The sequence below is a fragment of the Ruegeria meonggei genome (assembly GCF_900172215.1).
Lineage (GTDB): Bacteria > Pseudomonadota > Alphaproteobacteria > Rhodobacterales > Rhodobacteraceae > Ruegeria > Ruegeria meonggei.
In genome coordinates this window covers 1-57,251 of the sequence record NZ_FWFP01000005.1, presented here as the reverse complement: position 1 = coordinate 57,251, position 57,251 = coordinate 1, and the positions used below count along the sequence as shown (strand labels likewise).

Annotated in this window: 53 protein-coding genes and 1 tRNA gene (1 of these 54 running past the window's edge); 40 read left to right on the top strand and 14 right to left on the bottom strand. The window is 58.4% G+C overall.

What is annotated here, in order from left to right; translation table 11 throughout:
* The 10 genes from RUM8411_RS09305 to RUM8411_RS09260 form a co-directional block, all read left to right on the top strand.
* Positions 1–240 carry the final stretch of an ABC transporter substrate-binding protein gene (locus RUM8411_RS09305; protein ID WP_085822429.1) on the top strand. Its footprint begins 765 nt before the window's first position, so only the last 240 of its 1,005 coding nucleotides appear in the window; the start codon falls outside the window, past its left edge; its stop codon occupies positions 238–240.
* A 101-nt stretch (positions 241–341) separates the two neighbouring features.
* Positions 342–1,433 carry an MHYT domain-containing protein gene (locus RUM8411_RS09300; protein WP_085822428.1) on the top strand — a complete coding sequence of 364 codons (1,092 nt, stop codon included), beginning with the start codon at positions 342–344 and terminating at the stop codon, positions 1,431–1,433.
* Between the two features lie 139 nt (positions 1,434–1,572).
* Positions 1,573–2,406: an FAD binding domain-containing protein gene (locus RUM8411_RS09295; RefSeq protein ID WP_085822427.1), complete on the top strand. Its 834-nt coding sequence runs from the start codon at positions 1,573–1,575 to the stop codon at positions 2,404–2,406.
* Between the two features lie 15 nt (positions 2,407–2,421).
* Positions 2,422–2,955, top strand: coding sequence for a (2Fe-2S)-binding protein (locus RUM8411_RS09290; protein WP_085822426.1), 534 nt, complete (start codon positions 2,422–2,424; stop codon positions 2,953–2,955).
* Positions 2,952–5,369 (top strand): aerobic carbon-monoxide dehydrogenase large subunit, encoded by a 2,418-nt coding sequence (locus tag RUM8411_RS09285; protein ID WP_085822425.1) that lies wholly within the window; start codon positions 2,952–2,954, stop codon positions 5,367–5,369. The genes RUM8411_RS09290 and RUM8411_RS09285 overlap by 4 nt, the downstream gene beginning before the upstream one ends.
* A 105-nt stretch (positions 5,370–5,474) precedes the next feature.
* Positions 5,475–6,341, top strand: coding sequence for an AAA family ATPase (locus tag RUM8411_RS09280; RefSeq protein ID WP_234995187.1), 867 nt, complete (start codon positions 5,475–5,477; stop codon positions 6,339–6,341).
* Positions 6,341–7,528, top strand: a complete 1,188-nt coding sequence (locus RUM8411_RS09275; protein WP_085822424.1) for a vWA domain-containing protein — start codon at positions 6,341–6,343, stop codon at positions 7,526–7,528. Before RUM8411_RS09280 ends, RUM8411_RS09275 begins: the two co-directional genes overlap by 1 nt.
* A gap of 12 nt (positions 7,529–7,540) precedes the next feature.
* A complete protein-coding gene (locus tag RUM8411_RS09270; RefSeq protein ID WP_085822423.1) occupies positions 7,541–8,353 on the top strand; it encodes an XdhC family protein in 813 nt (270 codons plus the stop codon).
* A gap of 106 nt (positions 8,354–8,459) precedes the next feature.
* Positions 8,460–8,912 carry an SRPBCC family protein gene (locus tag RUM8411_RS09265; RefSeq protein ID WP_085822422.1) on the top strand — a complete coding sequence of 151 codons (453 nt, stop codon included), beginning with the start codon at positions 8,460–8,462 and terminating at the stop codon, positions 8,910–8,912.
* 108 nt (positions 8,913–9,020) lie between these two features.
* Positions 9,021–10,001 carry a hypothetical protein gene (locus RUM8411_RS09260; protein WP_085822421.1) on the top strand — a complete coding sequence of 327 codons (981 nt, stop codon included), beginning with the start codon at positions 9,021–9,023 and terminating at the stop codon, positions 9,999–10,001.
* A gap of 27 nt (positions 10,002–10,028) precedes the next feature.
* Here RUM8411_RS09260 and RUM8411_RS09255 read toward each other — a convergent pair whose 3' ends face one another.
* Complete coding sequence (locus tag RUM8411_RS09255) at positions 10,029–11,033, bottom strand: nuclear transport factor 2 family protein (RefSeq protein WP_085822750.1); 1,005 nt, start codon at positions 11,031–11,033, stop codon at positions 10,029–10,031.
* Between the two features lie 158 nt (positions 11,034–11,191).
* On the opposite strand from RUM8411_RS09255, the gene RUM8411_RS09250 reads away from it, so the two are divergent.
* The 15 genes from RUM8411_RS09250 (at position 11,192) to RUM8411_RS09180 (ending at position 25,844) form a co-directional block, all read left to right on the top strand.
* Positions 11,192–12,238: an ABC transporter ATP-binding protein gene (locus RUM8411_RS09250; protein ID WP_085822420.1), complete on the top strand. Its 1,047-nt coding sequence runs from the start codon at positions 11,192–11,194 to the stop codon at positions 12,236–12,238.
* Between the two features lie 74 nt (positions 12,239–12,312).
* Entirely contained in the window at positions 12,313–13,524 is a 1,212-nt protein-coding gene (locus tag RUM8411_RS09245; RefSeq protein WP_085822419.1) for an ABC transporter substrate-binding protein, read from the top strand.
* A gap of 66 nt (positions 13,525–13,590) precedes the next feature.
* Positions 13,591–14,613 (top strand): carbohydrate ABC transporter permease, encoded by a 1,023-nt coding sequence (locus RUM8411_RS09240; RefSeq protein ID WP_085822418.1) that lies wholly within the window; start codon positions 13,591–13,593, stop codon positions 14,611–14,613.
* 1 nt (position 14,614) lies between these two features.
* Positions 14,615–15,769: a carbohydrate ABC transporter permease gene (locus RUM8411_RS09235; RefSeq protein WP_085822417.1), complete on the top strand. Its 1,155-nt coding sequence runs from the start codon at positions 14,615–14,617 to the stop codon at positions 15,767–15,769.
* A 129-nt stretch (positions 15,770–15,898) separates the two neighbouring features.
* Positions 15,899–16,435 (top strand): ester cyclase, encoded by a 537-nt coding sequence (locus RUM8411_RS09230; RefSeq protein WP_085822416.1) that lies wholly within the window; start codon positions 15,899–15,901, stop codon positions 16,433–16,435.
* A 4-nt stretch (positions 16,436–16,439) separates the two neighbouring features.
* Positions 16,440–17,771, top strand: coding sequence for a histidinol dehydrogenase (hisD, locus tag RUM8411_RS09225; protein WP_085822415.1), 1,332 nt, complete (start codon positions 16,440–16,442; stop codon positions 17,769–17,771).
* The gene (locus RUM8411_RS09220) at positions 17,768–18,820 is read left to right on the top strand and encodes an ester cyclase (protein WP_085822414.1); all 1,053 of its coding nucleotides are present in this window, start codon (positions 17,768–17,770) and stop codon (positions 18,818–18,820) included. Before hisD ends, RUM8411_RS09220 begins: the two co-directional genes overlap by 4 nt.
* Complete coding sequence (locus tag RUM8411_RS09215; RefSeq protein ID WP_085822413.1) at positions 18,820–19,584, top strand: SDR family NAD(P)-dependent oxidoreductase; 765 nt, start codon at positions 18,820–18,822, stop codon at positions 19,582–19,584. Before RUM8411_RS09220 ends, RUM8411_RS09215 begins: the two co-directional genes overlap by 1 nt.
* Positions 19,584–20,627, top strand: coding sequence for a LacI family DNA-binding transcriptional regulator (locus RUM8411_RS09210; protein WP_200818560.1), 1,044 nt, complete (start codon positions 19,584–19,586; stop codon positions 20,625–20,627). Before RUM8411_RS09215 ends, RUM8411_RS09210 begins: the two co-directional genes overlap by 1 nt.
* On the top strand, positions 20,624–21,613 hold the full coding sequence (locus RUM8411_RS09205; protein ID WP_085822412.1) for a nuclear transport factor 2 family protein: 990 nt from the start codon (positions 20,624–20,626) through the stop codon (positions 21,611–21,613). Before RUM8411_RS09210 ends, RUM8411_RS09205 begins: the two co-directional genes overlap by 4 nt.
* A gap of 154 nt (positions 21,614–21,767) precedes the next feature.
* Positions 21,768–22,727: a cupin domain-containing protein gene (locus RUM8411_RS09200; protein ID WP_085822411.1), complete on the top strand. Its 960-nt coding sequence runs from the start codon at positions 21,768–21,770 to the stop codon at positions 22,725–22,727.
* Positions 22,724–23,326, top strand: coding sequence for a class I SAM-dependent DNA methyltransferase (locus tag RUM8411_RS09195; RefSeq protein ID WP_085822410.1), 603 nt, complete (start codon positions 22,724–22,726; stop codon positions 23,324–23,326). The genes RUM8411_RS09200 and RUM8411_RS09195 overlap by 4 nt, the downstream gene beginning before the upstream one ends.
* Positions 23,327–23,335: 9 nt before the next feature.
* Positions 23,336–24,460, top strand: a complete 1,125-nt coding sequence (locus RUM8411_RS09190) for a cobalamin-independent methionine synthase II family protein (protein WP_085822409.1) — start codon at positions 23,336–23,338, stop codon at positions 24,458–24,460.
* The gene (locus tag RUM8411_RS09185; RefSeq protein ID WP_085822408.1) at positions 24,457–25,152 is read left to right on the top strand and encodes an alpha/beta fold hydrolase; all 696 of its coding nucleotides are present in this window, start codon (positions 24,457–24,459) and stop codon (positions 25,150–25,152) included. Before RUM8411_RS09190 ends, RUM8411_RS09185 begins: the two co-directional genes overlap by 4 nt.
* A complete protein-coding gene (locus RUM8411_RS09180; RefSeq protein ID WP_085822407.1) occupies positions 25,149–25,844 on the top strand; it encodes an RraA family protein in 696 nt (231 codons plus the stop codon). The genes RUM8411_RS09185 and RUM8411_RS09180 overlap by 4 nt, the downstream gene beginning before the upstream one ends.
* Positions 25,845–25,876: 32 nt before the next feature.
* On the opposite strand, the gene RUM8411_RS09175 is transcribed toward RUM8411_RS09180, so the two are convergent.
* A complete protein-coding gene (locus RUM8411_RS09175) occupies positions 25,877–26,059 on the bottom strand; it encodes a hypothetical protein (protein ID WP_085822406.1) in 183 nt (60 codons plus the stop codon).
* Between the two features lie 438 nt (positions 26,060–26,497).
* Positions 26,498–26,584 (bottom strand) — tRNA-Leu (locus RUM8411_RS09170).
* A 199-nt stretch (positions 26,585–26,783) separates the two neighbouring features.
* Between RUM8411_RS09170 and RUM8411_RS09165 the strand changes: the two genes are divergently transcribed.
* A complete protein-coding gene (locus RUM8411_RS09165) occupies positions 26,784–27,767 on the top strand; it encodes a complex I NDUFA9 subunit family protein (protein WP_085822405.1) in 984 nt (327 codons plus the stop codon).
* Here RUM8411_RS09165 and RUM8411_RS09160 read toward each other — a convergent pair whose 3' ends face one another.
* A complete protein-coding gene (locus RUM8411_RS09160) occupies positions 27,768–28,571 on the bottom strand; it encodes an undecaprenyl-diphosphate phosphatase (RefSeq protein WP_085822404.1) in 804 nt (267 codons plus the stop codon).
* A 230-nt stretch (positions 28,572–28,801) separates the two neighbouring features.
* Between RUM8411_RS09160 and RUM8411_RS09155 the strand changes: the two genes are divergently transcribed.
* From RUM8411_RS09155 to RUM8411_RS09120, 8 genes are all read left to right on the top strand, one after another.
* On the top strand, positions 28,802–30,235 hold the full coding sequence (locus tag RUM8411_RS09155; protein WP_085822403.1) for an NAD(P)-dependent oxidoreductase: 1,434 nt from the start codon (positions 28,802–28,804) through the stop codon (positions 30,233–30,235).
* A gap of 30 nt (positions 30,236–30,265) precedes the next feature.
* Complete coding sequence (locus RUM8411_RS09150; protein ID WP_085822402.1) at positions 30,266–30,703, top strand: GFA family protein; 438 nt, start codon at positions 30,266–30,268, stop codon at positions 30,701–30,703.
* The gene (gene gltB / locus RUM8411_RS09145; protein ID WP_085822401.1) at positions 30,700–35,232 is read left to right on the top strand and encodes a glutamate synthase large subunit; all 4,533 of its coding nucleotides are present in this window, start codon (positions 30,700–30,702) and stop codon (positions 35,230–35,232) included. The genes RUM8411_RS09150 and gltB overlap by 4 nt, the downstream gene beginning before the upstream one ends.
* 186 nt (positions 35,233–35,418) lie before the next feature.
* Positions 35,419–36,369, top strand: coding sequence for a Hint domain-containing protein (locus tag RUM8411_RS09140; RefSeq protein WP_085822400.1), 951 nt, complete (start codon positions 35,419–35,421; stop codon positions 36,367–36,369).
* 39 nt (positions 36,370–36,408) lie between these two features.
* Positions 36,409–37,143: a monofunctional biosynthetic peptidoglycan transglycosylase gene (mtgA, locus tag RUM8411_RS09135; RefSeq protein ID WP_085822399.1), complete on the top strand. Its 735-nt coding sequence runs from the start codon at positions 36,409–36,411 to the stop codon at positions 37,141–37,143.
* Positions 37,144–37,200: 57 nt separating this feature from the next.
* Positions 37,201–37,866, top strand: coding sequence for an FtsZ-binding protein FzlA (fzlA, locus tag RUM8411_RS09130; RefSeq protein WP_085822398.1), 666 nt, complete (start codon positions 37,201–37,203; stop codon positions 37,864–37,866).
* 75 nt (positions 37,867–37,941) lie between these two features.
* Complete coding sequence (gene queG / locus RUM8411_RS09125) at positions 37,942–38,979, top strand: tRNA epoxyqueuosine(34) reductase QueG (RefSeq protein WP_085822748.1); 1,038 nt, start codon at positions 37,942–37,944, stop codon at positions 38,977–38,979.
* A gap of 72 nt (positions 38,980–39,051) precedes the next feature.
* Positions 39,052–41,055 (top strand): hydantoinase/oxoprolinase N-terminal domain-containing protein, encoded by a 2,004-nt coding sequence (locus RUM8411_RS09120; protein ID WP_085822397.1) that lies wholly within the window; start codon positions 39,052–39,054, stop codon positions 41,053–41,055.
* A gap of 24 nt (positions 41,056–41,079) precedes the next feature.
* Here RUM8411_RS09120 and msrA read toward each other — a convergent pair whose 3' ends face one another.
* From msrA to RUM8411_RS09105, 3 genes are all read right to left on the bottom strand, one after another.
* A complete protein-coding gene (gene msrA / locus RUM8411_RS09115; RefSeq protein ID WP_085822396.1) occupies positions 41,080–41,589 on the bottom strand; it encodes a peptide-methionine (S)-S-oxide reductase MsrA in 510 nt (169 codons plus the stop codon).
* The gene (msrB, locus tag RUM8411_RS09110; protein WP_085822395.1) at positions 41,586–42,035 is read right to left on the bottom strand and encodes a peptide-methionine (R)-S-oxide reductase MsrB; all 450 of its coding nucleotides are present in this window, start codon (positions 42,033–42,035) and stop codon (positions 41,586–41,588) included. The genes msrA and msrB overlap by 4 nt, the downstream gene beginning before the upstream one ends.
* A gap of 164 nt (positions 42,036–42,199) precedes the next feature.
* A complete protein-coding gene (locus RUM8411_RS09105; RefSeq protein ID WP_085822394.1) occupies positions 42,200–43,087 on the bottom strand; it encodes a DMT family transporter in 888 nt (295 codons plus the stop codon).
* 193 nt (positions 43,088–43,280) lie between these two features.
* Between RUM8411_RS09105 and RUM8411_RS09100 the strand changes: the two genes are divergently transcribed.
* Entirely contained in the window at positions 43,281–44,477 is a 1,197-nt protein-coding gene (locus tag RUM8411_RS09100) for a BCCT family transporter (protein WP_085822747.1), read from the top strand.
* Positions 44,478–44,635: 158 nt separating this feature from the next.
* Here RUM8411_RS09100 and RUM8411_RS09095 read toward each other — a convergent pair whose 3' ends face one another.
* Positions 44,636–45,079: a hypothetical protein gene (locus tag RUM8411_RS09095; RefSeq protein ID WP_085822393.1), complete on the bottom strand. Its 444-nt coding sequence runs from the start codon at positions 45,077–45,079 to the stop codon at positions 44,636–44,638.
* 37 nt (positions 45,080–45,116) lie between these two features.
* Positions 45,117–45,485 carry an antibiotic biosynthesis monooxygenase family protein gene (locus RUM8411_RS09090; RefSeq protein ID WP_085822392.1) on the bottom strand — a complete coding sequence of 123 codons (369 nt, stop codon included), beginning with the start codon at positions 45,483–45,485 and terminating at the stop codon, positions 45,117–45,119.
* A gap of 102 nt (positions 45,486–45,587) precedes the next feature.
* On the opposite strand from RUM8411_RS09090, the gene RUM8411_RS09085 reads away from it, so the two are divergent.
* Positions 45,588–46,076, top strand: coding sequence for a MarR family winged helix-turn-helix transcriptional regulator (locus RUM8411_RS09085; protein ID WP_085822391.1), 489 nt, complete (start codon positions 45,588–45,590; stop codon positions 46,074–46,076).
* A 160-nt stretch (positions 46,077–46,236) separates the two neighbouring features.
* On the opposite strand, the gene RUM8411_RS09080 is transcribed toward RUM8411_RS09085, so the two are convergent.
* The 4 genes from RUM8411_RS09080 to RUM8411_RS09065 form a co-directional block, all read right to left on the bottom strand.
* A complete protein-coding gene (locus RUM8411_RS09080) occupies positions 46,237–46,524 on the bottom strand; it encodes an HU family DNA-binding protein (protein ID WP_085822390.1) in 288 nt (95 codons plus the stop codon).
* A 130-nt stretch (positions 46,525–46,654) separates the two neighbouring features.
* Entirely contained in the window at positions 46,655–48,118 is a 1,464-nt protein-coding gene (locus tag RUM8411_RS09075; RefSeq protein ID WP_085822389.1) for an AMP nucleosidase, read from the bottom strand.
* Positions 48,115–49,917, bottom strand: coding sequence for an adenine deaminase (gene ade / locus RUM8411_RS09070; protein WP_085822388.1), 1,803 nt, complete (start codon positions 49,915–49,917; stop codon positions 48,115–48,117). Before ade ends, RUM8411_RS09075 begins: the two co-directional genes overlap by 4 nt.
* Before the next feature lie 147 nt (positions 49,918–50,064).
* Complete coding sequence (locus RUM8411_RS09065) at positions 50,065–50,940, bottom strand: LysR substrate-binding domain-containing protein (protein ID WP_085822746.1); 876 nt, start codon at positions 50,938–50,940, stop codon at positions 50,065–50,067.
* A 115-nt stretch (positions 50,941–51,055) separates the two neighbouring features.
* Between RUM8411_RS09065 and RUM8411_RS09060 the strand changes: the two genes are divergently transcribed.
* Both RUM8411_RS09060 and RUM8411_RS09055 read left to right on the top strand, forming a co-directional pair.
* On the top strand, positions 51,056–51,811 hold the full coding sequence (locus RUM8411_RS09060) for a class II aldolase and adducin N-terminal domain-containing protein (protein WP_085822387.1): 756 nt from the start codon (positions 51,056–51,058) through the stop codon (positions 51,809–51,811).
* Positions 51,801–52,817: a sterol desaturase family protein gene (locus RUM8411_RS09055; protein ID WP_085822386.1), complete on the top strand. Its 1,017-nt coding sequence runs from the start codon at positions 51,801–51,803 to the stop codon at positions 52,815–52,817. Before RUM8411_RS09060 ends, RUM8411_RS09055 begins: the two co-directional genes overlap by 11 nt.
* Before the next feature lie 13 nt (positions 52,818–52,830).
* Here the strand turns inward: RUM8411_RS09055 and RUM8411_RS09050 are convergent, their stop codons facing one another.
* Positions 52,831–53,463, bottom strand: coding sequence for a class I SAM-dependent DNA methyltransferase (locus tag RUM8411_RS09050; protein WP_085822385.1), 633 nt, complete (start codon positions 53,461–53,463; stop codon positions 52,831–52,833).
* A gap of 90 nt (positions 53,464–53,553) precedes the next feature.
* Here RUM8411_RS09050 and RUM8411_RS09045 point away from each other — a divergent pair, with 90 nt between their 5' ends.
* Positions 53,554–54,399, top strand: a complete 846-nt coding sequence (locus RUM8411_RS09045; protein ID WP_085822745.1) for an SDR family oxidoreductase — start codon at positions 53,554–53,556, stop codon at positions 54,397–54,399.
* 248 nt (positions 54,400–54,647) lie between these two features.
* The gene (gene katG / locus RUM8411_RS09040; RefSeq protein ID WP_085822384.1) at positions 54,648–56,849 is read left to right on the top strand and encodes a catalase/peroxidase HPI; all 2,202 of its coding nucleotides are present in this window, start codon (positions 54,648–54,650) and stop codon (positions 56,847–56,849) included.
* The last annotated feature ends 402 nt before the right edge of the window (positions 56,850–57,251 follow it).

Below are 57,251 nucleotides of genomic sequence, written 5' to 3'. Positions count from 1 at the left end.
CGCACAGCCATGATCTCTGAGGTGACACAAGCGCCTGAGGCGGCGGAACAGTTCATTCGGTTTCTGGTCTCGCAAAACCCTGCGACGCCGGAAGGCCATTCACCGCTGCCCTTTTTGCGGTCCGACACCGATATGACCGAGAGAGAGACGATTGGCCTGAACCCAGCCCTCCTGACCTTCTTGGACGGGCTCAAACGCCAAAAGTTTCTGTCGGCCTGGGAAAACGCCGTTATTCAATAGGGAACTGCCAGCCAAACCGGATCTGTGATCGCTGGCCAATTGTCCCAATCAAATCCGTTTGCTAACGTCGCCCTCGCGTCGGGGAGGGCGCGCAAACCGAAATGCTGGACTATTCGCATAACGCCTGGCTGGTGGCGGCGTCTTTGGCCGTTGCGCTGATGGCGGGCTTTACCGGTCTTTATCTGACCCATGGTGCCTCCAAGCTTGGGCCGCAGCGGCGCAAATCTGTTGTGGCTCTGGCGGCGGTCATTCTGGGCGGTGGTATCTGGTCGATGCATTTCGTGGCCATGTTGGGCCTGCAACTGCCGATCCTGTTTTACTACGACGCGCTGATTACACTGATTTCGGCTCTGGTTGCGATTCTGATGGTGGGTTTGGCGCTGCTCTTGCTCCATTTCCGCCCCCGCACAATGCAGACCATTGTTGGCGCGGGTGTGATCGTCGGTCTGGGGATCGTGGTGATGCACTATGTCGGCATGGCGGGGATGGAGCTGTGCCGGCCCGTCTACAACGCCTGGGATGTGGTAATTGCAACGCTGGCCTCGGTTGCTCTGTCCGTGCTGGCGATCTGGGTTGCCTATGACAATCGCACTCAGCGCAATATTCTTCTGGGAACGGCGTGTTTCGGCCTTGCGGTCTTTACCATGCATTTTGTGGCCACCGGCCTGACCGATTTCGTCGCCAGCGACAACGCTGCAGGGACCGGGCCCGCACTGAACAATCAGGTGCTGGCGATGGGCGTCACCGTGTCGGTGTTCCTGATCTGCGGCGCCTTCCTTTTGACCGGGATCACCTTTATCGAACCAGAGCCCGCAACGGTGCCTGATGCGTCGGACCCAACCCCTGAACCCGCCATCCTGCGTGCTGGTATTCCGTTTGAGCGCGAAGGTCAGACGTTTTTTACCGAACCCGCCCGAGTGGCCGCGATCCGGGCCGAGGGGCACTACACCGTCCTTTACATGGACGCGGAAAAGCTGTTCTGCCCTTGGTCGATCACCGAGGCTGAATCCCGCCTGGCAGCAGACGGTTTTTTGCGGGCGCATCGCAGCTATCTGGTGAACCCCAAACACATCTCAAGCTTTGAGCGTCACAAGGACAACGGCACTTGCTATTTCGACGGGGTCGAGGCGCTGAAAAAGATCCCCGTTAGCCGATCCCGCCTGAATGATATTCGCGACGCGCTGGGCCTGTGATCGCATCTCGTGCAGCTTATTCGCATCTCGTGAAACAAGCCGCGCGCCCCGTTTCCGTTAACTGGAACGCATAAGGCCGCAGCCGCTTTTCTGTCCCCAGGTCCCCCAAGGCATAACGTCCGGACCCAGGGAGGAAAACATGATACCAGCCGGTTTTGAGTATCACCGGCCGGGCGATATCGCCTCGGCCATTGGCATTTTACAGCAACACGGAGACGAGGCGCGCGTGATTGCGGGCGGGCACAGCCTGATCCCGATGATGAAGTTGCGCATGGCCGAGATGGGCCATCTGGTAGATCTACAGGCGATTGATGAGCTCAAGGGCATCGAAGTTGGTGCCGACACAGTCTCGCTGGGTGCGATGGTCACGCAGCACGAACTGATTACACATGATGGACTGGCGTCTGCCATTCCTCTTATCCGCGAAGCCGCCTTGCAGATCGCGGACCCTCAGGTGCGCTATATGGGGACTGTAGGTGGCAACGTGGCCAATGGGGATCCGGGCAATGACATGCCGGGGTTGATGCAGTGCCTGAACGCGACGTTTGATTTGTCCGGCCCGGACGGCAACCGCAGCGTCGCCGCGCGCGACTTTTACGAAGCCGCGTATTTCACCGCCCGTGATGATGAGGAAATTCTGACGCGCATCTCGATCCCGGTGCCCGGCGCAGGTGTGGGTCAGGCCTATGAAAAGCAAAAACGCAAGATCGGCGATTATGCCACCGCTGCGGCGGCGGTGATGGTCGGCAATGGGCAGGCCTCCGTTGCGATGACCAATCTGGCGGATACGCCCATCTGGTCTGATGCGGCCAGCGCCGCACTGGCGGCCGGGAATGTCGACGCCTGTGTTGCAGCTATGCTCGACGCGATCGACCCGGTCGAAGACAACCGTGGCCCCGTCGAGTTCAAGAAGCACGTGGCCGCCGTGATGTTGCGCCGCGCCATTGCCCGCGCGCAAAGCCGCGCGAGCTGAGGGGGAGGATCAACCATGTCAAAAATGCACGTAAAACTCACCGTGAACGGCAAACAGGTCGAAGGTCTGGCCGAGCCGCGCACATTGCTTATTCACTTTCTGCGAGAAGATCTGAAGATCACCGGGCCGCATATCGGGTGTGAAACCAGCCATTGCGGCGCCTGCACGGTCGATATCGATGGCAAGTCGGTGAAATCCTGTACCACCTTTGTGGCGCAGGTGAACGGCGCGGATGTTACCACCGTCGAAGGGTTGACCAATGACGATGGCAGTCTGGGTGTGCTGCAGGAAATGTTCCGTGAACATCATGGGCTGCAATGTGGCTTCTGCACGCCGGGTATGATCACCCGCGCGCACAGGTTGCTGCAGGAAAACCCGAATCCGTCCGAAGAAGACATTCGCTTTGGCATGGCCGGAAATCTGTGTCGCTGCACCGGGTATCAGAACATCGTCAAAGCGATCTCAGCCTCGGCTGACATGCTGAACGCCCAAAATCAGCCCTCAAGTCGCGAAGCGGTAGGGCAAACAAAAGTGGAGGCGGCGGAATGAACGACCAGACTCTTACCCCCGAAGAACGCGCCGCCAACCTCAAGGGTATGGGCAGCTCGCGCAAACGCGTCGAGGATGTGCGCTTTACCCAAGGCAAAGGCAATTACGTCGACGACATCAAGTTGGATGGGATGCTGTTTGGTGCTTTTGTCCGCTCGCCCTATGCCCATGCGCGCGTCGTTAATGTGAACAAAGACGCGGCGCTTGCCGTGCCCGGTGTTGTGGCAGTGCTGACCGCCGAAGACTTATCACCACTGGGCCTGCACTGGATGCCCACGTTGGCTGGTGACAAACAGATGGTACTGGCCGACGGCAAGGTCCTGTTCCAGGGCCAGGAAGTGGCCTATGTCGTTGCCGAAGACCGGTACATCGCAGCGGATGCGGCGGAACTGGTCGAGGTCGATTATGAGGAACTGCCGGTTCTGACTGACCCGTTTGAGGCATTGAAATCGGATGTCGTCCTGCGCGAAGATCTGGAAGGTCAGACCGAAGGTGCGCACGGCCCGCGCAAGCATCACAATCACATCTTCACCTGGGAACAGGGCGATAAGGATGCGACCGAAGCCATCTTGGCAGAGGCCGATGTCGTGGCCGAAGAGATGATTTATTACCACCGCACCCATCCCTGCCCGTTGGAAACCTGCGGCTGTGTCGCGTCAATGGACAAGGTGACCGGCAAGTTGACGCTGCATGGCACATTCCAGGCCCCGCATGCGATCCGAACAGTTGTCTCGCTGATCTCGGGCATTGCCGAGCATAACATCCGTGTCATCAGCCCCGATATTGGCGGTGGGTTCGGCAATAAGGTTGGGGCTTACGCGGGCTATGTCTGCTCGGTTGTGGCCTCAATTGTAACCGGACGGCCGGTGAAATGGGTCGAGAACCGGATGGAGAACCTGATGTCCACCGCCTTTGCCCGCGACTACTGGATGCAAGGCAAAATCGCCGCCACCAAGGATGGCAAGATCACCGGACTGTGGTGTCACACGACGGCGGATCACGGCGGGTTCGACGCGTGTGCTGACCCGACCAAGTTCCCGGCGGGCTTCATGAATATCTGCACCGGCTCTTATGACATCCCCACCGCTTATCTGGCAGTTGACGGTGTCTATACCAACAAGGCGCCGGGTGGGGTGGCCTATCGCTGTTCCTTCCGGGTGACCGAAGCCGCGTATTTCATAGAACGGATGATCGAGGTTCTGGCCATCAAGCTGAACATGGATGCGGCCGAGCTGCGCCGGATCAACTTTATCAAGGCGGATCAATTTCCTTATCAGTCGGCACTGGGCTGGGAATATGACTCGGGCGATTATCATACAGCCTGGGACAAGGCGCTGAAGGCTGTCGACTATGAAGGTCTGCGGGCCGAACAGGCACAGCAGATCGAGGATTTCAAGGCTGGCAAGACCCGCAAGTTACTGGGTATCGGTCTGACGCATTTCACCGAAATCGTCGGTGCCGGGCCCGTAAAAAACTGCGATATCCTTGGGCTGGGTATGTTTGATAGCTGCGAAATCCGCATCCATCCGACCGGATCGGCCATCGCCCGGCTGGGCACGATCAGCCAGGGTCAGGGCCATGCCACGACCTTTGCCCAGATCATCGCCAGCGAGATCGGTCTGCCCGCCGATGACATCACGCTGGAGGAGGGCGACACCGACACCGCGCCGTACGGTCTCGGGACCTATGGGTCGAGGTCTACTCCGGTCGCGGGGGCTGCTACAGCAATGGCTGCGCGGAAAATCCGCGCCAAGGCGCAGATGATTGCGGCCTATCTGTTGGAGGTGCACGACGACGATGTCGAATGGGACGTGGATCGCTTTGCTGTCAAAGGCGCGCCGGAGCGGTTCAAGACCATGAAGGAGATTGCCTTCGCCGCCTATAATCAGGCGATACCGGGGTTGGAGCCCGGATTGGAGGCCGTCAGCTATTATGATCCACCAAATATGACTTATCCGTTTGGGGCCTATATCTGTGTCATGGAGATCGACGTGGATACCGGCGAATGGGACGTTCGCAAGTTCTATGCGCTGGATGATTGTGGCACGCGGATCAACCCGATGATCATCGAAGGGCAAGTCCACGGTGGCGTGACCGAGGCACTGGCCATCGCGATGGGTCAGGAGATTGCCTATGACGAGATGGGCAACGTCAAGACCGCAACGCTGATGGATTTCTTCATTCCCACCGCGTGGGAGACGCCGAATTACACCACAGATCACACGGTGACGCCGTCTCCGCATCATCCGATTGGTGCCAAGGGAGTTGGTGAAAGCCCGAATGTGGGGGGCGTGCCAGCGTTTTCCAACGCGGTTCATGATGCGTTTCGGCCCTTTGGGTTGGTTCAGAGCCACATGCCACATGATCATTGGCGGATTTGGAGGATCGCAAACGGCCTGGGGATGCACGGGTAATCGGTTTCGAACCGGCTGTCGCCGGTCCGACCGAACGGAGGGGGCGCTGCCCCCTCCGAACCTCCCCCGGGATATTTTTAGCCAGATGAAGATGGGATCCTGGTTTTGACTTTGAGTGATGTGCACAAAGGACTGGCCGCGCAGGGCTATGTTGCCGATGACCGGTTGGCGATGGCCTTGCATTTGGCACAGGAGTTGGGGCGTCCCTTGCTGCTTGAGGGCCCGGCGGGCGTTGGCAAGACCGAGGTTGCCAAGGCTGTGGCTGCTTGGCGCGAAACGCGGCTGATCCGGTTGCAATGTTATGAGGGGCTGGATGCCAGCCACGCCATATATGAGTGGAACTATCAGCGGCAGTTGCTGGCCATTCGGGCCAGCGAAGCGCAGGGGGGGACCCGCGAGGCGCAGCTGTTTACGGATGAGTATCTGCTGAAACGGCCATTGTTAGAGGCTATTTCAGCTGAGGATCCACCTGTTCTGTTGATCGATGAGATTGATCGTGCGGATGAGGAGTTTGAGGCCTATCTGCTGGAAATCCTGTCCGACTTTCAGATCACAATCCCTGAACTGGGAACCATCAAAGCGCGCGTGCGCCCAATTGTGATCCTGACGGCAAACGGAACGCGAGATTTGTCGGACGCCTTGCGCCGGCGGTGTTTGTACAGTTTCCTCGACTATCCGTCGCAAGAGACGGAGTTGATCATTCTACGAGCCCGGATGCCGGGGCTAGAGGAACAGTTGGTCCGGCAGATTGTTGGTGTGGTTCAAGCTCTGCGCAAGGAAGAGCTTGAGAAAACTCCGGGTATTGCCGAGATGCTGGATTGGGCGGCGGCGTTGTCCGGTCTGGGGGTGAACGATCTGGCCAAATCCCGCAACGAGGTGCAGGCGACGCTGGTATGCCTGTTGAAAACCGCCGCGGATCATGATGCCGCCCCGCCCGAAGTGATGGACCGGTTGATTGGGAAGGTGGCGTGATGCAGGTTACCCGATTCCCTTCTCGTGCGGCAGGCATTGCGGACCGCATGTCGGGGTTTATTGCGCATCTGCGGATGAATGGCATGCGTGTGGGACCACGGGAAACCGGGGACGCTCTGGCCGCTATGTCGGCGGTTGAGGCGACGGATGCGCAGCAGGTGCGGCGGGCATTATGTGCGGTGTTGGCCGGAGATGCCGAAGATTGGCGCCGCTTTGATGCGTTGTTCGACGCCTATTGGTTCAACGCGGGCAAGCAGCGCTCTGGCATGGCGCAGACCGCGCATGTGCGGGTGCAATCCGCCAAACCCATGATCTGGCAACAGCAAGATCGGGGCATAGACGACACGCAACCCGGAACAGATCAGGCCACCACTCCGGATCCCAGCGACGGGGAGGCCGAAGGGATGGACGGGCAGCTGATTGCAACCCGTACGGCCAACCTGTCGCGCCGGGATCTGCGGGAATTGATGGATGAAGAGGCTCTGAAACAGGCGGAAGCGGCTGCATCAAAATTGGCACGGGCCATTCGGGATCGCCGGTCGCGGCGGCGGAAACAGGCGCTGCGCGGCCCGGCGCTGGACATGCGACGGATACAGAGGGCCAGCCTTGCGCGCGGGGGCGAGCCGATGGATCTGTATCGACGGGCGCGTCCGCCGCGTCCAATGCGGATCGTGGCTTTGTGTGATGTTAGCGGCTCGATGACCGTCTATTCCCGGGTGTTTCTGGCCTTCCTCAAAGGTCTGATCGGCAGCGGAACCGAGGCGGATGCTTATTTGTTTCACACCCGGTTGATGCGGGTAACCGATGCGCTGCGTGATCATGACAGTTTGCGGGCTGCAGGTCGGTTGTCGCTGATGGCCGAGGGGTTTGGGGGCGGCACAGATATCTCGGGCAGCCTGAACACTTTCGTAAACGGATACGGTACGCGCGCGCTGAATGGGCGGACCATCGTGCTGATCCTGTCGGATGGCTATTGCAGTCAGGACCCGCAGGCGCTGGGCGAGGTGTTGGGGCGCATTCGTCGCAAGGCACGGCGCATCGTTTGGCTGAACCCGCTGAAGGGATGGCGCGACTATCAACCTATTGCGGCCGCTATGCAGGCGGCTGAACCCTATCTGGATGCGCATCTGCCCGCCAACACGTTGGACGCGCTGGCGGCGTTGGAACCGCAGTTCCGAAGGCTGTGACAGGAGCCCGATATGGCAAGTTTTGATATTTTCGACACCATCGATGAACTGCGCAGCACCGGAGAGGCGTTCTGTGTCGCCACGGTGTTGCGCACGGCGGATGCCACCTCGGCCAAGGCGGGGGGCAAGGCTGCGATCACAAAAGACGGGCGCATTCTGGGGCATCTCGGCGGGGCGTGCGTACAGCGCGCCGTGCAGCGCTCAGCCCAAGAGGCGCTGGCCATAGGGGCGCCTCGGATGATCCGGGTCAAACCTTCGGAAAAGGTGGTGAACATGACCGATCCTGACGGTGTACAAACCTTCAAAAGCGGATGCCCCTCGGGCGGTACGGTTGATCTGTTGGTCGAGCCTTATCAACACGCCCCTCGGTTGGTGATCTTTGGCGAGTCGCAGATTGCGATCGCTTTGGCAGCGCATGGCGTGTTGGCCGGATTTCGGGTTTGCGTGACTAAAGACGCTGAGATCGACGCGGATGTCCGGCGATTTACCCCCGAAACCATCGCCGAAATCGGGATCGATATGCGGGATTTTGTCGTCGTCGCCTCGCAGGGTAGCGGGGACGCCACAGCGCTGAAAGCCGCCCTGGAAACGGATGCAATGCGTGTTTCCATGGTAGCCAGTCGGCGAAAGGCTGATATGCTGACGGATAAACTTGTTGCGCAGGGGATGGATCCGGCGCGTGCGGCGCAGCTTAAATCTCCGGCGGGTCTGGATATCCAGGCGATTGACCCGCACGAAATCGCCCTGTCGATCCTGGCGGAAATCGTGCAGTGGCGAAATAGGGACAAGACGAGGGAGGCTTCTGATGATGAGAAACGTGCTTAACCGCCTGAAGGCCCTTTGGCCCGCGCGACCGGCTCAAACCTTGGAAGAGGCAGCAGAAACTGCGCTTTTGGTCTATCCAAGATGTTGTTGAACAAAGGAATCATGAATGGAACTCAGTGACGAAATCCGCATTACGGCGCCCCGCGCTGTCGTATACGAGGCCCTGAACAACCCTGAAATCCTGCAGGAGTGTATTCCGGGCTGTGAGGAGCTGATCCAGAATTCTCCGGAAGATCTTGAAGCCAAGGTTGTTCTGAAAATCGGCCCGGTCAAAGCTAAATTCGCTGGTGAAGTCACGTTGGACAAATCAAACGCGCCAGGTGGGTTTTCCCTGACCGGCGAAGGCAAGGGCGGCGCGGCCGGTTTCGCAAAAGGCGGGGCTGAGGTTACGCTGACCGAAGACGGGGACGAAACGGTTCTGGCCTATACAGCCAAGGTCGATGTTGGTGGTAAGATCGCGCAATTGGGCAGCCGCCTGATCGCGGGGACAGCGAAAAAGCTGTCGGGCAAGTTTTTCACACGCTTTGGTGAAATCGTATCGGAACAATCAGTGTCCTGACCAGAAAAAGGTCGGGCAGCCTGCCCGGCCTGCTGATCGCGGCGCAATAGAGTTGACGTCGCCCGCAATCAGCGCGATCACACTCGCATCCTATAGCAGGAGGCCAGGGTGAAAAACCAAGTTCAGTTGGAAAAACTCGAAGGTTGGTTGGCGATCAAGCCGGATGATCTGGCGTCGATCCGGCGTTTGGTCACGCTGTTGGACCTATCCGGACCACCGGGCAAACCCCTTGGTGCTTTTGGGACGGCGCAGGCCAAAATCGGCGCGTCTCTGCCCCCCGCTTGGCAGTCCCTGTATTTGAACACAAGCCACAATGCCGCCGCCTATGGGCAGTGGCTGTCGATCCTGAAGTCCGCGCGGATCGGACAGGCTGTGCCGATTGGGCAGGTGTTTTCTGGCCGGGTCCTGACTATCAAGGGGCAGCCGACCTATTGCGGCGAGAAGTTGAAGTTCTTCAAGGAAACCAGCGTCATACCGGGCCTGTGCTACGATTGTTATAAGGTCCAGATTCTGCCCGAGAATCTTGAGGCGATGTTTCAGACCTATTTCCTGCTACTCGCGCTGGATCTGCATGGCGACAATGCACGCAAGTGCATGATCGAGCTGCGCGATGGCATCAAGTTTCCGTACAAAGCCTATATCTATTGCGAAAGCTTGCCCGAGGCGAAGACCTGTCTTGCCGCGTTTCAGCAAACCCTGGCTGAGGTGGGGATAACGGGCGTCCACTCAAAGATTTCGCACGGATGTTCGGAATACGGGATAGAGTATCCCGAGTTCAAATACACCGAGGGCGAGGATCAATCAGCGCTTACCCCACCGGCCGAATGGCAAGAGGTTGAGCAGACCTATTTTGATCGCCTGAAACTGCCACCGCCGCAAACCCAAAGCAATACCAAGCCGCGGATCAGCCTTCGCGATGTTTTTGCCTTTCGGACCTGGGCTAAATACGCCCAGCTGATCGGAGATGACACCTGTGGCACCTATCAGGCTGCGAAAGGGCCTGCCTTGCCGCCCGCATTTGTCAAACGGGTGAAAGCGCAGGCGGCTCTTCGGCATCAGGAAATGACCGAACTGGCCACGCGGTCGTGATTTGCTGCGGATAAGGGACTGCTCAGCTCAGGATGCTTCAATCCCGGTTGTACGCGCCAGAATATCGACCCCCTGTTGACGCCAGAAATGCAGCAAGTCGATGAAAATCCAGTTCTCGGCCAGCTTGTCACCCGCACGGCGATAGATGTCGATCACCCGGAACTCACCTGGCTTGCTGCTGGCGGGCATCCCCATGAATCCACCGGTCGGGACGGCAGTGAAATTTGGCCAGCCGAAGAACCCGCCATACTGCCCCTCGGCCAGACGGCAGATGTGGTTGGTCTCCGAGCGTTCGGCGAAGGCCGCGCGAAACGGGCCAGAGTGCTGTTTGGCATATCGGTCGATCGTGTAGGTTGCGCCGATCCCCTCGGGGCCCCACCAGATCATGTCGTCATGCCAGGTGCGGGCCAACTCATCCTCTAACGGCAGGTCGCTGTTCCACTGTCCAAGGTCAGAGATCATGGCGTTGATCGTGCTGAGTGTTTTGCGACCCTCTTCTATCGGTTGGTCTTTGGTCAGAATACCGTCATGGGTGCGCGGCCCGGGTTGCACCAGATGGGCAGCGGTTTGGGGTGGAAAGGGGTTTTGCCCGGCCTGCACCATCAAATGCGGAATATCGAAATACATTGCGGTCTCGGCGATTTTGCCCTGTGAGACCCGATGGAACTCGCAATAGCGCAGAAAGGCCATCTTGCCAGTGGGGCGGATTCCAAGCCACGGATGGTCGAACAACCCTATCAGATGCCCCATCGACACCACCCAGACATCCGCGACCGGGTCCAGAGAATTGGTTCCGGCGAAAAAGATATCCTGCCGACGCTGCATACGGGTCAGGCTGTTTTTCAACGGCTGCCAGAACCTGTCTGCCACTGCGCGGGTGCCAGAAATCTCGTTGAACGGATGGAACCCACGCCAGTGTAAATCCTGCCCGCAGAATTGCTGCAGGACGTCTGGCAAGTCCGAATCGGACGTTGCATCAAGGGCCTCAAAGAACGAGGACACCAGCGTTTTTTCTTTCTGAAAGCTCACTATCTTACTGCTTTTCTGAATGGTTGTGTCGGATTCTAGCGATTGAAAATCGCGGGTTACGGTGTTTTTTGCATACGTATGCAAAAAAGTCTTGCCAGAAATGATAACTGGAGAATACAGTTTTGCAAACGTATGCAAAGCGAATCCTTTCAGGGGGCATCATGGCGGAAATTCAATTGCGCAATGTCGGTAAACGATGGGGTTCCTTTGTCGGAGTCCACAATTTCGACCTGACCATCGCGGACCGGGAATTTCTGGTTTTGTTAGGCCCGTCGGGCTGCGGCAAGACCACCACGATGCGCATGATTGCCGGTCTGGAAGATGCAACCGAGGGCAATATTCTGATTGACGGCAAGGTGGTCAACGATCTGGAGCCCAAGGACCGGGACGTGGCGATGGTGTTCCAAAGCTATGCGCTCTACCCCAACATGAATGTCTATGAAAACATCCGCTTCCCGCTGAAAGTGCGCGGTATTGACCCCGATACCCATGACGAAAAGGTGCGCCGCGCCAGCGCTATGGTTGAGCTGGACGATTTCCTGCACCGCAAACCGGCGGAACTGTCGGGTGGTCAGCGGCAGCGTGTGGCATTGGCCCGCGCCATCGTGCGCGAGCCGAACGTGTTCTTGATGGATGAACCGCTGTCGAATCTGGATGCGAAATTGCGGGTTTCGACCCGGGCGCAGATCAAGAACCTCAGCCATGAACTAGCGGTGACCACGATCTATGTGACGCATGACCAGATCGAAGCCATGACACTGGCGGATCGCGTTGTCGTCATGAAACAAGGCGTGGTGCAGCAGGTCGGTAGCCCGACTGAAATCTACGACCGTCCCGCGAATACCTTTGTGGCGGGCTTTATCGGCTCGCCTGCGATGAACCTGATGGAAGGTGAAGTCAGCGGAGGCGTCTTCCGCGCCGACCATGCCGAGATTCCGGTTGATGCACCTGACGGGCCAATGACGCTGGGCTTTCGGGCCGAAGATGCCAGCCTTGCGGATGCCGGCGGCCAGATCACCGCGCCTATCTACACGCTGGAACTGTTGGGCGATGCAACCATGATCTCGGTCCGGGTGGGTGGTGCGCTGGTTTCGGTCAAGGCCGACAAAACGTTCCGAGCCGAAATTGGCGAGCCGGTCTCGTTCTCGGTGCCAAAAGACATCTGTCATCTCTTCGAAGCTGGAAGTGGTGCACGGATCGGGGGCTGACCCCACAACAGCCCATAAGGGCATAACACCGGTCCGGACGTCGACGACGGACCGATCCTGACAGGGAGAAACCTATGAAACTTAGATCAATCCTCATGGCTGGCGCCATGTCCATCGCTGCCAGTGGCGCATGGGCAGCCTGTTCCTTTGAAAATGACGTCCCGTTGAAGTCGCTGTCTGCGGGTTTCGAGGCCTGGAAGGCCGTCACGGACGCGATGGCTGAATGCGGCAATTTCAGCGCGTCGCTGGATCAGGAATTCCGCGAAAAGCAGCCCGAGGCTTTTGCGGCCGATCCGGCGCTGTATCAGATCGGCGGCGTGTCGAACGCCACGCTGGTGCCCTTGTTGAATGCCGGCTCCGTCCGCCCTCTGGACGATCTGGTCGAGAAGTACGGCCAGAACCTGCTGCCAAACCAACTGATCAAGGTGGACGGCAAGGTTATGGCCGTCGCCATGATGGTGAATGCCCAGCACCTGATGTACCGCAACGATGTACTGGCTGACCTGGGGATCGACGAACCCAAAACCTATGGCGACGTTCTGGCAGCCGCAGCTCAGATCAAAGAGGCTGGCGTCATGGACTACCCGATCGGCGGCACGTTCAAGACCGGCTGGAACCTGGGTCAGGAATTCATCAACATGTATCTGGGCGAAGGCGGGTCCTTCTTTGGTGACGGAAACATGCCTGCGATCAACAATGATCAGGGCGTCGCTGCACTTGAGATGATGAAAGCTATGACCGAATTTATGGATCCGGAATATCTGGTCTCGGATTCCACCTATGTTCAGCAGCAGTTCCAGCAGGGCAAGATCGCTATGGCGAACCTGTGGGCCAGCCGTGCGGCCGCAATGAATGATGAGGCCGAAAGCCAGGTGGTCGGCAAGGTCACCATGGCCGCGGCCCCGATGGGGTCAGCCGTTCCCGCAACCACGATCTGGTGGGATGGCATCGTTCTGGCCACGAACATGAGCGATGAAGAGGCCGATGCCGCCTTCCGTGTCGCGCTGGAAGGCATGGATGCCGACACCGTCAGCGCGAATAACGATGTCGCTGTTTGGCTAAGCACGGCCTACACGCCGGGCGATCTGGCTGCAGGGGCCGCGGCCTCGGCTGAAGGGGGCGCCAAGGCGTATCCCGCTTCGGGTCCGATGGGCATCATGCACACATCTTTGGGCAACGGTCTGGCCGATTACCTGACCGGTGCCAAGGATGCACAAACCACGCTGGCTGATATCGAGGCGGATTACATCACCGCCGCGAAAGAAGCTGGCCTGATCAGCAACTGATCCAATTGCGAGAGGGTTCCGGCCCTCTCGCCCCTATTCCCCGAGAACCATGAGAAAGGCAGAGCCATGAATTTCCGGACATTTGCCACCTTTGTTGGCCCCTCTGTCTTTATGATGCTTCTCTTTATCGCGTTTCCACTGGTCAGCGTGTTCAAGCAAAGCTTCTACATCACGCAGCCGATCTATGAGACGGTCGAAACTGAGACCTGCACCCCCGGCTTTCTGACCCAGACCTGCGTGACCGAACAGGTGTCACAACCGAAGCTGGATGACGATGGCAAGATCATCACCCGGACCGATTTTGTCGGGCTGCAAAGCTATCGCAATGTGCTTGAACCTGAACGTGCGTGGCGGGCGATCAGCGACGGCAACTGGAATGTGCTGTCCACGATCAACTTTTGGAAAGCGCTGCGGTTTACCCTGACCTTCACTCTGATCACCCTGCCTCTGGTGGTCGTGTGCGGGCTGGGCATTGCAATTCTGATCAACAATGCAGCGCGGTCCATCCGGGGTCCGGTCATCTTTGTCTCACTGCTGCCGTTCATCATCACGCCGGTGATCGGCGTTCTGTCGATCAACTGGCTGTTCCGGGGTGACGGTATCCTTACGGCGATGATGGAGTGGTGGTTGAACCGCGATATCGCTCTGTTTGCCCAAGCCTGGACGATCGAGGTTTTGATGATGCTCTACCGCGTTTGGCATGTGGCGCCATTTGCCGCCATCATCTTTTACGCCGGATTGCAGACGGTCAATCAGGACAGTCTGGAAAGTGCGGTGATCGACGGCGCAACCCGGTGGCAGCGCCTGAAATACATCGTCATCCCACATCTGATGCCGCTGATCATCTTTGTGTCGATGATCCATCTGATGGACAGCTATCGGGTGTTCGAGGAAATCGTCGGCTTCTCAAGCCAGGGCTACGTGATCTCTCTGCAGTGGCTGACATTTGATTACCTGACGCCGGATCAGGCCGGGAACCGGTCGATCAGCCGGGCGTCGGCCAACTCGATGCTGACCATGATCGGTGTCGTCATCCTGCTTATCTTCCCGCTGCGCCGGACTTGGCGTGACCATAAAGGAGGCCACTAACATGTCCTCGCGCGCGCTCCGCCAACCCGTCAGTCTGCGATTGACGTCGAACATTTTCCTGGCTCTTTGGTGCCTGATCGCGGCCTTCCCGATCTTCTGGATCGTGGTGATGAGCTTCAAGTCACCGGTCGATGCGTTCGACAGCAATGCGCTGAACGTGATTTTTGGGCCTGCCACGCTGGGCGTCGGCAAGGGTCTGTCGCTGCTCGACATTATTCTGGGTATTGCGGTCATCTGGGGCACAATTCTTGCAGCCACCAAGCCTTTACCCTCAATGGTAAAATCCTACTCCAAACCCGGGCAGGAGTGGTTCGGCTGGCTGGCTGGCGTAGTGGTTCTTTTGGTGGGGTTCCTGCTGGTCTTTTTTGTCATCCTGCCAGTTGTCCTGAACGTCTTGAATCCGCTGTTTGGCCCCCTCGGGCGGGACATTCTTGGCCTGACGACCGAGCACTACAAGACGGTCTGGATCGACCGGGGCTTTTCGAACAACTTCAAGAACTCGCTGATCGTAACGACGGGTGTGGTGACCGTATCCCTGACGGTTGGAACGTTGGCAGGCTATGGCCTGGCGCGCTCGGGTTCAACTTTGGCCTTCTGGATACTGATCGTGGCTCTGGTCTTTCGTGCGCTGCCGCATTCAGTGCTGGTGGCGGGCTATCTGCCGGTCTTCATCAACTCGGCCGAATGGCTGGCCCCGATCCTGGGTGAGAACGCGCCGACACTTTACGGCAAACCCTTTGCGGTGATCGCCGTTCTGGTGGCGATCAACCAGCCCTTCACCATCTGGATGTTGCGCTCGTTCTTCCAGAACATTCCGGCCGAGCTGGATGAGGCCGCCCGCGTCGATGGCTGCAGCCATTTCCAGGCCTTTCGTCGGGTGATCATGCCGGTGATGTGGCCGGGGGTCATCACGACGGGGCTGTTCAGTTTCCTGCTGGCCTATAACGACTTTCTTGTCACGGCGTTGCTGCTGGACGCGCAGAACCAGACGATGGTTCCGGCCATCGTCGGCATGTTCAACCGCGAGACGACAACAACCGATCAAGTAGTGGCGGTGGCCGCTGCCGTGTCGATCACCGCACCGTTGATCTTTCTTGTTCTGATCTTCCAGCGCCAGATCGTCAGTGGTCTGACCGCCGGGGCGGTCAAAGGCTGATGAGCAACAATGCCCGACATAACGCCATGTCGCGCCATCCGGCGCTGAACAGGATGCCAAGGGACTTTCTGAGTGTTTGGCGCGCACGTCCCAACTCCTCCTCCCTTGGCAACCTGAAAGGATAGAAAGATGAAAGGTTCCCGCCCGGAACAAGCGGTCCTGACCCGCGACACGGACATGAGTAAAACCGAAGACACACGCCGCGTGATCGAAACCATGGTCGACGGTCTGAACGACCATCGCATTGATGACATCGGCGAGTTCTTCTCGGACGGGTTCCGGTGGCTGGGCAATCAGGGCTGCGGCACTAAAACGGGCCTGAAAGAGTTTCAGGAGAATTGGCAGCGCCCGTTTCAGGCTGCATTTTCGGATAAGACCTGCATTGATGAAGCTCGCCTGTATATGGGCGAGTGGGCCGCGGCCTTTGGTCGGCAGGAGGCCACTCATTCAGGCGAATTTCTCGGCATCGCGCCCACCGGTAAACGGGTTGAAATCCGGTACATGGACTTCTGGAAAGTGGTCGATGGCAAAATCGTCGACAATTGGGTGAATGTCGATTTCGCCCATGTTGCCGCTCAGCTGGGCGTCGATCTGTTCAACGGAGAAGGCTGGGAAACCTATGACCGGGGTGAGAAAACGCCGCCCCATCCGCAAACTGAGGGTTAAGACAATGGCTATTGAGTATCTCAAACGCGGCAAATCCGACGCGGACCGGGCGCAAGACGACGCCAAAACCCGCGCTGTGGTAGAAGATGCGCTGAAAGATATCGAAACCCGCGGAGACGCCGCGGTGCGAGCGATGAGCGAAAATTTCGACAAGTATTCACCGGCGTCTTTCCGGCTGTCGCAGGTTGAGATTGACGATCTGATCAGCCAGCTTACCGACCGCGAACTGGCCGATATCAAATTCGCTCAGGAACAGGTGCGCAACTTTGCACAGGCCCAGCGGGATTCGATGCTGGATATTGAGGTCGAGACCTTGCCGGGCGTGATCCTGGGCCACAAGAACATCCCGGTTCAGTCCGTAGGCTGCTATGTCCCCGGTGGTAAGTTCCCGATGGTGGCCTCGGCGCATATGTCGGTGGCTACGGCCTCGGTCGCCGGGGTACCGCGCATCATCGCCTGTACGCCGCCGTTCAACGGCAAACCCAATGCAGCGGTGATTGCTGCCATGCATCTGGGTGGCGCGCATGAAATCTATGTGATGGGCGGCATTCAGGCCATCGGTGCCATGGCGCTGGGGACTGAAACGATTGATCCGGTGCACATGTTGGTGGGTCCGGGCAACGCCTTTGTTGCCGAAGCCAAGCGCCAGCTGTTTGGACGTGTGGGTATCGACCTTTTTGCCGGCCCGACCGAGACCATGGTGATCGCCGATGAAACCGCCGCCGATGCCGAGCTGTGTGCGACCGATCTGCTGGGTCAGGCCGAGCATGGCTATAACAGCCCCTGCGTGCTGTTGACCAACTCGCGCAAGTTGGCCGTAGACACATTGTCCGAGGTCGACCGGCTGCTGGGTATTCTGCCAACCGCGGGCACCGCGAAAGTCTCTTGGGACGAATATGGTGAGGTGATTGTCTGCGACACCTATGACGAGATGCTGCAGGTGGCCGATGACATCGCATCCGAGCATGTCCAGGTGATGACTGATCGCGACGACTGGTTCCTTGAGAACATGACCTGTTATGGCGCGCTGTTCCTTGGTCCTCGCACCAACGTGTCAAACGGCGACAAGGTGATCGGCACCAACCATACGCTGCCGACGAAGAAAGCGGGTCGTTATACCGGTGGGCTTTGGGTCGGTAAATACCTGAAGACGCACAGCTATCAGAAGGTGTTGACCGATGAGGCGGCGACGCTGATCGGTGAATACGGATCACGCCTGTGTCTGCTGGAAGGCTTCGTCGGCCATGCCGAGCAGTGCAATATCCGGGTTCGTCGCTATGGCGGGATCAATGTGCCCTACGGCGCACCGGCACCCTATCGGGACGCCGCTGAATGACCGACAGGCACACCCATCACAAGTCTCTGATGGTGCCGCTTCGGGCTGCGATGTATGACTTTGATAAGGATAGTGTGTGCGCAGCATTGGCAGAGATCAGCGCCCCGGATGCCGTGTTTCGCCTGTGTTACCCGTTTGGGGACACCGCTGGCAGTGAGGCGCATTTTGACACCGCTTACGCAGGGTTGCTGACCGCTTGGCCGGATCTTGAGCGCCGGGACTATATCGTGATGGCCGGCCCCGATGAACACGGGGCTGATTGGGTCGGGTGCGGTGGCTATTACACCGGCACCTTCACCGGTCCCTGGTTGGATATCCCGCCGACCGGCCATCAGGTTACCATGCGGTTTCACGAATTCTACCGGTTCGAAAATGACCAGGTGGTTGAGATGCAGGCCCTATGGGACATCCCAGAGGTGATGATGCAGGCGGGTGCCTGGCCGATGGCACCAAGTCTTGGGCGGGAATGGCATGTGCCAGGCCCGGCGACGCAAGACGGGCTGGTGCTGGGTCCTTATGATGCGACCCGGGGGCAGGCAACCTGTCAGCACATTATCGACATGCTTGAGCATCTGAAAAAGCACCCCGCGCAAGGGGGGCCAAAGGTGATGGAGCTAGAGCGGTTCTGGCACCCCCGGATGAATTGGTACGGCCCCTCGGGGATCGGCACCGGGCGTGGCATTTCGGGATTTCGCAACTGGCATCAGATTCCGTTCCTGAACGGAATGCCGGATCGGGGGCAATATGTCGAAGACATCACCTATCACTTCTTTGGCGACGGCGATTATGCGGGCGTGACTGGCTGGCCGGACATGATCCAGTCCGTCACCCATGATGGGTGGATGGGTATCGCGCCATCGGGCAAGCGTATCACCATGCGCAGTCTTGACTTCTGGCGGGTGGAAAACGGCAAAATCCGCGAGAACTGGGTGCTGGTTGATCTTCTGGATGCCTATGCGCAACTGGGCGTTGACGTTTTCGCCCGTCTGCGAGAATTCAATAAGGCCCGCAACATGGGCCGTATTGAAATACCGGATGGAATGAGCTGATGACTGACCTGCCCCGCACCCCTTCGTTTTCCCTGACCGGCAAAACCGCGCTGGTTACCGGCGCGTCTTCGGGCATCGGGCAGGGTTGCGCCGTAGCTCTGGCCGAGGCCGGGGCCCATGTCGTTTGCATGGCACGCGGGGCGGATCGGCTGCAAGAAACGGTTGCTGCGCTGCAGGCGCAGGGCTGGTCGACCGAGGCGCAGGTCGTTGATCAGGGCAATCTTGGGGCAATGCGTTCTCTGTTCGACGGGCGCGTCTTTGACGTGGTGGTGAATTCCGCGGGCACCGCGCGCCACAGCCCCGCCATTGAAACCAAGCCCGAAGATTTCGACGCGGTTACAGATATCAACCTGCGCGCGGCCTACTTTCTGTCCGCCTATGCGGCCAAGGCTTTGATCATGGCAGGCAAGCGCGGCTCGATCATTCATATCTCAAGCCAGATGGGCCATGTGGGCGGTGTAGACCGGGCGCTTTATTGCGCGACCAAACATGGGCTTGAGGGCATGGTCAAAGCTATGGCGATCGAATGGGGCAAACAGGGTATCCGTATCAATACGGTTTGCCCGACTTTCATCCGGACCCCTCTGACGCAGGCCACATTCGATGACCCCGAACGGGCCGCATGGATCATGGACAAGATCAAGCTGGACCGCGTGGGCGAGGTCGAAGACATCATGGGCGCGGTCCGCTATCTGGCCTCGGATGCCTCGGCGCTTGTGACCGGTACCTCGATGTTGATTGACGGGGGGTGGACGGCAGACTGATGGCCGAGAAAGTCACATCCCTTCAGGTTGCACAGCTGGCGGGTGTCAGCCAATCGGCAGTCAGCCGGGTGTTTACCCCCGGCGCATCGGTCAGCAAAAAGACCGAAGACAAGGTGCGCAAAGCCGCTACCCAGCTGGGCTATCGCCCAAATGTTCTGGCCCGGGCGATGGTGTCGGGCAAAAGCCGGATCATCGGTCTGGTGGTCGGATATCTGGACAATTACTTTTATCCCGAAGCGCTTGAGAAACTGTCCAACGCCTTGCAGGAACAGGGCTATCACGTCCTGATCTTCATGGCCTCGCGGTCGGCCGGAAATATCGACGACGTGATGGAGGAAATCCTCGACTACCAAGTAGACGGCGTCATTCTGGCTTCGGTGCCGATGTCGTCGGACATTGCGATGCGCTGTCAGCAGGCGGGTGTTCCTGTCGTTCTTTTCAACCGCAGCCAGGATATGGACGGCATCACCACGGTCACGTCCGACAACTATGCTGGGGGCCGAAAAGTGGCCGAGTTCTTGGTGGCCGGTGGGCATCGACAGATCGCCTATATCGCCGGCTGGCAGGGGGCATCGACCCAGCGCGACCGCGAGGCCGGGTTCCGGGCAGCGCTGGGCGAGGCTGGCCAGGACCTGTTCCGTCACGATGTTGGCGAGTTTCACACCGAAGACGCCCGTGCCGCTGCGCGCCGGGTGTTTGATGTAGCCCCGGATGACAGGCCCGATGCGGTGTTTGTCGCCAATGACCACATGGCATTTGCGGTCATGGATGTGATCCGGTTCGAGCTGGGCCTGCGCATCCCCGAGGATGTTTCGGTAGTGGGTTATGACGACGTACCGCCTGCCGGGTGGCCGGCCTATAACCTGACAACGATCCGGCAACGGGCGAACCTGATGGTGGCCGAAACCGTAGCCGCGCTTTTTGAACATATCGATACCCCGGCCACGGCCAAACCGCGGAAAGTGGCCATTGATGGGCCGCTGGTCGTGCGGACTTCGGCCCGGTTGCCCAAGGGGTGGACACCACAAAGGACAAACACATGAAGGGCTTTGATCCTAAATTCCGGGATTTTCCCGACTATATAATCGGGATCACCAAAGAGATCTGGGAAGACCGGGGTATTTCAACTCTGCATGAATACTATGCGCCCGACATCGTTGTGCGGATGCCGGGCAGCGTCTCGACCGGAAACCAGGGTGTGATCGGGGCCACGATGGCGACACTGGCCGAGTTTCCCGACCGAACCCTGCTGGGCGAGGATGTGATCTGGTCCGGCACCCCGGAAGAGGGCATGTTGTCCAGCCACCGCATCATGTCGACCGCCACCCATCTTGGTGATGGTCTGTTCGGCAAAGCCACGGGCGCAAAGCTTTGCTATCGTATTCTGGCCGACTGCCATGCCCGAAATAACGCCATTGATGACGAATGGCTGATCCGCGACAACAGCGCCGTGGTCCGTCAAATGGGCTGGGATCCAAAAGAATTCACCCGCGATCTGATAGCCCGCGAAGGCGGTCCGGACCACTGCGTTAAGCCGCTGACCCCCGACAATGACCTACCCGGGCCTTATGTTGGGCGCGGCAATGACAATGAATGGGGACAGCGCCACGCCGATCTGCTGACAAGAATGATGGGCGCGGAAATGGGTGCGGTCGAGCGCGCATATGATCGCGCGGTTCAGACCGAATACCCCGGCGGCGCGACCGGTCATGGCCGCGATCCGGTTGACCGGTTCTGGATGTCGCTGCGTGCGGCAATGCCCAGCGCCACCTTCACCATCCATCACCAGATCGGGCGCGATGATCCGAACATGCCGCCCCGATCTGCCATTCGCTGGAGCCTGCACGGAACCCATGACGGTTGGGGGGCGTTTGGCGTGCCAACAGGGGCCGAGCTTTATGTTCTGGGCATCAGCCACGCCGAATGGGGTGAGCTGATCGGCGGCGATATCAGGCTGCGCCGGGAATGGACCCTGTTTGACGAAACAGCGATCTGGAAACAGCTTGTTTTGGCGACCGGGGATGTGTGATGCCTCAGGTGCCTGAACACCTTAATTCCAGCGAGGGCGCGCGGCGATATCATTGTCACCGCGCCTCCTTGCGGGCTAGGCGGCTGAACAACAGGCCTCCAGGGGCAACGGGTTGATACCCCCTGTTGCACCATCAACCCGTAAGGAGATTTCCATGAGCACCATTGAACAACGCATTGTCCGCTACGGCGAACTTAGACCCTGCAAGACCGCCTTTATCGACGCCCATACGCCGGGCAGTGACCAGAAAGAGAACTTTACCATCATTGGCGGCGGGGTGTCTGAATCACCCGACCAGCACGTCCATATCACCGACAAGATCGGCTTTAACATTGGCGCCGCAGGCCAGCCGCCGAATTGCCGCAACTCATTGCACAGCCACACCACGGCCGAGGTGTTCTTTGTCGCCAAAGGTCGCTGGCGGTTCTTCTGGGGCCGCTATGGCACGGCGGGTGAGTTCATTGCCGAGGAAGGCGATATCTTCAACATTCCCACCGGTATCTTCCGCGGGTTCGAAAACGTGGGCCAGGACTATGGGATGATCATGGCGATCCTGGGCGGCGACGATGCCGGCGGTGGCGTGACATGGGCGCCTCAGGTCATCGAGGACGCGCAGGCGCATGGACTGATGCTGGGTGACAATGGCGTGCTGTACGATTCGAAAAAGGGACAGGAGCTGCCGCATAACGTGCGTCCGATGCCTGTGCTGACTGAAGAAGAGCTGAAGACCTTCCCCGAAGTTCCGGTCGAAAGCGTCGTTGGAAAATACGTGGCCCGTTACTGGGACCTGATGGCGCTGGGCGCGACTAAACCTGCGCAGGTGATCGGAGAGGCAGGTGTGATCCGCGACAAACCGGGATTCGAAGTTGATTTCCTGACCCGCGGTTCCGCCGTGGTGGACCCTATCGGCGCTGAAAAACCTGTGGTTCTGATGCCAGCCAGCGGACATTGGCGCATCTCCGTCGATGGTTACGAGGCAATCTTGTCCGGTGGTGACACCGCTCTGGTTCTGCCGGGCGAGACCTACAGCGTCGCGCCGTCGATGACGGGTCAGGCTGGGCTGTACCGGATCATTGCCACAGATGACGCGGCTGGGGCGACCTGGGCCGGATGACCGTCGATCCCGACGATACCCGCGCTGTTTATGAACGGCAGGCTGCTGCCTATGACGCACAGCGCTCTCGGGTCCTGTTCGAAGCGCGCTGGCTGGCGCGCTTCACCGCCAGCCTGAAACCCGGTGATCACCTTCTGGATCTGGGGTGCGGGACCGGCGAACCCATTGCTCGATGGTTCAAGGCCGAAGGGTTTATTGTCACCGGTGTCGATTTCTCCGAAGCCATGCTCAATATCGCGCGGACCCGCTGGCCAGACGGCGATTGGCGTCAGGCGGATATGCGCGAATTCGATTTGGATCAGACCTTCGACGGGATCATCGCCTGGAACAGCTTTTTCCACCTGACGGCGGATGAACAAAAAGCCTGCATCGCCCGAATTGCGCGCCACTTGCGGCAGGGCGGTATGTTGATGTTGACCGTAGGCCCAAGCGCGGGTGTGGAACAAGGCACCGTCGGTGACGAGCAGGTGTATCACGCCTCTCTCTCACCTGCGGCCTACGCCGCCTGTCTGGAAGAAAACGGGATGATCATGACGGGATTTCTGGCCCAGGATCCCGAAACACAAAGCCATACTGTTCTGATGGCACGAAAGACTTAAGGAGGCACCATGCCCGTAAAGACAACACATGTAGGGTCTCTGCCGCGCACGCAGGACGTGGTGGATTTCATCTTTGCCCGTGAACGGGACGAGCCCTTTGACCAAGCGGCTTTCGACACCTGTATGACAACAGCCGTGTCCGAGACCGTTCGCAAACAGGTCGCAGCGGGCATTGATATCGTCAGCGATGGCGAGACCTCGAAGATTTCTTATGCCACCTACGTCAAGGACCGCTATACTGGTTTTTCGGGGGACAGCCCGCGCAATGCCCCTGCCGATCTGAAGATGTTCCCTGGCTTTTTGAAACGTCTGGCCGACGAAGGCGGCACGCCGCAATATGCGCGCCCGCAATGCACCGGCGAAGTTCGCCCAAAAGGTCAGGGTGAGCTTGAGACCGACATAGCCAACCTCAAGGCGGCAATGGCGGAACATGGGGCCACGCGCGGGTTCATGAATGCGGCGTCGCCTGGCGTGATTTCCCTGTTTCTGCAGAACGCTTTTTATCCAACCCGCGAGGCCTATCTGGCTGCGCTGGCCGACGCGATGAAGGCGGAATACGAGACGATCGTGGCAGCCGGGCTGGACCTGCAACTGGATTGCCCCGATCTTGCCCTGTCGCGCCATATGTTATTTGCCGATCTGTCAGACGAAGAATTTCTGCGCGTTGCCAACATGCATGTCGAGGCTCTGAATCACGCGCTGCAGAATGTGCCACAAGACCGGGTTCGGGTGCATATCTGCTGGGGCAACTATGAAGGGCCCCATTGCTGCGATATCGCCATGGACAAGGTGTTCAGCACGCTGATGGCAACAAATTCCCGCTATGTACTGTTTGAAACATCAAACCCGCGCCATGCCCATGAATGGGCGGTCTTCCGGGACCGCAAGCACGAGATCCCGGAGGACAAAGTTCTGGTTCCAGGCGTCGTCGACACCACGACCAATTTCGTTGAACACCCCGAACTTGTTGCACAGCGGATCACCCGGTTCACCGATATCGTCGGCGCCGACCGGGTGATAGCGGGCAGCGATTGTGGCTTTGGCACGTTTGCGGGCTTTGGTGCGGTCGACCCGGATATTGCCTATGCCAAACTGTCCTCGCTGGCTGAGGGCGCGCAACTGGCTGCCCAATGACGCCGCTGGTTCTTCTGCCCGGAATGATGTGTGATGCCCGGCTGTTCGGGCCGCAGATTGATGCCTTGTCGGGTGCCCGCCCGATCATGACCTTCCCTTTGTCAGGCCCTGACAATGTTCAGGAAATGGCCTCTGATTTGCTGCAAACGGCGCCTCCGGTCTTTGCGTTGGCCGGATTGTCGATGGGCGGGATTGTGGCGATGGAGGTCGTTCGGCAAGCACCCAACCGTGTCGAGAGGCTGGCCCTGATGGACACCAATCCGCTGGCTGAACGGGCGGAAGTCAAAGCGCGGCGCGCGCCGCAGATGGCGGCCGTACGCGCGGGGGGGCTGCGTCAGGTGATGCGGGATGAGATGAAGCCGAACTATCTGGCGGATGGCCCGCATCTTGGGGCTATTCTGGATCTGTGCATGCAAATGGCGACAGATCTTGGTGCCGAAGTATTCCTGCGCCAGTCCCAAGCCCTGATGGACCGCCCCGATCAGACGCAAACGCTTGCTGCTTATGCTGGTCCCACTTTGGTTCTGTGCGGCCGCGAAGACACGTTATGCCCGGTTGAGCGGCACGAGTTGATACACGGCCTTCTGCCCAACAGCGTGCTCAGCATCATTGATCATGCCGGGCACCTGCCCACCCTGGAACAACCCAACACAACAAACGCGGCACTGATCCGCTGGCTGGAGGCCTCATGACACCGTCCCTTCTGACCCTGTTGCGCAAGGTCGACACGCCCACGATCTGCAACGCCATTGAGGTGGCGCAAGGCAAACGCGGGTTCAATGCTTTTACACGCGGCACAATGCTGTGCTCAGCCCCGTCCGAGCCCGCCGTCGTCGGGTATGCCCGCACCGCAAAGATTGCAGCGGTTCACCCCCCGGCCGAGGCACCCGAGATCATCAAGGCGCGTCGCATGGCCTATTACAAGTATATGGCGGACGGCCCCGCGCCCTCGGTTGCGGTGATCGAAGATGTCGATTTCCCCAATTGCATCGGCGCCTATTGGGGCGAGATCAACACAACCGTTCACAAGGGGTTTGGCATGGCGGGCGCATTGACCGACGGTGTCATGCGCGATCTGGGCGACCTGCCGCAGGGCTTTCCGGTTGTCGCCGGGTCCGTCGGACCCAGCCATGGCTTTGTCCATGTGCGCGAGATTGATACGCCGGTTTCGGTCTTTGGCCTGACGGTAAACCCGGGCGATCTGATCCACGCGGACCGACATGGGGCGCTGGTGATACCCAAAGACCTCATCAACCAGCTGGAGGCAGCGATTCAAAAACTGCTGAGCACAGAGCGCATCGTTCTGGACGCGGCGTCGCAGCCCGGTTTTGATTTTGCGGCCTTTGAGGAGGCTTGGGGGATGTTTGAAAAATCGCGGGTCTGAATGCTCACTTTCAGGTTCCCGCGTGTCTAGGGTTACTTGCGTCGTACCGGATGGTCGTCGCGTTTCTCCTCAAGAACGGTTTGAAACAGGGCAGTCAGTTCTGCTTTTTCGATCATCGGACCTTTGCGTCCCGTGGACGTTTTTTGATTACCGGCTGCAAAACGGCGGTCAGCTTTGGTCGCCTTGAAGCGATTGAGAATTGATTTGATTGGCATCGTCAATTTCCTTCAACACTATAGCTTCCATCAATGTGTCACTGCGGGCCTGATCCGAACTCTTTGGGAGAGGGCTCCAGGATCAGTCATCCGTGAGTGGTGGCCCGCAGCGACATGGCGCATTTAGGCAAGACGAACGGTGTGGTTAGGGGGAAGAATCCGGCAATTCGCGTCATTTTTTAACCGGTCAGTCAAAAAAATGTTACCCAGCTGACGTTTACGTAAACTTCCTGACGTGTCATTTGCTTTTATGCGACGTAGCGTCACTATCCCGGGCCAACCGAATGGAGCCAGGCGGGCGGAAATCGCAAAGTCAAAAGGCCGTTCTGCCGCAGGATGGTCTTGATCCGACGCACCCCCTGACACAGTTGCACAGGAAACGCAGACAACCGATATCAATCGCTGATACCGTAAGTGTAGAAAATCTTGTCGGGGATTTGGTGCCCAGGAGAGGACTCGAACCTCCACGTCCATACGGACACTAGCACCTGAAGCTAGCGCGTCTACCAATTCCGCCACCTGGGCAGGTGTCGTGGAGGGGCGTTTAAGCCGACTGGCCGAGGGCGTCAACCAGATTCGGAAAGTTTCCTGAAAGTTTTTTGTTCCCCACCCGGCAGCCCTTTCAGTGCGCGGTTTTTTTCGCAGACGCGCGGCGTTATTGCGCCTTGTTTGCCGGAGCTTTGAGCGGTAAATCGGATCAGGACCCATCAGCAGGAGCCCTCTCATGTCCAAAATGGTCACGATTTACGGCGGATCGGGATTTGTCGGCCGGTATATCGCACGGCGAATGGCGAATGCAGGGTGGCGTGTGCGGGTTGCGGTGCGGCGCCCGAACGAGGCGATGTTCGTCAAACCATACGGTGTTGTCGGTCAGGTCGAACCCATTCTGTGCAACATCCGCGATGACGCGTCCGTCGCGGCAGCCATGCGCGGAGCGGATGCGGTGGTCAACTGCGTTGGTGTTCTGAACGAGCTTGGCAAAAACGCGTTTGATGCGGTGCAGGCCGACGGGGCCGAGCGGATCGCGCGGCTTGCGGCGGATCAGAAAATCGCACGAATGGTTCATATCTCGGCCATTGGTGCCGATGCAGAGTCTGTCAGTGCGTATTCCCGGACAAAGGCACAGGGTGAGGCCGGTGTTCTGGCCCATATGCCGGATGCGGTGATCCTGCGTCCTTCGGTCATTTTCGGGACCGAGGATCAGTTCTTTAACCGATTTGCCGGGATGACCCGGATGGGGCCGTTCCTGCCTCTGGTTGGGGCGGACACCAGGTTTCAACCGGTCTATGTAGATGACGTGGCCAAGGCTGCCGTTCAGGGCGCCCTGGGTAAGGCTGAGGCCGGCATCTATGAACTGGGCGGGCCCGAGGTTAAAACGTTCCGTGCGTTGATGGATCAGATGCTGGGGGTGATTTATCGCCGCCGCGTCATCATCGGGATTCCTTTCTTTGTAGCCCGGATCATGGCCGGGATGCTGGACATTGCGAAATTCGCCAGTTTTCAGCTGTTTCCGAACCACATTCTTACGCGGGACCAACTGAAGAACCTGCGCCGCGACAATGTAGTGTCTGAGGGCGCAAAAGGGTTTGACGATCTGGGGATCGAGCCTGCGACTTTGGAATCCATCTTGCCCGACTATCTGTGGAAATTCCGCCCCTCGGGTCAGTATGACGACATCCAGAATTCAGCCAACAATCTGCGGACCTGATCAGGTGTAGGCGATCCCCAGCAGGATCGCGCCCAATATCACACGATAGATAACATAGGGCGTAAAACTGACGCTACGCAGCAGGCGCATCATCAGATGCAAGGCGAGCAGCGCAGAGAGAAAGGCGAACAGCGCGGCGATGGCGCCATCAATGGCCAGCTGTGCGTTTGCCTCGTGGATCACTTCGGCCGACAGCAGCACTCCGGACGCCAAAATCGGCGGGATGGACATTAGCATCGCAATCCGGGCCCCGTCTTCGCGCGAATATCCAAGCTGCCGCGCTCCGGTGATGGTAATGCCGGATCGGGATGTGCCCGGTATCAGCGCCAGAACCTGCCACAGACCCATGATCAGCGCATCGCGCGGCCCCCAGTCGTCGGCCTCTTTGGTCTGGGCGCCTTTTTGGTCCATCCAGTACAACAGCAGCCCAAATCCCAGCATTGTCCAGCCGATTACGGTCATGGATCGCAGAGATTGGCTTAGCCCGGATTTGAACAGGATGGTCCCGACAATCACCGTGGGGATTGTCGCAATGATCAGCCCCATCGCCAAACGCGCCTGTGGTGTATCGGTTTTCCCGATCAAGGCCTGCGGCAGGCCCGCAATCGCCAGTTTCACGTCCGACCAGAAATACAGGACCACCGCGCCCAGCGTGCCGACATGCACTGCCACATCGATGGCCAGCCCCTGGTCGTCCAACCCGGTCAGGGCGGGCAGTAGGATCAGATGACCGGATGAGGAAATCGGCAAAAACTCAGTGATACCCTGAATGACCGCCGCAAGAATCAACTGGAGAAAACTCATATCACTGCCCGTGCTGCCGTCACGTGTTCTTTGTGTTCAATGGGTATAAGTGTGGTGCCGAAAAGGAAAGCGCACATATAGGTCCGATTCGGTACTAAAAACGTCGAAATTTTCCGTATGGTTGGTCGCGTGACCCAAAGTTTTTGAAATTAGGTCAGTATATTTGACTTTTCATTCGACTATTCATCCCTTAAAGAAACGCGACCAAGCCAATTCATGGAGTCCGACCCGTGGCCAAGCAACCGATGCTGAAATTTGTGCAGATCGACCGCGTCATGCCGGAAAAGCGTGCCGCCGGTGACCGCAAGGAAGACTTTGACGAAATCTATGCCGAATACGCGGCAGAAAAAGCAGCTGAGCAAGCCAGTCGCTGCAGCCAGTGCGGCGTGCCCTATTGCCAATCGCATTGCCCATTGCACAATAATATCCCTGATTGGCTTAACCTGACGGCGACCGGTCGCCTGGAAGAGGCCTATCAGACCAGCCAGGCAACCAACACGTTCCCCGAGATCTGTGGCCGCATCTGCCCGCAGGACCGCCTGTGCGAAGGCAACTGCGTAATCGAACAATCTGGTCATGGCACGGTCACAATCGGCTCGATTGAGAAATACATCACCGATACCGCCTGGGACAAAGGCTGGGTCAAACCCGTCTCGCCCGGAGCGGAACGGCCGGAAAGCGTTGGCATCATCGGCGGCGGACCCGGTGGTCTGGCCGCGGCGGATTTGTTGCGTCGTGCAGGCATTCAGGTCACCGTCTATGACCGCCACGACCGCGCAGGTGGTCTGTTGATGTACGGCATTCCGGGATTCAAACTGGAAAAAGATGTCGTGCAGCGCCGCAATGACCTGCTGGCGGATGGCGGCGTCACGTTTGAGCTGAACTGCGATGTCGATGCCGCCAGGTTCGCGGATATTCGTGCCAAGCATGACGCCGTGATCATTGCGACGGGTGTGTATAAATCGCGCGATCTGTCCATGCCGGGCAGCGGCTTGAGCGGAATTGAGAAAGCGATCGACTTCCTGACCGCCTCAAACCGCAAGAGCTTTGGTGATGAGGTTGAAGATTTTGACAATGGTCGCCTGAACGCCGAAGGCAAAAAGGTGGTTGTGATCGGTGGCGGTGATACCGCGATGGACTGTGTGCGCACCTCGATCCGTCAGGGCGCGACTTCGGTCAAATGCCTGTATCGTCGCGACCGGGCCAACATGCCCGGTTCACAGCGCGAAACGCAAAACGCCGAGGAAGAAGGAGTGGTGTTCGAATGGCTCAGCACACCCAAGGGTTTCACAGGTGACGGCACGGTTGCAGGTGTGATGGTGCAGAAGATGCGTCTGGGTCAACCTGATGCGTCTGGCCGACAGGCCCCCGAAGTGATCGAGGGCGCTGATTATGTAGAGGACGCCGATCTGGTGATCAAAGCGCTGGGATTCGAACCCGAAGACTTGCCTACCCTATTTGGTCAGCCTGATCTGCCGGTCACCCGTTGGGGCACCGTCAAGGCTGCCTTCCAGACCGGCGAGACCGAGATGGACGGCGTTTATGCCATCGGCGACATCGTGCGTGGTGCGTCTCTGGTTGTATGGGCCATCCGCGACGGGCGCGATTGCGCGGATGCGATCATCGACCGGCTCAACACCAAAGCAGCCGTAGCGGCCGAGTAACCCCATAGCCCAGCGACAGGAGGGTCAGGAATGACCGAATTGCAAGGCCAATGCATGTGTGGCGCGGTCACGGTGACCGCCACCCCGGCGCGGGATGCGCTGGGCGCGTGCCATTGCGATCAGTGCCGCCGCTGGACCAGCTCGATGCTGGTGACCTTTCAGGCCGAGCCCGGATATGCTGCACTTGGTCCGGTCAAGGTGTTCACTTCGTCCGACTGGGCCGAGCGCGCCTTTTGCGCCGAGTGCGGATCGGCGCTGTGGTACCGGATCACTCTGCCCGGTGAAATGCACGGACATACGCAGATAGCCGCCGGCTTGTTTGACAATGGCGCAGGCCATTCACTGCAACTGGAATTATTTATCGACAAAAAGCCCGACGGGTACGCGTTCGCAGGCGAGCGCCGGCAGATGACCACAGCCGAGGTCGAAGCCATGTATGCCCTGCCGGAAGAAGGAGACAGCCAATGACCAAATATGATGCCGATTGGGTACGGGCCGAAGAAGCCAAACGTCAGTTCATGGCCGAAAACGGTCTCTATTCCGAGGAAGAAGAACATTCTTCGTGCGGGGTCGGCCTTGTTGTGTCTGTTGATGGCAAGGCCTCGCGCAAGGTGGTCAATGCTGGGATCGACGCGCTGAAGGCGATCTGGCATCGCGGTGCCGTGGATGCGGATGGCAAAACCGGCGATGGCGCGGGTATCCACGTTCAGATCCCGGTGCCGTTCTTTTATGACCAGATCCGCCGCACCGGGCACGAGCCCAACATGGACGAACTGATCGCCGTGGGCCAGGTGTTCCTGCCCCGCACCGATTTCGGTGCGCAGGAACAATGCCGGACGATCGTGGAAACCGAAGTTCTGCGCATGGGCTATTACATCTATGGCTGGCGGCACGTACCGGTCGATGTGACCTGCCTGGGTGAAAAGGCCAACGCGACCCGGCCCGAGATCGAACAGATTCTGATCTCGAACTCCAAGGGTGTGGACGAAGAAACCTTTGAGCGCGAGCTTTACGTCATTCGCCGCCGTATTGAAAAAGCCGCTGCGGCTGCCGGAATTTCGGGGCTGTACCTGGCATCTCTGTCTTGCCGGTCGATCATCTACAAGGGCATGATGCTGGCGGAACAGGTGGCGGTATTCTACCCCGACCTGATGGACGAACGGTTTGAATCCGCGTTCGCAATTTATCACCAGCGCTATTCCACGAATACCTTCCCGCAATGGTGGTTGGCACAGCCGTTCCGCATGTTGGCCCATAACGGTGAGATCAATACGCTCAAAGGCAACACCAACTGGATGAAGAGCCATGAGATCCGCATGGCCAGCGCAACCTTTGGCGACCATGCCGAGGATATCAAACCGATCATCGCCGGGGGATCTTCAGATTCAGCCGCATTAGACTCGGTTTTTGAAGTTCTGGTACGCGCGGGGCGGTCTGCGCCGATGGCGAAAACCATGCTGGTGCCTGAAAGCTGGTCAAAGCAGGCGGTGGAATTGCCGCAGGCCTGGCGCGATATGTATTCCTATTGCAACTCGGTGATGGAGCCATGGGATGGCCCTGCGGCGCTGGCGATGACCGATGGACGCTGGGTTTGCGCGGGTCTGGACCGGAACGGGTTGCGCCCGATGCGGTACGTAGTGACCGGCGATGGTTTGGTGATCGCTGGATCCGAGGCGGGAATGGTGCCGATTGACGAGGCCAGTGTGACGGAAAAAGGCGCTCTGGGTCCCGGTCAGATGCTGGCCGTGGACATGAAAAAGGGCAAACTGTTCCGCGACAAGCAGATCAAGAACAAACTGGCGCGCGCCCTGCCCTTTGGCGAATGGGTCGGCAAGATCAACGATCTGGACGATTCGCTTGCGGGCGTGACCGAAACGCCGAAATTCACCGGCGAAGAGTTGCGCAAGCGTCAGATTGCGGCGGGCTATTCGATTGAAGAGCTTGAACAGATTCTGGCCCCAATGGCAGAGGACGGCAAAGAGTCCCTGGCCTCGATGGGTGATGATACGCCCTCGGCGGTTTTGTCGAAACAGTACCGCCCGCTCAGCCATTTCTTCCGCCAAAACTTTAGCCAAGTGACTAACCCTCCCATCGACAGCCTGCGGGAATACCGCGTGATGTCGTTGAAAACGCGGTTTGGGAACCTGAAAAACGTGCTGGACGAAGACAGCAGTCAGACTGAGATCATCGTGTTGGGCAGCCCTTTTGTGGGCAACGCACAGTGGGACAAGCTGGTCGAAACGTTTGGTTCACCTTTGGCCGAAATTGATTGTAGTTTTGAAGCCGGTCGTGGTGCCCTGAGCGCTGCATTGGCCCGTATTAGAGCCGAAGCTGAAGAGGCAGTGCGATCTGGTGCCGGGCATCTGGTGCTGTCCGACATGAACTCAGGTGAAGGTCGGGTGGCGATACCGATGATCCTGGCGACCAGCGCGGTGCATTCGCATCTGACCCGTCAGGGTTTGCGGACGTTCTGTTCGCTGAACGTGCGGTCGGCTGAATGTGTGGACCCGCATTACTTTGCCGTGTTGATCGGTTGTGGCGCCACCGTGGTGAACGCTTATCTGGCCGAGGATTCGTTGGCCGATCGCATTGATCGTGGGTTGCTGGACGGCACCCTGACTGAAAATGTCGCGCGGTACCGCGATGCCATCGATCAAGGCTTGCTGAAGATCATGGCCAAGATGGGGATTTCGGTGATTTCGTCTTATCGCGGCGGCTTGAACTTTGAGGCCGTTGGCCTCAGCCGTGCCATGGTGGCTGAGTATTTCCCTGGTATGACCAGCCGGATTTCCGGCATCGGAGTCACTGGTATTCAGACCAAGGTCGAGGAAATTCACGCCAAGGGCTGGGACAGCGGTCTGGACGTCCTGCCTATTGGTGGCTTCTACAAGGCACGGAAATCGGGTGAGACCCACGCGTGGGAAGCGACCTCGATGCATATGATGCAAATGGCCTGTAACAGAGCCTCATATGAACTGTGGAAGCAGTATTCGGCCAAGATGCAATCGAACCCGCCGATCCACCTGCGCGATCTGATGGATTTCAAACCGCTGGGCAAGCCAGTGCCGATTGAAGAGGTCGAATCGATTACCTCGATCCGCAAACGCTTTGTGACGCCGGGCATGTCGCTGGGTGCGCTGTCGCCCGAGGCGCATAAGACGCTGAACGTGGCGATGAACCGGATCGGGGCAAAGTCCGACAGTGGCGAAGGCGGCGAAGATCCGGCGCATTTCGTACCGGAACCCAATGGCGACAACCCGTCTGCCAAGATCAAACAGGTGGCTTCGGGCCGGTTTGGGGTAACCGCCGAATACCTCAACCAGTGTGAAGAGCTGGAGATCAAGGTCGCCCAGGGTGCAAAACCCGGTGAGGGCGGACAGCTGCCCGGCATGAAGGTCACCGACCTGATCGCGCGTTTGCGGCATTCAACCAAGGGCGTGACGTTGATTTCACCACCGCCGCACCATGATATCTATTCGATCGAGGATCTGGCCCAGCTGATCTACGATCTGAAACAGATCAACCCACGCTGCAAGGTGACGGTCAAACTGGTGGCGTCATCGGGCGTCGGAACGATTGCCGCCGGCGTTGCCAAGGCCAAGGCAGATGTAATCCTGATTTCAGGCCACAATGGCGGCACTGGCGCATCGCCTGCGACCAGCATCAAATACGCTGGTCTGCCGTGGGAAATGGGCCTGACCGAGGCGCATCAGGTTCTGGCGATGAACAACCTGCGCGATCGCGTGACCCTGCGGACCGATGGCGGGCTTCGCACTGGTCGTGACATCGTCATGGCCGCGATGATGGGGGCCGAGGAATACGGCATCGGCACTGCCGCTTTGATCGCGATGGGTTGCATCATGGTGCGTCAGTGCCAGTCGAACACCTGCCCGGTTGGTGTTTGTACGCAGGATGAAAGCCTGCGTGCCAAGTTCACCGGCAATGCGGACAAGGTGGTCAACCTGATCACGTTCTACGCACAGGAAGTTCGCGAACTGTTGGCCAGCCTTGGCGCGCGGTCTATTGACGACATCATCGGGCGGGCCGATCTGCTGGCGCAGGTCAGCCGGGGTTCGGCACATCTGGACGACCTCGACCTCAATCCGCTGCTGATCACCGTCGATGGCGCGCATAACATTGTCTATAACCGCGACAAGGACCGGAATGCGGTGCCGGATACACTGGACGCTGAGATTGTCCGCGATGCGGCCCGGTTCCTGCGGGATGGCGAAAAGATGCAGCTGTCCTACGCGATCCAGAACACGCACCGGACTGTGGGGACACGTGTCTCCAGCCATATCGTGCAGAATTTCGGGATGCGGAACACGTTCCAATCGGATCACCTGCATGTAAAACTGCAGGGCTCTGCCGGTCAGTCGCTGGGCGCTTTCGCTGCCCCGGGGCTAAAGTTGGAAGTGTCAGGCGATGCCAACGATTATGTCGGCAAGGGCCTGTCGGGCGGCATGATCGTTGTGCGCCCGCCGCAGGTCAGCCCGCTGAAGGCGGATGACAACACCATCATTGGCAATACCGTTCTGTATGGTGCCACAGATGGCCACCTGTTTGCAGCCGGTCGCGCCGGCGAGCGGTTTGCGGTGCGCAACTCGGGCGCGAAGGTGGTGATTGAGGGCTGCGGCTCGAACGGGTGTGAATACATGACCGGCGGTGTGGCTGTGATTCTGGGCAGTATCGGTGCTAATTTTGGTGCGGGAATGACGGGCGGTATGGCTTATCTGTACGACCCCGACGGCAAGGCGCAGGCGCTGATGAACATGGAAACGCTGGTAACCTGCCCGGTGACCGTCGACCATTGGGAATCCCAGCTGAAGTCACTGGTCGAAATCCATCAGGCGGAAACCTTCAGCCGCAAGGCGGCAGACATTTTGCAGCATTGGGAGGTTGAGAAATCCCACTTCCTGCAGGTCTGCCCGAAAGAAATGCTGAACAAGCTCAGCCATCCACTGTCAAACGAAGCAACAGCAATTCCAGCTGAATAAACCGGCATTTCACCGATGATTCTAAAACCCGCGTGTCACAAAAAACACGCGGGTTTTAATGATTTTTTGCCAGTTTGGTTAGATTTCTTGCGTTTTTTCATAGATCGCGCCTAGCTATGGCCACAGTTTGTTCGGGATTGGCAGCCATACTGCATCCCAGTTTTATGAGTTCGCAGGAGCAGGTGTATGCCGACGACCCATACAGATCAGTTCTTCATTCTGGACCCGGCAAACCCTGGTGCCAATGGCACGGCCCCGGGAACGGCCCTGACGTTTCAAAAGCTTGATATCATCGACCAGAATGATGACGACCTGATCAACCGGCTCGACAACGACTCGGTAGATGGGTCCGACATCACGGCCTCGTACTTCAACGACATGGTGACGATTCAGCTGTCTGACGGATCGCAGGTCACTTACACCGGCGTGACCTTCTATCTGGCCGATGGGCGCGAGGTGTTTACACCGACTGATGGCCAGGTTCTGCAAAACGGTGATTTTGTCAGTTCTAGCGCCACGGATTTCAGTGATACCGGCGGGTCCTTCGGGTCGGTTGACATCATCAACGACGACCTTGGCCCGCCCTGTTTCACGCCCGGAACACTGATCGACACGCCAGAAGGGCCCCGCCGCGTCGAAGATTTGAAACCCGGGGATATGATCACCACCGCTGATCACGGTGCACAGCCTTTGCTGTGGGTGGGTCGCACTCGGGTCCAGGCTGAGGGCAAACTGGCGCCGATCCGGTTTGAGGCTGATGTGCTGGGGTTGCAGCAGCCGCTGACAGTGTCACCGCAGCATCGCATGTTGGTTGAGGATTGGCGCGCGCCCTATCTGTTTGGGCATTCCGAAGTGCTGATCGCCGCGCATTGTCTGGTCAACGGCGACACTGTTACCCGGGTTGAGGGTGGTGAGGTTGACTATATTCACCTGCTATTCTCGCGGCATGAAATTGTCATCGCCAACGGGGCCAAAAGCGAAAGCTATTATCCTGGCCATGCGGTGTCCCAATCGGACAAAGATACCAGGGCAGAAGTGCTGCGCCTGTTCCCCGAGCTGAATGCCCGCAATCCGGTTCTGCCCGAAACCGCACGCCCCGTTGTGCGCCCGCGTGAGGCGCGCGCTTTGGCGATTTAGACCGTTCCAAACTCGGACGTCGCATCGTATAGCAACCGCATGGCAAAAAAAGCAGCGCGCAAATCGAGCAATAAAAAAAGCAAAGCGTCAAAAGCAAAGAAACAAACATCAATGCGGATTCGCCGTTGGTTGAGTCGGGCTGCGTTAGGTGTGGTTGTCTTTGTGGTGGGTCTGGTGGCGCTTTTTTCAGTGGTAAACCCTCCTGTGACCCATACGATCTGGTCGGAATGGCGGCGGTTGGGCAAGGTCGAACGCGATTGGGTTCCCATTGAGGAAATTTCTCCGATCATGGCGCGCGCGGTGGTTGCAGCCGAAGATGCGAATTTCTGCCTACATTGGGGGTTTGACGTCGAAGCGATCCGTGACGCCCTGGAAGATGGCGGGTCGCGCGGCGCGTCGACCATTACGCAGCAAGTGGTAAAAAACGTGTTTCTTTGGCAAGGGCGCAGCTGGATCCGTAAGGCACTAGAAACCTCAATCACGCCAGTGGTTGAGATTGTCTGGAGCAAACAGCGGATTCTTGAGGTTTATCTGAACGTTGCCGAGACCGGGCAGGGCATGTTTGGTGTCGAAGCTGCGGCGCAAGGAAATTTCAATGTATCCGCCGCTCAGCTGTCGCAGGTTCAGGCCGCTCGGATTGCGGCGATCCTGCCGTCCCCGCGTAACAGATCGGTCACCGATCCTTCGGTTCGGACCCGCAGACGCGCGGCTGCGATCCTGGATGGGGCGGCCACCATCCGCGCAGATGGCCGCGCGGATTGTTTCGAGGATTGAAACTGGTGCCCTCACAAGGCTAAAGCTGGGGGGTATCACTGGTTCGATTGGAAGCTCATGGCGCGTTTGTTTCACGTTCCCCTGTCCCCGTATTGCCGCAAGGTCCGTTTGTCGCTGGCGGAAAAGAAAATCGAAGTTGAGCTGGTCGAGGAGCGATACTGGGAAAAAGACCCGGATTTTTTGCGCCGGAACCCGGCTGGCAAGGTGCCGGTGCTGCGTCTGGACGGGCAAACCATGTCGGAAAGCGCCGCCATCTGTGAATACATCGAGGAAACGCGCCCGGAACCGTCACTGATGCCCAAATCCCCAGAGGCTCGGTACGAAGTGCGACGTCTGGTGGGTTGGTTTGATGACAAATTTCACCACGAGGTCACAGCGAAACTGCTGTATGAGCGGGTCAATAAAAAAGTCACCGGCGAGGGCTATCCTGACAGCAAGAACGTCAAACAAGGCGCGCGTGCGATCAAATACCATCTGGATTACATGACTTGGTTGCTGGATCACCGCCGCTGGCTGGCCGGGGATCAGATGACTTTGGCCGATTTTGCGGCTGCGGCGCATCTATCGGCGCTGGACTATATCTCGGACGTGGACTGGAACCGGTCGCAAGCGGTCAAGGACTGGTATGCAAAGATTAAGTCGCGCCCGGCCTTCAGGTCAATTCTGGCAGATCAGGTGCCCGGGTTTCGACCACCGGCCCATTACGCTGATCTGGATTTCTGATAGGCTGGGTCAGGGGGCTGTCTGCCCCCTCTTGGCCCGGTGGGCCAATTCACCCCCGAGGATATTTTTGGCCAGATGAAGAGCGGATCGGGTTTAAAGGACGAGATGGTGGCACAGGCGCTGAACGAAGGTTTCGTGTCATGCCGCGTGTGCAGGCCTTGGGATGTACCCGAAGTTCCTGACCGGCTGGAGGCGTTTTTGCAGGCCGGTTATCACGGGCAGATGGGGTGGATGGCTGAGCGGACCCATTGGCGGGGCGACCCGGCTGCATTATGGCCCGAGGCACGATCGGTGATCATGCTGGCCGAAAGCTACACGCCCGAGCATGATCCCACCGCGGTTCTGGATCACCCGGAGTGCGGTGCGATTTCCGTCTATGCGCAAAACAAAGATTACCATGATCTGGTGAAGAAGCGCCTAAAACGTCTGGCGCGCTGGTTGATTGGTGAGGCGGGCGGAGAGGTAAAAGTTTTTGTCGACACAGCGCCGGTTCCTGAAAAAGCGCTGGGCCATGCTGCCGGGTTGGGATGGCAGGGGAAACATACCAATTTGGTCAGTCGGGATTGGGGCAACTGGGCTTTTATCGGCTCTGTTTTTACCACTTTGGAATTGCCGTCGGACATGGCCGAGGTAGATCATTGCGGGACCTGTCGGGCTTGTCTGGATGCCTGTCCGACGGATGCTTTCCTAGCACCGTATCAGCTCGATGCGCGGCGGTGCATTTCCTATCTGACCATCGAGCACAAAGGTCCGGTCGACGAAGACCTGCGCGCGAAGCTCGGCAATCGTATTTATGGATGCGATGATTGCCTGGCGGCGTGTCCGTGGAACAAGTTTGCTGTCGCGGCCAGCGATCTGCGTTACGCCGCGCGTGACGACCTGAAAGCGCCTGCGCTGGCTGAACTGGCCGCGTTGGATGATGCCGCGTTTCGGGCCAAGTTTTCCGGATCGCCCATCAAACGCATTGGGCGGGACCGGTTTGTGCGCAATGTGCTCTATGCCATCGGTAATTCTGGCGCGCAGGGTTTGAAACCTGTTGCGCAGGGTTTGGCCGAGGATTCCGATCCGACGGTGGCCGATGCCGCCCGTTGGGCGGTGAAACAACTGTCGTAGTTGCCGCAAACAGGCTGGACGTGTCGGTCCAAAACGCTACACCCATTTGCAGCGAACAGTAAGGAGATCCCGATGGCGCTGGCTTTGGGGGTAGATACGGGCGGAACCTATACGGATGCGGTGTTGATCCGGGATGAGAGCGATGTGATCGCCTCAGCCAAGGCGCTGACAACGCGCGCGGATCTGGCGATTGGCGTGGGTCAGGCAATTCAGGTGGTGCTGGATCAGGCGCTGGTCTCTCCGGATCAGATCTCGATGGCGTCCCTGTCGACCACATTGGCCACCAATGCACTGGTCGAGGGGCAGGGTGGGCGCGTTGCGCTGGTATATATCGGGTTCAAAGACAGTGATCTGGAAAAGCACGGTCTGCAGGACGCCTTGAAAGGCGATCCGGCGCTGGTGATCTCTGGCGGTCACAGCCATGCCGGGGGTGAATCTGCGCCGCTGGACAGGGCTGCGCTTGAGGCATTTTTAGACTCTCATAAAGGGATTTCGGGGTATGCAGTGGCGGCGCAGTTTGCCACGCGGAACCCGGCGCATGAGCTTGAAGCGGCGCGAGTCATCGCCGAAAGAACCGGTGCGCCGGTGACCTGTTCGCACCATCTGTCGGCCAAGTTGAACGGTCCGAAGCGTGCAGTGACAGCTGTTTTGAACGCTCGGTTGATCGGGATGATCGACGGTTTGATCGGACGTGCGCAGGTTCGCTTGCAAGAACTGGGCATCACCGCGCCGATGATGGTGGTGCGCGGTGATGGTGCGCTGATGAGCGCGGACCAAGCGCGAGAGCGACCGATTGAGACCATTCTCAGCGGACCAGCGGCGTCGATCGTTGGAGCCAGCTGGTTGACCGGGGCAGAGAACGCTCTGGTATCGGATATTGGCGGGACGACGACGGATGTGGCGCTGATCCGGGACGGCAAGCCCGCGATTGACCCCGCAGGTGCGCGGGTTGGAGGGTTCCGGACCATGGTCGAGGCCGTGGCGATGCGCACGCATGGTCTGGGCGGCGACAGTCAAGTGCATGTGGTCACCGAAGGGCTGCGTGGCGGCGTGTTTCTGGGGCCACGGCGTGTCCTGCCAGTGTCGCTGATCGCGTCAGAGGCACCCAAGGCGGTCCATGCCGTTCTGGACGCACAGCTGCGGGCCACGACGGTGGGTGAGCATGACACACGGTTTGCTCGCCGCATTCCCGGAATCCACGCAGATGGGTTGGGCGCACGAGAAGAAGCGTTGTTGGAGCGGTTGGGAGACCAGGTTCTGCCTCTGAGCGACCTGCTGCGCACACGAATGGAAAACGGTGCACTGACGCGGCTGGTAGATCGCGGGATCGTTCAGGTCTCGGGCGTGACGCCGTCGGATGCCAGCCACGTTCTGGAGCGGTTAGATTCGTGGGATGCAGAAGCTGCGCGTAAAGCACTGGAGCTGATGGCGCGCAAACGGATCGGGACGGGTGATATGTTGGCCTCGGCGCCGGAGGTTCTGGCGCACATGATTGTGGATCAGCTGACGGATCAAACCGCTTTGACCTTATTAGAGACTGCTTTTGCCGAAGAAGCGCAGGGATTTGGGGCTCCGTCCGCTGATCTTGCGCGCCACGTTTTGACGCAAAAAGGGTTGGCCCGGCATCGCGGTTTGCTGGCTCTGGATACGTCGATTAATGTTGATGTTGTGGGTCTGGGAGCCTCTGCCCCTAGCTATTACCCAGCTGTTGGGGACCGGCTGCATTGCCGCATGATCCTGCCAGAACATGCCGGGGTTGCCAATGCCATCGGCGCGGTGGTTGGACGGCTGACATTGCGCCGGTCAGGCACGGTGACTTCACCGTCCGAGGGTCGCTACCGGGTCCATCTTGAAGATGGCCCGCAGGATTTCAACGAATCCGACGCAGCACTGGCCCTGTTGGAATCCGTGTTGCGGCAAGAGGCCGAAGGTGCAGTCCGCCAGGCCGGGGCCGAGGATATCCGTGTGGTCGTTGACCGGGATATCCGCACTGCCCGGATTGAAGCGCAGGAGGTGTTTGTCGAGGCGATGGTGACGGTTGAGGCCAGCGGACGACCTCGGGTGGCGTCGGGTTAGCCCCCGCAAGGAGGGCAAACCCGTTTATTCAGCCGCGTCGCGTTTCGGCAGTACCCAATCGGGGCGGGGGAAATGGCAAGTATATCCGTTGGGAAGACGCTCAAGGTAATCCTGATGCTCGGGCTCGGCTTCCCAGAACGCGCCGACGGGTTCGACCTCGGTCACGACTTTACCGGGCCAGATGCCGCTGGCATTCACATCCGCAATCGTATCCTCGGCCACCTGTTTCTGCCCGTCATCCACATAGTAGATGGCCGAGCGATAACTCATCCCCCGGTCATTGCCCTGACGGTTGGCGGTGGTGGGATCGTGGATTTGGAAAAAGAACTCCAGCAAGTCGCGATAGGTGGTCTTCGCGGGGTCAAACCAGATCTCAATCCCTTCGGCATGGGTGCCATGGTTGCGATAGGTGGCGTTGGGAACGTCACCGCCGGTGTATCCGACGCAGGTACGCGAAACGCCGGGCAGTTTGCGGATCAGGTCCTGCATGCCCCAAAAGCAGCCTCCGGCAAGAACGGCGCGGTGTTCGGTCATTGGATGTCCTCCACATGGATCAGGAATTCGCCATAGCCTTCGGCCTCCATCTCGTCGCGATGGATGAACCGCAGCGCGGCAGAGTTGATGCAATAGCGCAGCCCGCCGTGTTCGCGCGGGCCATCGGGGAACACGTGCCCCAGATGGCTATCCCCGTGTTTCGAGCGGACCTCGGTGCGGATCATGCCCAGAGTGCTGTCTTTGAACTCGTCGACATGCGCGTGCACGATAGGTTTGGTAAAACTGGGCCAGCCGCAGCCGGATTCGTATTTGTGGGTCGAAGCGAACAATGGCTCGCCCGACACGATATCGACGTAAATCCCAGGTTCTTTGTTGTTCAGGTGTTTGCCTGTGCCCGGTCGTTCGGTCCCGCTGCGTTGCGTGACGTGAAACTCTTCGGGTGAGAGGGCGGCGATGGCCTCAGGGTCTTTGGTGTAGCGGGTCATGGCTCCTCCGGAGGGTTTTGCGTGTTGTACACTATTTGGGCGTGGTGTCGGGGAAATCAAAGCCATGTTTCAACCGCCTCGCGACCTCGTGCGGGTGGTCCCCAGGGCCCGGTTGTGGCATCTTATGGGCCAGGCTCCAGATCTGATTACTTAAAGTTGCCGAGTCAGGCCGAGTCTTTGCTGCCCCGAACCGGTTGTCGCGACACCTGAACCGCCAGAATTCCCAGCGTCGTCACCAGTACGCCAATCGCGTCCAGCGGACCCAACTTTTCACCCAGCAACAGCGCGGCAATGGTCACCCCGAAGACAGGGTTGAGGAAATGGAACGTGGCCGCACGGGTCGCTCCGATTCGGTCCAGTAGCAGAAACCAGATCAATGTGGCCAGCAGTCCGGGGAACAGGGTCGTATAGGTGAATGCCAGTGCCAGAGGCACAGTGGGATGGATGTAGATCGTCTCAAACAGGGGGGCGGCAACGAACAGGACACCCGATCCGACCAGCATCTGCAGTCCAACCACCATCATGAAATTGCCGCCCGATGTCGCGCCGCGCACCGCGAGCGTGGCAAAGGTCAGCGCCAGCGCCCCGATCCCACACAGCATCACGCCGAACATATCCAAGCCTGCACCGACCCGGCTGCTCATGATCACTGCGACGCCTGCAAAACCGGCAAACAGCCCGGCCACCCCGACGGGCCGCAGCCTTTCCCCCAGAAACAGCCAGCCTGCCAGTGCCACCAACAGTGGCATGGTCGAAGCGATGATCGCGGCTACAGAGGCCTCGATAGTTTGCATCGCATAGAAGTTCAGGCCCAAATACAGGGCATTCTGGCAGATTCCGAACAGGATCGTCGCATACCATTGTGACGGTGACAGGCGCCAGCTTTGGCCCATCGCGCGCGCAATTGCGACTCCAATCAGCCCCGAGATCAGAAACCGCAGCGCCAGGGAAAACAGCGGCGATGCATCGGCCACAATGATCCGGGCCGAGGTAAAGGCCGAGGACCAGATCAACGCAAATGTCAGCCCCATGGCCATGGCGCGCAGATCCATTGCATCCCCCTTTTGACATCTTCGGGACTGTTCCCGATTTTGCAGCACGCCACAAGCACCAGTAATAGTGAACACCAATAAAGGCAGAAAAAATGAGCAAAACGGGAAATAGATTCGTTTTTATTGATTGATTGGCCAGTAAATAATAAAAGCCCAGAGTGTATGCCGCATCAAAGGGGGTTTGCCGGTGTTTCTGGAGTTCATTCTGTCGTTTGGCGTCCTGCTGGCTTTGGGACTGGTCGCCTTCTTTGTGGTGAAGTGGTGGAACCTGCGATGTGTAGGCGTCACTCCCGTTCATCTGTTCACGTTCATTGCCATTCTGTTCACATCCGGTCTGGACGTCGGTCTGATCATGTTTCCCCTGACTGAATTCGGCGGCTATGCCGAAGAACCGGCTTATGCCTTTGCCAACCCATTGGCGATCGAGTTCGGGTTTTGGGGCTTTCTGATCTGGGCCTTCTACTTCCTGACGGCCTTCTATTTTTGCGTGATCGAGCCGCGGGTAAAGTTCTTTGAGATCCCAGTGGTCAAGCTGATCAACAACGTAGTCATCATTGGGACCTGCGCTTTCACCGCCAGCCTGTTCCTGATCTACCTGCCCGGCTACCTGCCCGAGATTGGCGACGGTGAATCCGTGGTCACCACCTTTTACGTGATCGTGTTTGTGGTCATTCTGGCGGCGGCGTATTCCTCGACCGACTTGAAATACGTACGCATCCTGTCAGTGGGCTCGACCTTTTTGTTCCTGTCACTAATCCTGGGTATGTGGATCGCTGCGGGAATGGGCATCGGCGGGTTTGTCGAAACCGGCAGTAACATCAGCGCCTATTTCGGCAATCTGCACAAATTTGTCCTGCCGCTGACCGACTATCACGCCTTCTACCTGTTCTGGTGGTTCGCATGGTCGATCATGATCGGTCAGTTCACTTCACGCTTTGTGGGTGGGTTGAAGACTTGGCAGCTTCTGGCGGCGCTGTTGATCTTCCCGTCAATCCCGCTGGGGATCTGGTTCACCGTTCTGTATTACTATCACCTGAACGGTCTCAGCACTGCGGGCATTACCAATATCGCCATGGTGATCGTGGGCGTGACCTTCGTGATCAACTCGCTTGATTCCCTTATTAGGCTTTATACAGACAACCTGAATATGACGGTCGAGCGGTTCGGTAAGACGCCTTACGTGGCTGGCAATGTTGCGCTGCTATTTGCTCTGACCTTGTTGTTCCAGAGCCAGTGGCTGCAGATTCAGTGGATCGGTGCCGTGGTCGTCGGGCTCTATCTGGCCTGCGTAGTCTTTATCCTGATCACCAAGCGCAAAGAGGTCTTGAGCATCGATTCAATGCCTGAAGATCGTGACCTGGACTTCCACAAGGTCGAGACGGTTCACTAATCAGTCGCTTCAGAACCTGAAACGGGCACTCATGTGGTGCCTGTTTTCCTTTTGGGAGCATCTATTTTTGCGGATGTTCGCTATGCGGACATAGCACCAATTCGCTGCGTTTGCTCGAGTGTCGGCAATTTGGCCATGCCTGGGATGGAACCACATCTTCAGCGAGGCCTCCGAATTTTACCGGTCATTCGCAAGCCATCACGAATGTTCAGTCCCATCATCGTGAGGTTGGCCGCCCCGGCGATTAGTTCAATCACCTGAATCGTATAAAATGTGCTGTCGAATTCGCCAGCAGCGGCTTTGCCAGCCAAAAACCAGGCGGCGGGTACGAGGATCAGTAAACCATTCAACGCAATGACAGGCATGCGGGTTTTCTTGGCTTTCGTCAGCGCATCCTTGCGTTTCCGGCCCATTGCCATACCTGTTCCGCCGGCAATAGCCATTGCCGGGATGAGAATGAACATGCCTTTCAGGATCAATGCCTTGATGGTTGCGACTGTTTCGTGGCTCGCAAAGAGCTCGCTGGTGGCCGTTGATGTCCAGAAGAGAAGGATCATTACAAAGCCGATGCCGCCCGCGATGGCGTGAATCTTTGTTTTCATGGCGGTTCCCTCAAATTGGTTTTTGGATAGGATTTCGTCAGGCCGTGCAGCAATTCGGCACCGCAACCTTCTCGAACAGGTGGGGTGCGGTCACAGCGCTTGAGGGATAGTGGCTGAGTTGCTGCTGAAACTCGGGGTTTGAAAACGCCGCGCGGAAGTCCGCGACGGAGTCCCAGACCGCGTAGTTCATATACATGCTGCCGTCACCAATGGCCTTATGCAGTTGGGTGCTGATGTAACCCGGCTGCATTTTCATCCATTGGGCATCGTTCTTCCAAGCTTCTACCAAGGCGACTTGGTTAACGGGATCGACTGTGAAGAGATTGACGAGAACGATGGGTCCAGCGTCGATGCCTAATTGCCGTTCAATGGGAAACTCGGGGTCGAGGGGTTTGAAACTGACCATTGCGGTACTCCTTGAAAACAACTTCAATTTGGTGTCGTGTTGTCATATCTAAGAAGCATCAAGCAAAATGACAATATGTTGTCAAAAAAATGAGGAGCCGATATGACGGACGCGCGAAGGACCGAAGAAGGAGAAGCCGTAACAGCGTTGATACTGGATGTGTTTCGGCTGAACGGTCGATTGCAGCTTGCCGGTGATCGCCTCGTATCAGAACTCGGTCTGACAAGTGCCCGATGGCAGATCCTTGGTGCCATTGCTTATTCGGATCGGCCGGAATCCGTTGCCTGGCATGCACGGACGATGGGTGTTCACCGGCAGGGCGTACAACGGATCATCAATGAATTGAGCAAAGAAGGCATAGTGGAGTTCCAGCCGAACCCACACCACAAGCGTGCGCACTTGGTTGTCATGACTCGAAAGGGGCAGGAGTTGTACGAAGCCGCGATTACGAGGCAAATCCCATGGGTGAATGAACTCTCGGAAGGCCTGTCGCCAGATGATATTGAAACAGCGCAATATGTTGTTGACCGTCTCAAAACAAGTCTCGAAGAAGCCTCAACGCGACAAGATTATAGCCCTACTCAAAGCTGACACCAATACAAATTGCTGCATTGGTCATTCTGGGCTCGAAGCTGACCTACACTTTTCAGCTGAGCACATGAACTCAATCACTGCAAAGAAACTCAAACTACTTCAAAGAAAAAGGGCCCCCAAACGGCGGCCCTCAATCGCTTATCCGTAAAGGCTGGGATTAGCCGTTCACGCTGTCCTTCAGAGCTTTCGCAATGGTCATCTTGACCACTTTGTCAGCTTCTTTCTTGAACTGTTCGCCAGTGGCGGGGTTGCGCACCATGCGCTCGGGGCGTTCGCGGCAGTAGATTTTGCCAACGCCGGGCAGGGTCACCGCACCGCCGGCCGAAACTTCGCGGGTGATCAGGCCAGTCATGGCCTCCAGCGCAGAGTTCGCAGCTTTCTTGTCGGTTCCCATTTCCTCAGCGAGAGCAGCAACCAGCTGAGTCTTTGTCATAGGCTTTGCCATTTCTTGGTCTCCTTAACGTGCCCGATAATTTGGGCCTCACCGCGTAACTTTAACGGGATATTGTGGGTGAACACAACGAATAGTAGCGTCGAAAACCCCAAAAATAGGGGGAATTCGTTGCTTTTTTGCTTCAGAGGAAGGCGGTTTCGTCGAAAGATCGCAATTTCCGACTGTGCAGGCGCTCTAACGGCATGCCGCGCAGGTGTTCCATCGCTCGTATTCCGATCGCCAGATGGCGGCTAACTTGTGTTGTATAGAAGGATGACGCCATGCCGGGAAGCTTTAACTCTCCATGCAAGGGCTTATCAGACACACACAGCAAGGTGCCATAAGGTACTCGGAATCGATAGCCATTTGCAGCGATGGTCGCGCTTTCCATATCCAGCGCAATCGCACGCGACTGGCTGAGCCGCTGAACCGGGCCGGACTGATCGCGCAGCTCCCAGTTGCGGTTATCTACCGAGGCGACGGTGCCGGTGCGCATGATCCGCTTCAGCTCGTATCCCTGAAGTTCGGTCACCTCGGCCACGGCATGTTCCAATGCCACCTGAACCTCGGCCAGCGGTGGAATCGGCACCCAGACGGGCAGGTCGTCATCCAGCACTTTGTCTTCGCGCAAATAGGCGTGGGCCAGTACAAAATCCCCAAGCGCCTGTGTGTTGCGCAGCCCGGCGCAGTGGCCGACCATCAGCCACGCATGGGGACGCAATACAGCGATATGATCAGTGGCCGTTTTCGCGTTTGACGGACCCACGCCAATATTGACAAGCGTAATCCCCGACCCATCCGCGCGTTTCAGGTGGTATGTCGGCATCTGAGGCAACTTCAGTGGCTGGTCCAAAGCAGCATCCGGGGCGGTGATCTGGATATTGCCGGTCGAAACAAAGCTGGTATAGCCGCTGTCGCGGTCGGCCAGCTGTTCGCGCGCGTAGTTTTCGAACTCGGACACATAGAACTGGTAGTTCGTGAACAAGACATGGTTCTGGAAATGGCTGGGGTCGGTCGCGGTATAATGCGCCAGGCGGGCCAGCGAATAATCCACCCTTTGAGCGGTGAACAGTGACAGCGGTCCGGCCGTATCTTCGTGGTCATGCACCCCGTTGACGATGTCATCGTTGGTGGTGGTTAGATCCGGAACGTCAAAAACATCTCGCAGGGTGAACCCCGCAGCGCCCTGATGCGGGACGACCAAATCAGGATTGTTGGCCACGGCGAAATGCACCGGGATCGGCGTATCCGATGCTCCAATTGTAACTGGCTGGTCGTGGTTTTTGATCAGCAGCGCAATTTGTTGCGTCAGATATGACCGGAACAGGTCAGGGCGCGTTACCGTTGTGGCATGGGTGCCAGGTTCGGATACATGACCAAAGCTCAGGCGACTGTCGACCTGAGCGTAAGACGAGGTCTTGATGCGAATTTCCGGGTAATAGGCTCTGAATCGTTCAGAGGGAGTTCCCTGCTCCATCGCATAGGCAAAGCTGTCGCACAGGAAACGCGTTGCCTGTTCATACAGCTCTTCTAGCCGCGCTACGGCGGCAACGGGGTCTGTGAATTTCTCGGGGGTCGGGACGTCAGGTGTCTTTATTATTGTCATGCCAGAGGTTCCAAAAGCTCGATCTTTTCAAAGGTGCGCACATCCACCAGCCCAAGGTCGGATATCCGAAGTTCCGGGATCACGACCAAGGCCAGCAGCGAGTGCTGCATATACGCATTGTTCAACTGGCAACCGCAGGCTTGCATCGCCTCGACCATCTGATCTGCCTTGGCGGCGACCTCGGTGGCGGGGCTGTCGGACATCAATCCGGCAATCGGCAACTCCACCAGTGCCAGTTCCCGGCCATCGCGGAAAAGGGTGATACCGCCGCCGACCTCGGCCAGTCGGTTCGCCGCCAGCGCCATCTGGTCACGGTCGGTGCCCACGACGATCATATGGTGGCTGTCATGCGCCACGGTCGAAGCCATGGCCATCTTGCCCTCATACCCGAACCCCGAGACAAAGGCGTTTGTGACCCCACCAGTCGCGCGATGGCGTTCCACCAAAGCGATCTGGCACACCCCATCTTCGCCTTCGACGAGCCCGCCGATGATGGGCAGTTCAGCCTTCAGCGCTTTGGTGGGGGCCTGGTTTTCGACGACGCCGATCACATTGGCCTGCACCCGGTTGGCTCCGGCGGGTGCGGCGATCTCAAAATCGGTGTCGGTCAGCGCGTGGCCCAGATGAACGGTGTTGCGCGCCGTGCCCGGCCATTTCAGGTGGGGGCACTCCACCGAGATTGCGCCATCCTCGGCCACGATCTGACCACGCGCGACGACCAGTTCGACAGGCAACTCGGTCAGGTCCGAGCTTAGAATCACATCTGCCCGCCGCCCCGGCGTGATCGAGCCGATCTCGCGCTCCAGCCCGAAATGGGAGGCCGTGTTGATCGTCGCCATCTGCAGCGCAATCAGTGGGTCGCATCCACAGGCAATTGCGTGCCGCACGACGCGATTCATATGCCCATCATTGACCAGCGTGCCCGAATGGCAGTCATCCGTGCACAGGATGAAGTTCCGCGGGTCCAACCCTTTTTCCGTGACGGCGGTGATCTGGCTTTCGACGTCATACCAGGCCGAGCCCAGTCGCATCATCGAGCGCATCCCCTGCCGCACCCGCGCAACGGCGTCCGCTTCGCAGGTGCCTTCGTGATCATCGGCCGGCCCGCCTGCCACATAGGCCGCGAAATCAGGCCCTAAATCCGGCGAAGCATAATGTCCGCCCACCGTTTTTCCGGCCCTCTGCGTCACCGCAATCTCGGCCAGCATCTTGGGATCGCCATGGATCACGCCGGGAAAATTCATCATTTCCCCTAGACCGATGATGCCGGGCCAGTTCATCGCTTCGGCCACGTCTTCGGGTGTGATTTCATAGCCCGTGGTTTCCAAACCCGGAGCAGAAGGTGCGCAGGATGGCATCTGGGTAAAGATATTCACCGGCTGCATCAGGGCCTCGTCATGCATCATGCGCACGCCGTCCAGGCCCAGGACATTCGCAATCTCATGTGGGTCGGTGAACATTGATGTGGTGCCATGGGGAATCACTGCGCGGGCAAATTCGGCAGGTGTCAGCATGCCTGATTCAATGTGCATATGCGCATCGCACAGGCCGGGCAGCATATAGCGTCCGCGTGCCTCAATGATCTGCGTGCCGGGGCCTACGCAATGCGCGGCATCGGGCCCGACAAATGCAATGCGTCCGGCGGCGATTGCGATGTCGTGATCAGGCAGGGTCTCACGACTGTGCACATTCACCCAGATGCCGCCGCGGATCACCATATCTGCGGCTTCGCGTCCTGCGGCAACGGCGATCAAACGGGGGACAACTTCGGGCCAGCTGGGGAGGGGTGTGTATTCCATGGCCCACCTTTCCCAAATGCGCCGGAAGGTGCAACCCCTGCCAGACCGCTATCATGAAACCGTCACGCAGCGCGTCAGCGCTGCGCGGCCCAGCCAGAGGAACAACCCCGAAGGGGCAGGGACGATGGGCATGAGAATCCCCGGGGATCAGTGCAAAGTATCTGCCGCCATCTCGTGCCGCAGCCAGTCGGCAAAGGCCAGCGCACCCGGTGTTTCCTCGGCCTGAGGGGACAGCAATAGGTAATAGGCCTCTGGCATCACCGCGCGATGCGGGAAGGGGGCCACAAGGCGCCCCTGTTCGATCAGGCCCCGCGCGATGGTGTCATGGGCCAAACACAGCCCCCCTCCGGCCATCGCAACAGACAGGCTGACCAGATAGGTCGTCGAATAGGTAATGGGTGGATTTCTCCAATTCAGAGCCTGATCTTCTGCCCAATTCGCCCAATTCGACAGCAGGTTCGAGCAGTCAAAAAGCGGTTGATCCTCCAGCGTATCCAGCGTCACGTCATAGCCTGGAGCGCAGACGGGGTAATAGTCTTCGGTCCGCAATACTTCGGTCCGCACCGTATCCGAGGGCCGCAGCGAATACCGGATTTCGATGGATGCGCCTTCTGCCATTTCACGGGGCTCCCAAAGCTCGGTAGAGATGGTGAGTTGAACGTCAGGATGCTCGGCGCGAAACCGTGGTAGCCGGGGGGCCAGCCAGTTGACTGCAAAGCTGATATTGCTTTGGACCTGAACCGCGTGCTGCTGCGCCCCCGTGATGGCCTGGGTGCCGCGGAGCAGCGTTCGAAACGCCTCGCGCACCACCGGCAGATAGGTGATGCCCGCTTCGGTCAGTTCCAGGGCGCGGGGTCGGCGCTGAAACAGCGGCTGGCCCAGATACCCTTCCAGCGATTTGATCTGCTGGCTGACGGCGCTTTGGGTCATGTTCAGATCGCGGGCGGCACCGGTAAAGGACAGGTGGCGGGCTGCCGCTTCGAATGTGCGCAGCCAACCCAGCGGCGGAAGCGATTTCTGCATGCGCATAACCTTGCCATAAGTCCAGCTTATGAAATAGCCGCGATTTTTTCGTTGGTCAAATCTGGTCAGCGCAGTCACGGTTTTCCCAAACCCAGCCATCCGACAGGAGTCCGGAATGAGTGTTGCCAACTTGCGCCCCAATATCGACCATTGGCCTGAACGCGTGGACCTTGCCGCCACCTTCCGCTGGACCGAGCGATTGAATATGCATGAGGGCGTTGCCAATCATTTCAGCCTGGCGGTGAATGAAGAGGGCACGCAATTCCTGATGAACGCCAACCAGATGCATTTCGCGCGTATCACGGCGTCAAACCTGTTGTTTCTGGACGCAAATGACCCAGATGTCATGTCCCAGCCCGGCGCGCCGGACCCGACAGCCTGGGGCCTGCATGGCTCGATTCATCGCCATTGCCCCCATGCGCGCTGTGTCATGCATGTGCATTCGATCTTTGCCACTGTTCTGGCTTCTTTGGCGGACAGCACTCTGCCACCGATCGATCAGAACACGGCCACGTTTTTCAACCGCTATGTTGTCGATCAGGAGTTTGGCGGCTTGGCCTTTGAAAGCGAAGGCGAGCGCTGTGCGTCGATGCTGTCGGACCCGAAAAAGAAGGTCATGATCATGGGCAATCACGGCGTGTTGATTATCGGCAGCAACCCGGCGGATGCCTTTAACAGGCTTTATTATTTTGAGCGCGCGGCCGAAACTTACATCCGCGCCTTGCAAACCGGTCAGCCTTTGCGCGTGTTGTCCGACGAGATCGCCGAAAAAACGGCACAGGAACTGGACGACTATCCCGATCAGTCCGGTGCTCACCTGCGTGAGATCAAGGCCTTGCTGGATGCCGACGGGTCCGACTATGCCACGTGATCAAAGGGCTGCCCAAATAACCGGCGCGACCCCGGACCCTGAATCCGCCCGCTGGAATTACTGCCCCGAGGGGCCGGTGAATCTGAACCCTCTGTTCCGCTGGCCGCTGCGCCCGGTTGCGGTGTTGAAATGGTACAGCGGTGCGTGGTTGCAGATCACCGCCCTGACGCTGTGTCTGGTGCTGGCGGTTGGGGCCTATGCGTTGTTTTTCCCTGCGTTAGAGTCAATGCAGAGCTTTGCACCCGGCTGGATGTTTCGCATCTGGCTGCTGAACATGGTGCCGCAGATCCTGGTCGCGGGCGGCCTGCATTGGTGGCTGTACATGCGCAAGGGACAGGGCATGTACAAAAAGTTTGACCGCCGCGACCTGACCCGCGACAACGGCACGTTTACTTTCCGCAATCAGGTCTGGGACAATATCTGGTGGACGTTGGGCAGCGCGATGACAGTAGCAACTGTCTACCAGTGGGGAATCTACTGGGCGATGGCAAACGGGTACATGCCCACCGTAACATGGGCCAGTGCGCCGGTCTGGTGCTTAGTTTGGCTAGCGTTCATCCCGATGTGGTCGGGGCTGCATTTCTATTGGGTACATCGGCTGGAGCATCACCCGAAACTTTATAAGCATGTGCATGCTGTGCATCACCGAAACGTCAATATCGGGCCGTGGTCGGGGATCTCAAACCACTGGTATGAAAACCTGTTCTATTTCACCACGTATTTCATCCACCTGATCGTGCCGTCACATCCGCTGCACTTGCTGTTCCACAGCTATTTCCAGCAGGTCAGCCCGGTTTTGTCCCATTCCGGGTTTGAAAAGCTAAAGGTAGGTGATGCGGATGCCGCCCGGGCCGGTGACTTTTTTCATCAGCTGCATCACCGGTATTTTGAGTGCAACTATGGCACGTCTGAAATCCCTTTCGACAAGTGGTTCGGCACGTATCACGACGGATCGGCCGAGGCGACGACCCGGACCCGCGCATACAAGAAACAGATGTATACCTGAGCGTCTCTGGCTGTCAGGTCCGTTCAAACATCGTGATCAGGGCGGTGTCATCCCTGTTGGGACCAGCTGCAAGATCGCCGTAGATCCGGACTTCGGACAGGGTCAGATTTTGTATCTGGCCCTGCGCCAGCTTGTGCAGCGCATCGGCAAAGCCCAGCTTTTCATAGTGCTGTGCATTGATGGACAGGGCGAACTGCGCCCCGGGCCGCGCAACGCGCAGCAAGGCCGTTAGCGCTTCGGGACCGAGATGGCCATGAGTGAAGGTGCCGGACGAGACGATGCCGGAGTAACTGCCTTGTGGTACCGGGATGCCCTGATTCAGATCGGCCACAATCGCATCACGGTAGATATCCTTGCGCATGGCCTGATCCAGCATTTCGGCGCTGATATCGGTGGCATCGATGGGCCCGACTCCAAGCCCGGCCAGAACCGCGCCGCATAAACCGGTGCCTGCACCAACATCCAGCACCGGGCCTTGCCCGCCAGCGGCCACAAAGGCGCGGGCCGTTTGTATGTGGAGCTGGTAATCCTCGCGTGCGGCAAAGGTCTCATCATAGTCGCCGGCCCATTCCGCATAAAGCTGCTTGTGGTCTTCAGGCGAATCCAGCGCGTAGGCAGAGTGCAGGTCGGGTGTTTTTTGGCTCATGCTTAGAAGAAAGGCGCATTGAGGGATTCGAATCAAGTATTCCGGAGCGGACGCTTGCATTGGCAGGAATTGCAGATCATCAAAGGCATCATGACAGGTACTCTTTTCTCCTTTGGTCACGGGTATTCGGCACAAGCTTTATCCCATGTGTTGCACCCTCAGGGCTGGCGCATCTGCGGCACCACGCGGGACCCGGCCCAATCCGCCACGATCCGAGCTTCGGGCGCGGATCCTGTGGTCTGGCCAGGGCAGGTGCCGAATCTGGACGGGGTGACACATATACTGATCTCAACCGCGCCGAACGCCGACGGTGATCCGGTGCTTGCGGCACTGCACGACGAGATCGCTGCGCGCGCGGATCAGTTTGAATGGGTCGGGTATTTGTCGACGACGGCTGTTTATGGCGATCACCAAGGCGGCTGGGTGGATGAGACCACACAGGCCGCACCAACGGCCGAACGCGGTAAATGGCGGGTGAAGGCCGAGCAGCAATGGCAGGCGGTTCCCGATTTGCCAACGCATATCTTCCGGTTGGCCGGTATCTATGGCCCGGGGCGCGGCCCGTTTTCCAAGCTCAAGCGGGTCGGCATGCGGCGCATTGTCAAACCTGGTCAGGTGTTCTCGCGTATCCATGTTGCCGACATTGCGCAGGTTCTTGCGGCTTCGATGGCGGCGCCAAATCCCGGCGCGGTCTACAATGTGTGCGATGACGAACCCGTCCCGCCGCAGGATGTGATCGCTTATGCGGCCGAGTTACAGGGCCTGCCTCTGCCTCCGGCCGTGCCGTTTGATCAGGCTGACCTGACCCCGATGGCGCGCAGCTTTTACAATGAAAACAAGCGGGTCAGAAATGATCGGATCAAGGAAGAACTGGGTGTATCCTTGCTGTACCCGAATTACCGGGTTGGTCTGGAAGCGCTGATGCGCGACACATAGCGTGCAGTTGTCCTTTGGTTGATAGGTTTTGATTATTGCAATGATCGGTAAACAAAACTTTTTCGCATGATTTAAATTTGCTAGGAGTGGCGGCGACAAGACAAAAGAGGTGCCGATACTCAATGCCTTGAACAGGTGGTTTCAGCCGCACTTCCGGGCAGAGTAAAAATGTCATCTGTTTGTGGTCTTGATTGACCGAGTTTTGACCGTGCGAACAAGCCGGAAATTAGCCAGGATTGGAGATCGATATGGACGGAAGTGACAACCCCAAAACGGGCGGATGCCCTGTCATGCATGGTGCAGGCACAAGGTCGAACCGGGACTGGTGGCCCAACCAACTGAACCTGTCCATCCTGCATCAGCACGCGCCCGCGTCGAATCCGATGGGCGAGGATTTCAACTATGCGGAAGAGTTTCAAAAGCTGGACATGAAAGCGCTGAAGGAAGACCTGTACGCGCTGATGACGGATTCGCGAGATTGGTGGCCGGCAGACTATGGTCATTACGGTGGCCTTTTCATCCGTATGGCCTGGCACAGCGCCGGAACGTATCGGACGGCCGATGGCCGCGGTGGTGCCTCGACCGGGAACCAACGGTTCGCGCCGCTCAACAGCTGGCCGGATAACGGCAACCTGGACAAGGCGCGCCGCCTGCTGTGGCCGATCAAACAGAAATACGGCAATCAGATTTCCTGGGCTGACCTGATCATCCTGGCTGGTAACTGTGCCATCGAGTCCATGGGCGGCGAGACCTTTGGATTCGCCGGTGGCCGTGAAGATATCTGGGCACCCGAAGAAGACGTCTATTGGGGCACTGAAACCGAATGGCTGGCCCCGACTGATAATCCGCACAGCCGTTACTCGGGCGAACGCGATCTGGAAAACCCGCTGGCCGCTGTGCAGATGGGCCTGATCTATGTGAACCCCGAAGGCCCGGACGGGCAACCGGATGCGTTGGCCTCAGGTCGTGACATTCGCGACACGTTTGGTCGGATGGCAATGAATGATGAGGAAACCGTCGCTCTGGTCGCTGGCGGTCACACCTTTGGTAAGGCACATGGCGCAGGCGACCCCGATCTGGTTGGGCCGGAACCCGAGGCCGCCCCGATTGAGGAAATGGGCCTTGGCTGGATCAACAAGTTCGGCTCCGGCAAAGGCGACGACACTACTACCAGTGGTATCGAAGGGGCGTGGACCGCGAACCCGATCCAATGGGACAACGGCTATTTCGACCTGCTGTTTGGCTATGACTGGAACCTGACCAAAAGCCCCTCGGGCGCGTGGATCTGGGAACCTGTCGGCGTGAAAGAAGAAGACATGGCCCCGGCGGCGCATGATCCTTCGAAAAAGGTCAAAACCATGATGACCACCGCCGATATGGCGATGCGCATGGATCCGATCTATGGGCCGATCTCAAAGCGGTTCCACGAGAACCCCGCAGAGTTCGCCGACGCCTTTGCCCGTGCCTGGTTTAAACTGACCCACCGCGATATGGGGCCGCGCTCGAACTATATCGGTGACGAAGCTCCGGCTGAGGAACTGCTGTGGCAGGACAATGTCCCATCAGTGGATCACGACCTGATCGATGACGCGGATGTGGCCGATCTGAAGGGCAAGATCGCAGCCGCTGGCCTGTCGGTGTCTGAATTGGTGTCGACTGCTTGGGCTTCAGCCTCGACCTTCCGCGGGTCGGACAAGCGTGGCGGGGCCAATGGCGCCCGTCTCCGCCTTGCGCCGCAGAAAGGCTGGGAAGTGAACGAGCCGATGAAGCTATCCAAAGCGCTGGATGCGCTGGAAGGCGTTCAGATGGCGTTCAACGATGCGCAGCCCGGCAGCAAACAGGTCTCTTTGGCCGATGTGATTGTTCTGGCCGGCGCGGTCGGGGTCGAACAGGCTGCCAAGGCGGCGGGTCACGACGTCCAGGTGCCATTCACTCCGGGCCGCACGGACGCGACGCAGGATCAGACGGATGTGGACTCCTTCTCGGTGATGGAGCCGATTGCAGATGGATTCCGGAACTACCAGAAATCGGATTACAGCATTTCTCCAGAAGAGCTGTTGGTCGACAGGGCGCAGCTGCTGATGCTGTCGGCACCGGAAATGACGGCGCTGGTCGGCGGTCTCCGGGTTATGGGTGCAACCTTCGGCGACACGAAATTCGGAGAGTTCACGGACCGGGTCGGCGCGCTCAGCACCGATTTCTTCACCAACCTGCTGGACATGGGCACCGAATGGAAGCCTGCGGGCAACGGCGTCTATGAAGGCCGCGACCGCGCCAGCGGGGCGGTCAAATGGACCGGCACGCGGGTTGATCTGGTCTTTGGATCAAATTCGCAACTTCGGGCGCTGGCCGAGGTCTATGGTCAGGCAGGTGCAGACGGCAAATTCGTCTGCGATTTTGTCTCGGCCTGGAACAAGGTGATGAATGCGGATCGGTTTGATCTGAATTAAGCGTTCACACATCACATTGATTGCGCCGCCACGGGAAACCTTGGCGGCGTTTTCTTTGCACTGCGTTATTGGGGGATACCAAGCATTGGGTACGATTCCTGAGGTGGGCTACAAATCGCGCTCGTAAACGTAAGAAATTTTGCGGGTTGGCACTGGTTTAGAGTAGTAAATTTTAAGCTAAAGTGTTGTTTTCATTATGATGTGTAAATACTTGCCGAGAAATGTGAAGTTTTTTCAAAATGGGGGTTGCAGGTCCCGGGTCCAATCCGTAAATACCCCTTCACCGGCGCTGCTGAGGTGGTGCTGACGGGTCGGAGAGACGGCCGGACGGACCGGAGAGACGGTTGGACGCCTGGGAGAGACTGGGGGCATCTTAGGGAATGGATTAGGCGGGCGCGCTGA

What these genes read in the sequence shown, in the direction of transcription:
- RUM8411_RS09045 (WP_085822745.1), top strand. Translation starts at nt 53,554, where the DNA reads ATGACAGGTACTCTTTTCTCCTTTGGTCACGGGTATTCGGCACAAGCT.
- RUM8411_RS09265 (WP_085822422.1), top strand. Translation starts at nt 8,460, where the DNA reads ATGGAACTCAGTGACGAAATCCGCATTACGGCGCCCCGCGCTGTCGTA.
- ade (WP_085822388.1), bottom strand. Translation starts at nt 49,917, where the DNA reads ATGGAATACACACCCCTCCCCAGCTGGCCCGAAGTTGTCCCCCGTTTG.
- queG (WP_085822748.1), top strand. Translation starts at nt 37,942, where the DNA reads ATGAAGAGCGGATCGGGTTTAAAGGACGAGATGGTGGCACAGGCGCTG.
- RUM8411_RS09295 (WP_085822427.1), top strand. Translation starts at nt 1,573, where the DNA reads ATGATACCAGCCGGTTTTGAGTATCACCGGCCGGGCGATATCGCCTCG.
- RUM8411_RS09205 (WP_085822412.1), top strand. Translation starts at nt 20,624, where the DNA reads ATGAAGGGCTTTGATCCTAAATTCCGGGATTTTCCCGACTATATAATC.
- RUM8411_RS09245 (WP_085822419.1), top strand. Translation starts at nt 12,313, where the DNA reads ATGAAACTTAGATCAATCCTCATGGCTGGCGCCATGTCCATCGCTGCC.
- RUM8411_RS09150 (WP_085822402.1), top strand. Translation starts at nt 30,266, where the DNA reads ATGACCGAATTGCAAGGCCAATGCATGTGTGGCGCGGTCACGGTGACC.
- RUM8411_RS09215 (WP_085822413.1), top strand. Translation starts at nt 18,820, where the DNA reads ATGACTGACCTGCCCCGCACCCCTTCGTTTTCCCTGACCGGCAAAACC.
- RUM8411_RS09285 (WP_085822425.1), top strand. Translation starts at nt 2,952, where the DNA reads ATGAACGACCAGACTCTTACCCCCGAAGAACGCGCCGCCAACCTCAAG.
- RUM8411_RS09235 (WP_085822417.1), top strand. Translation starts at nt 14,615, where the DNA reads ATGTCCTCGCGCGCGCTCCGCCAACCCGTCAGTCTGCGATTGACGTCG.
- RUM8411_RS09050 (WP_085822385.1), bottom strand. Translation starts at nt 53,463, where the DNA reads ATGAGCCAAAAAACACCCGACCTGCACTCTGCCTACGCGCTGGATTCG.
- RUM8411_RS09095 (WP_085822393.1), bottom strand. Translation starts at nt 45,079, where the DNA reads ATGAAAACAAAGATTCACGCCATCGCGGGCGGCATCGGCTTTGTAATG.
- RUM8411_RS09240 (WP_085822418.1), top strand. Translation starts at nt 13,591, where the DNA reads ATGAATTTCCGGACATTTGCCACCTTTGTTGGCCCCTCTGTCTTTATG.
- RUM8411_RS09090 (WP_085822392.1), bottom strand. Translation starts at nt 45,485, where the DNA reads ATGGTCAGTTTCAAACCCCTCGACCCCGAGTTTCCCATTGAACGGCAA.
- RUM8411_RS09300 (WP_085822428.1), top strand. Translation starts at nt 342, where the DNA reads ATGCTGGACTATTCGCATAACGCCTGGCTGGTGGCGGCGTCTTTGGCC.
- RUM8411_RS09175 (WP_085822406.1), bottom strand. Translation starts at nt 26,059, where the DNA reads ATGCCAATCAAATCAATTCTCAATCGCTTCAAGGCGACCAAAGCTGAC.
- RUM8411_RS09195 (WP_085822410.1), top strand. Translation starts at nt 22,724, where the DNA reads ATGACCGTCGATCCCGACGATACCCGCGCTGTTTATGAACGGCAGGCT.
- RUM8411_RS09270 (WP_085822423.1), top strand. Translation starts at nt 7,541, where the DNA reads ATGGCAAGTTTTGATATTTTCGACACCATCGATGAACTGCGCAGCACC.
- RUM8411_RS09220 (WP_085822414.1), top strand. Translation starts at nt 17,768, where the DNA reads ATGACCGACAGGCACACCCATCACAAGTCTCTGATGGTGCCGCTTCGG.
- RUM8411_RS09065 (WP_085822746.1), bottom strand. Translation starts at nt 50,940, where the DNA reads ATGCAGAAATCGCTTCCGCCGCTGGGTTGGCTGCGCACATTCGAAGCG.
- mtgA (WP_085822399.1), top strand. Translation starts at nt 36,409, where the DNA reads ATGGCAAAAAAAGCAGCGCGCAAATCGAGCAATAAAAAAAGCAAAGCG.
- RUM8411_RS09290 (WP_085822426.1), top strand. Translation starts at nt 2,422, where the DNA reads ATGTCAAAAATGCACGTAAAACTCACCGTGAACGGCAAACAGGTCGAA.
- RUM8411_RS09105 (WP_085822394.1), bottom strand. Translation starts at nt 43,087, where the DNA reads ATGGATCTGCGCGCCATGGCCATGGGGCTGACATTTGCGTTGATCTGG.
- RUM8411_RS09230 (WP_085822416.1), top strand. Translation starts at nt 15,899, where the DNA reads ATGAAAGGTTCCCGCCCGGAACAAGCGGTCCTGACCCGCGACACGGAC.
- RUM8411_RS09160 (WP_085822404.1), bottom strand. Translation starts at nt 28,571, where the DNA reads ATGAGTTTTCTCCAGTTGATTCTTGCGGCGGTCATTCAGGGTATCACT.
- RUM8411_RS09120 (WP_085822397.1), top strand. Translation starts at nt 39,052, where the DNA reads ATGGCGCTGGCTTTGGGGGTAGATACGGGCGGAACCTATACGGATGCG.
- RUM8411_RS09080 (WP_085822390.1), bottom strand. Translation starts at nt 46,524, where the DNA reads ATGGCAAAGCCTATGACAAAGACTCAGCTGGTTGCTGCTCTCGCTGAG.
- RUM8411_RS09165 (WP_085822405.1), top strand. Translation starts at nt 26,784, where the DNA reads ATGTCCAAAATGGTCACGATTTACGGCGGATCGGGATTTGTCGGCCGG.
- RUM8411_RS09200 (WP_085822411.1), top strand. Translation starts at nt 21,768, where the DNA reads ATGAGCACCATTGAACAACGCATTGTCCGCTACGGCGAACTTAGACCC.
- RUM8411_RS09075 (WP_085822389.1), bottom strand. Translation starts at nt 48,118, where the DNA reads ATGACAATAATAAAGACACCTGACGTCCCGACCCCCGAGAAATTCACA.
- RUM8411_RS09060 (WP_085822387.1), top strand. Translation starts at nt 51,056, where the DNA reads ATGAGTGTTGCCAACTTGCGCCCCAATATCGACCATTGGCCTGAACGC.
- RUM8411_RS09185 (WP_085822408.1), top strand. Translation starts at nt 24,457, where the DNA reads ATGACGCCGCTGGTTCTTCTGCCCGGAATGATGTGTGATGCCCGGCTG.
- RUM8411_RS09190 (WP_085822409.1), top strand. Translation starts at nt 23,336, where the DNA reads ATGCCCGTAAAGACAACACATGTAGGGTCTCTGCCGCGCACGCAGGAC.
- fzlA (WP_085822398.1), top strand. Translation starts at nt 37,201, where the DNA reads ATGGCGCGTTTGTTTCACGTTCCCCTGTCCCCGTATTGCCGCAAGGTC.
- katG (WP_085822384.1), top strand. Translation starts at nt 54,648, where the DNA reads ATGGACGGAAGTGACAACCCCAAAACGGGCGGATGCCCTGTCATGCAT.
- RUM8411_RS09250 (WP_085822420.1), top strand. Translation starts at nt 11,192, where the DNA reads ATGGCGGAAATTCAATTGCGCAATGTCGGTAAACGATGGGGTTCCTTT.
- hisD (WP_085822415.1), top strand. Translation starts at nt 16,440, where the DNA reads ATGGCTATTGAGTATCTCAAACGCGGCAAATCCGACGCGGACCGGGCG.
- RUM8411_RS09210 (WP_200818560.1), top strand. Translation starts at nt 19,584, where the DNA reads ATGGCCGAGAAAGTCACATCCCTTCAGGTTGCACAGCTGGCGGGTGTC.
- RUM8411_RS09085 (WP_085822391.1), top strand. Translation starts at nt 45,588, where the DNA reads ATGACGGACGCGCGAAGGACCGAAGAAGGAGAAGCCGTAACAGCGTTG.
- RUM8411_RS09140 (WP_085822400.1), top strand. Translation starts at nt 35,419, where the DNA reads ATGCCGACGACCCATACAGATCAGTTCTTCATTCTGGACCCGGCAAAC.
- msrB (WP_085822395.1), bottom strand. Translation starts at nt 42,035, where the DNA reads ATGACCCGCTACACCAAAGACCCTGAGGCCATCGCCGCCCTCTCACCC.
- RUM8411_RS09055 (WP_085822386.1), top strand. Translation starts at nt 51,801, where the DNA reads ATGCCACGTGATCAAAGGGCTGCCCAAATAACCGGCGCGACCCCGGAC.
- gltB (WP_085822401.1), top strand. Translation starts at nt 30,700, where the DNA reads ATGACCAAATATGATGCCGATTGGGTACGGGCCGAAGAAGCCAAACGT.
- RUM8411_RS09275 (WP_085822424.1), top strand. Translation starts at nt 6,341, where the DNA reads ATGCAGGTTACCCGATTCCCTTCTCGTGCGGCAGGCATTGCGGACCGC.
- msrA (WP_085822396.1), bottom strand. Translation starts at nt 41,589, where the DNA reads ATGACCGAACACCGCGCCGTTCTTGCCGGAGGCTGCTTTTGGGGCATG.
- RUM8411_RS09180 (WP_085822407.1), top strand. Translation starts at nt 25,149, where the DNA reads ATGACACCGTCCCTTCTGACCCTGTTGCGCAAGGTCGACACGCCCACG.